This window comes from Flavobacteriales bacterium (assembly GCA_016704485.1).
In the GTDB taxonomy this organism is placed as follows: domain Bacteria; phylum Bacteroidota; class Bacteroidia; order Flavobacteriales_F; family PHOS-HE28; genus PHOS-HE28.
The window spans coordinates 519,043-575,964 of the sequence record JADJAA010000002.1; the positions used below are offsets into that span (position 1 = coordinate 519,043).

Annotated in this window: 59 protein-coding genes, 1 tRNA gene and 1 riboswitch (2 of these 61 cut by a window edge); of the genes, 17 read left to right on the forward strand and 43 right to left on the reverse strand. The window is 50.0% G+C overall.

Translation table 11 applies throughout. The features are described from left to right. Positions 1 to 796: the 5' portion of a chromosomal replication initiator protein DnaA gene (gene dnaA / locus IPF95_13330; GenBank protein ID MBK6475665.1), read on the reverse strand. Its footprint begins 635 nt before the window's first position; only the first 796 of its 1,431 coding nucleotides appear in the window; it begins with the start codon at positions 794 to 796; the stop codon falls past the left edge of the window. A gap of 412 nt (positions 797 to 1,208) precedes the next feature. Between dnaA and IPF95_13335 the strand changes: the two genes are divergently transcribed. Continuing rightward, positions 1,209 to 1,622: an acyl-CoA thioesterase gene (locus tag IPF95_13335; GenBank protein ID MBK6475666.1), complete on the forward strand. Its 414-nt coding sequence runs from the start codon at positions 1,209 to 1,211 to the stop codon at positions 1,620 to 1,622. A 5-nt stretch (positions 1,623 to 1,627) separates the two neighbouring features. Here the strand turns inward: IPF95_13335 and IPF95_13340 are convergent, their stop codons facing one another. Genes IPF95_13340 through ribD form a run of 3 tightly spaced genes read right to left on the reverse strand, consistent with a single transcriptional unit; the run spans position 1,628 to position 4,136 of the window. After that, complete coding sequence (locus tag IPF95_13340) at positions 1,628 to 2,236, reverse strand: YigZ family protein (protein MBK6475667.1); 609 nt, start codon at positions 2,234 to 2,236, stop codon at positions 1,628 to 1,630. A gap of 2 nt (positions 2,237 to 2,238) precedes the next feature. Then, positions 2,239 to 3,081, reverse strand: coding sequence for a DMT family transporter (locus IPF95_13345; GenBank protein MBK6475668.1), 843 nt, complete (start codon positions 3,079 to 3,081; stop codon positions 2,239 to 2,241). Next, positions 3,069 to 4,136 carry a bifunctional diaminohydroxyphosphoribosylaminopyrimidine deaminase/5-amino-6-(5-phosphoribosylamino)uracil reductase RibD gene (gene ribD / locus IPF95_13350; protein MBK6475669.1) on the reverse strand — a complete coding sequence of 356 codons (1,068 nt, stop codon included), beginning with the start codon at positions 4,134 to 4,136 and terminating at the stop codon, positions 3,069 to 3,071. Before ribD ends, IPF95_13345 begins: the two co-directional genes overlap by 13 nt. 251 nt (positions 4,137 to 4,387) lie before the next feature. Between ribD and prmC the strand changes: the two genes are divergently transcribed. From prmC to IPF95_13380, 6 genes are all read left to right on the forward strand, one after another. Next, a complete protein-coding gene (gene prmC, locus IPF95_13355) occupies positions 4,388 to 5,107 on the forward strand; it encodes a peptide chain release factor N(5)-glutamine methyltransferase (protein MBK6475670.1) in 720 nt (239 codons plus the stop codon). Beyond that, complete coding sequence (locus tag IPF95_13360; GenBank protein ID MBK6475671.1) at positions 5,104 to 5,772, forward strand: hypothetical protein; 669 nt, start codon at positions 5,104 to 5,106, stop codon at positions 5,770 to 5,772. The genes prmC and IPF95_13360 overlap by 4 nt, the downstream gene beginning before the upstream one ends. Further along, a complete protein-coding gene (gene ligA / locus IPF95_13365) occupies positions 5,762 to 7,783 on the forward strand; it encodes an NAD-dependent DNA ligase LigA (protein ID MBK6475672.1) in 2,022 nt (673 codons plus the stop codon). Before IPF95_13360 ends, ligA begins: the two co-directional genes overlap by 11 nt. Next, positions 7,780 to 8,352, forward strand: coding sequence for a hypothetical protein (locus IPF95_13370; GenBank protein ID MBK6475673.1), 573 nt, complete (start codon positions 7,780 to 7,782; stop codon positions 8,350 to 8,352). Before ligA ends, IPF95_13370 begins: the two co-directional genes overlap by 4 nt. 15 nt (positions 8,353 to 8,367) lie before the next feature. Next, positions 8,368 to 9,261 (forward strand): 4-hydroxy-tetrahydrodipicolinate synthase, encoded by an 894-nt coding sequence (locus tag IPF95_13375; protein MBK6475674.1) that lies wholly within the window; start codon positions 8,368 to 8,370, stop codon positions 9,259 to 9,261. 116 nt (positions 9,262 to 9,377) lie between these two features. Then, positions 9,378 to 9,983 (forward strand): 3'-5' exonuclease, encoded by a 606-nt coding sequence (locus IPF95_13380; GenBank protein ID MBK6475675.1) that lies wholly within the window; start codon positions 9,378 to 9,380, stop codon positions 9,981 to 9,983. A gap of 8 nt (positions 9,984 to 9,991) precedes the next feature. Here the strand turns inward: IPF95_13380 and IPF95_13385 are convergent, their stop codons facing one another. Next, entirely contained in the window at positions 9,992 to 10,465 is a 474-nt protein-coding gene (locus tag IPF95_13385) for a hypothetical protein (protein MBK6475676.1), read from the reverse strand. Between the two features lie 74 nt (positions 10,466 to 10,539). Between IPF95_13385 and IPF95_13390 the strand changes: the two genes are divergently transcribed. Then, entirely contained in the window at positions 10,540 to 11,448 is a 909-nt protein-coding gene (locus IPF95_13390; protein ID MBK6475677.1) for a rhomboid family intramembrane serine protease, read from the forward strand. 13 nt (positions 11,449 to 11,461) lie between these two features. Here IPF95_13390 and IPF95_13395 read toward each other — a convergent pair whose 3' ends face one another. The 8 genes from IPF95_13395 to IPF95_13430 form a co-directional block, all read right to left on the reverse strand. Further along, positions 11,462 to 11,899 carry an META domain-containing protein gene (locus IPF95_13395; GenBank protein ID MBK6475678.1) on the reverse strand — a complete coding sequence of 146 codons (438 nt, stop codon included), beginning with the start codon at positions 11,897 to 11,899 and terminating at the stop codon, positions 11,462 to 11,464. Positions 11,900 to 11,940: 41 nt separating this feature from the next. Next, a complete protein-coding gene (gene dnaN, locus IPF95_13400) occupies positions 11,941 to 13,062 on the reverse strand; it encodes a DNA polymerase III subunit beta (GenBank protein MBK6475679.1) in 1,122 nt (373 codons plus the stop codon). 68 nt (positions 13,063 to 13,130) lie between these two features. Further along, a complete protein-coding gene (locus IPF95_13405; protein MBK6475680.1) occupies positions 13,131 to 14,135 on the reverse strand; it encodes a hypothetical protein in 1,005 nt (334 codons plus the stop codon). Continuing rightward, on the reverse strand, positions 14,132 to 15,889 hold the full coding sequence (gldG, locus tag IPF95_13410; GenBank protein MBK6475681.1) for a gliding motility-associated ABC transporter substrate-binding protein GldG: 1,758 nt from the start codon (positions 15,887 to 15,889) through the stop codon (positions 14,132 to 14,134). Before gldG ends, IPF95_13405 begins: the two co-directional genes overlap by 4 nt. Continuing rightward, positions 15,889 to 16,824: an ABC transporter permease subunit gene (locus IPF95_13415; GenBank protein ID MBK6475682.1), complete on the reverse strand. Its 936-nt coding sequence runs from the start codon at positions 16,822 to 16,824 to the stop codon at positions 15,889 to 15,891. Before IPF95_13415 ends, gldG begins: the two co-directional genes overlap by 1 nt. 162 nt (positions 16,825 to 16,986) lie before the next feature. Then, positions 16,987 to 17,859, reverse strand: coding sequence for a tetratricopeptide repeat protein (locus tag IPF95_13420; protein ID MBK6475683.1), 873 nt, complete (start codon positions 17,857 to 17,859; stop codon positions 16,987 to 16,989). A 93-nt stretch (positions 17,860 to 17,952) separates the two neighbouring features. Next, a complete protein-coding gene (locus IPF95_13425; GenBank protein MBK6475684.1) occupies positions 17,953 to 18,240 on the reverse strand; it encodes an antibiotic biosynthesis monooxygenase in 288 nt (95 codons plus the stop codon). Further along, a complete protein-coding gene (locus IPF95_13430) occupies positions 18,237 to 19,046 on the reverse strand; it encodes an SAM-dependent chlorinase/fluorinase (GenBank protein MBK6475685.1) in 810 nt (269 codons plus the stop codon). The genes IPF95_13425 and IPF95_13430 overlap by 4 nt, the downstream gene beginning before the upstream one ends. 207 nt (positions 19,047 to 19,253) lie before the next feature. On the opposite strand from IPF95_13430, the gene IPF95_13435 reads away from it, so the two are divergent. Further along, positions 19,254 to 20,216, forward strand: a complete 963-nt coding sequence (locus tag IPF95_13435; GenBank protein ID MBK6475686.1) for a PhoH family protein — start codon at positions 19,254 to 19,256, stop codon at positions 20,214 to 20,216. Continuing rightward, the gene (locus IPF95_13440) at positions 20,213 to 21,160 is read left to right on the forward strand and encodes a phosphoribosylaminoimidazolesuccinocarboxamide synthase (GenBank protein ID MBK6475687.1); all 948 of its coding nucleotides are present in this window, start codon (positions 20,213 to 20,215) and stop codon (positions 21,158 to 21,160) included. The genes IPF95_13435 and IPF95_13440 overlap by 4 nt, the downstream gene beginning before the upstream one ends. Positions 21,161 to 21,453: 293 nt before the next feature. Here IPF95_13440 and IPF95_13445 read toward each other — a convergent pair whose 3' ends face one another. From IPF95_13445 to IPF95_13490, 10 genes are all read right to left on the reverse strand, one after another. Continuing rightward, positions 21,454 to 23,004, reverse strand: a complete 1,551-nt coding sequence (locus tag IPF95_13445; protein MBK6475688.1) for a T9SS type A sorting domain-containing protein — start codon at positions 23,002 to 23,004, stop codon at positions 21,454 to 21,456. Between the two features lie 69 nt (positions 23,005 to 23,073). After that, positions 23,074 to 23,610, reverse strand: a complete 537-nt coding sequence (locus IPF95_13450; protein ID MBK6475689.1) for a hypothetical protein — start codon at positions 23,608 to 23,610, stop codon at positions 23,074 to 23,076. Positions 23,611 to 23,741: 131 nt separating this feature from the next. Then, on the reverse strand, positions 23,742 to 24,725 hold the full coding sequence (locus IPF95_13455) for a virulence protein RhuM/Fic/DOC family protein (protein MBK6475690.1): 984 nt from the start codon (positions 24,723 to 24,725) through the stop codon (positions 23,742 to 23,744). 263 nt (positions 24,726 to 24,988) lie between these two features. Further along, positions 24,989 to 25,999, reverse strand: a complete 1,011-nt coding sequence (locus IPF95_13460) for a hypothetical protein (GenBank protein MBK6475691.1) — start codon at positions 25,997 to 25,999, stop codon at positions 24,989 to 24,991. Between the two features lie 150 nt (positions 26,000 to 26,149). Then, positions 26,150 to 26,827 carry a YggS family pyridoxal phosphate-dependent enzyme gene (locus tag IPF95_13465; GenBank protein MBK6475692.1) on the reverse strand — a complete coding sequence of 226 codons (678 nt, stop codon included), beginning with the start codon at positions 26,825 to 26,827 and terminating at the stop codon, positions 26,150 to 26,152. Positions 26,828 to 26,836: 9 nt separating this feature from the next. After that, positions 26,837 to 28,054, reverse strand: coding sequence for a DUF1015 domain-containing protein (locus IPF95_13470; protein MBK6475693.1), 1,218 nt, complete (start codon positions 28,052 to 28,054; stop codon positions 26,837 to 26,839). Continuing rightward, complete coding sequence (locus IPF95_13475) at positions 28,051 to 29,022, reverse strand: D-2-hydroxyacid dehydrogenase (GenBank protein ID MBK6475694.1); 972 nt, start codon at positions 29,020 to 29,022, stop codon at positions 28,051 to 28,053. The genes IPF95_13470 and IPF95_13475 overlap by 4 nt, the downstream gene beginning before the upstream one ends. Positions 29,023 to 29,024: 2 nt before the next feature. Further along, positions 29,025 to 30,113 carry a 3-phosphoserine/phosphohydroxythreonine transaminase gene (gene serC, locus IPF95_13480; protein ID MBK6475695.1) on the reverse strand — a complete coding sequence of 363 codons (1,089 nt, stop codon included), beginning with the start codon at positions 30,111 to 30,113 and terminating at the stop codon, positions 29,025 to 29,027. A 124-nt stretch (positions 30,114 to 30,237) separates the two neighbouring features. Beyond that, entirely contained in the window at positions 30,238 to 31,134 is an 897-nt protein-coding gene (locus tag IPF95_13485) for a hypothetical protein (GenBank protein MBK6475696.1), read from the reverse strand. Positions 31,135 to 31,266: 132 nt separating this feature from the next. Then, a complete protein-coding gene (locus IPF95_13490) occupies positions 31,267 to 31,614 on the reverse strand; it encodes a 4Fe-4S dicluster domain-containing protein (GenBank protein MBK6475697.1) in 348 nt (115 codons plus the stop codon). Between the two features lie 102 nt (positions 31,615 to 31,716). Between IPF95_13490 and IPF95_13495 the strand changes: the two genes are divergently transcribed. Continuing rightward, positions 31,717 to 32,799 (forward strand): acyl-CoA reductase, encoded by a 1,083-nt coding sequence (locus IPF95_13495; GenBank protein ID MBK6475698.1) that lies wholly within the window; start codon positions 31,717 to 31,719, stop codon positions 32,797 to 32,799. Positions 32,800 to 32,806: 7 nt separating this feature from the next. Here IPF95_13495 and IPF95_13500 read toward each other — a convergent pair whose 3' ends face one another. Continuing rightward, positions 32,807 to 34,312, reverse strand: coding sequence for a hypothetical protein (locus IPF95_13500; protein ID MBK6475699.1), 1,506 nt, complete (start codon positions 34,310 to 34,312; stop codon positions 32,807 to 32,809). A 237-nt stretch (positions 34,313 to 34,549) separates the two neighbouring features. On the opposite strand from IPF95_13500, the gene IPF95_13505 reads away from it, so the two are divergent. Continuing rightward, a complete protein-coding gene (locus IPF95_13505; GenBank protein ID MBK6475700.1) occupies positions 34,550 to 34,834 on the forward strand; it encodes a type B 50S ribosomal protein L31 in 285 nt (94 codons plus the stop codon). A 254-nt stretch (positions 34,835 to 35,088) separates the two neighbouring features. Here the strand turns inward: IPF95_13505 and IPF95_13510 are convergent, their stop codons facing one another. The 4 genes from IPF95_13510 to IPF95_13525 all read right to left on the reverse strand — a co-directional run bounded on the left by IPF95_13510 (position 35,089) and on the right by IPF95_13525 (position 37,961). Further along, positions 35,089 to 35,697, reverse strand: coding sequence for a YdeI/OmpD-associated family protein (locus IPF95_13510; protein MBK6475701.1), 609 nt, complete (start codon positions 35,695 to 35,697; stop codon positions 35,089 to 35,091). 60 nt (positions 35,698 to 35,757) lie between these two features. Continuing rightward, a complete protein-coding gene (pcaF, locus tag IPF95_13515; GenBank protein MBK6475702.1) occupies positions 35,758 to 36,963 on the reverse strand; it encodes a 3-oxoadipyl-CoA thiolase in 1,206 nt (401 codons plus the stop codon). Then, positions 36,960 to 37,367, reverse strand: coding sequence for a hydroxyphenylacetyl-CoA thioesterase PaaI (gene paaI, locus IPF95_13520; GenBank protein ID MBK6475703.1), 408 nt, complete (start codon positions 37,365 to 37,367; stop codon positions 36,960 to 36,962). The genes pcaF and paaI overlap by 4 nt, the downstream gene beginning before the upstream one ends. Before the next feature lie 84 nt (positions 37,368 to 37,451). After that, the gene (locus IPF95_13525; protein ID MBK6475704.1) at positions 37,452 to 37,961 is read right to left on the reverse strand and encodes a methylated-DNA--[protein]-cysteine S-methyltransferase; all 510 of its coding nucleotides are present in this window, start codon (positions 37,959 to 37,961) and stop codon (positions 37,452 to 37,454) included. 45 nt (positions 37,962 to 38,006) lie between these two features. Between IPF95_13525 and IPF95_13530 the strand changes: the two genes are divergently transcribed. Then, a complete protein-coding gene (locus IPF95_13530) occupies positions 38,007 to 38,672 on the forward strand; it encodes a DUF2461 domain-containing protein (GenBank protein ID MBK6475705.1) in 666 nt (221 codons plus the stop codon). A gap of 168 nt (positions 38,673 to 38,840) precedes the next feature. Here IPF95_13530 and IPF95_13535 read toward each other — a convergent pair whose 3' ends face one another. The 7 genes from IPF95_13535 to paaA all read right to left on the reverse strand — a co-directional run bounded on the left by IPF95_13535 (position 38,841) and on the right by paaA (position 44,373). Beyond that, positions 38,841 to 39,491 carry a YceI family protein gene (locus IPF95_13535; GenBank protein MBK6475706.1) on the reverse strand — a complete coding sequence of 217 codons (651 nt, stop codon included), beginning with the start codon at positions 39,489 to 39,491 and terminating at the stop codon, positions 38,841 to 38,843. 149 nt (positions 39,492 to 39,640) lie between these two features. Beyond that, positions 39,641 to 40,780, reverse strand: a complete 1,140-nt coding sequence (locus tag IPF95_13540; GenBank protein MBK6475707.1) for a 3-hydroxybutyryl-CoA dehydrogenase — start codon at positions 40,778 to 40,780, stop codon at positions 39,641 to 39,643. A gap of 36 nt (positions 40,781 to 40,816) precedes the next feature. After that, positions 40,817 to 41,596, reverse strand: a complete 780-nt coding sequence (locus tag IPF95_13545) for a 2-(1,2-epoxy-1,2-dihydrophenyl)acetyl-CoA isomerase (protein MBK6475708.1) — start codon at positions 41,594 to 41,596, stop codon at positions 40,817 to 40,819. A 12-nt stretch (positions 41,597 to 41,608) separates the two neighbouring features. Further along, positions 41,609 to 42,109: a phenylacetate-CoA oxygenase subunit PaaJ gene (paaJ, locus tag IPF95_13550; GenBank protein ID MBK6475709.1), complete on the reverse strand. Its 501-nt coding sequence runs from the start codon at positions 42,107 to 42,109 to the stop codon at positions 41,609 to 41,611. Positions 42,110 to 42,193: 84 nt separating this feature from the next. Further along, positions 42,194 to 42,973, reverse strand: coding sequence for a phenylacetate-CoA oxygenase subunit PaaC (paaC, locus tag IPF95_13555; protein ID MBK6475710.1), 780 nt, complete (start codon positions 42,971 to 42,973; stop codon positions 42,194 to 42,196). 51 nt (positions 42,974 to 43,024) lie between these two features. Next, positions 43,025 to 43,330, reverse strand: a complete 306-nt coding sequence (paaB, locus tag IPF95_13560) for a 1,2-phenylacetyl-CoA epoxidase subunit B (protein MBK6475711.1) — start codon at positions 43,328 to 43,330, stop codon at positions 43,025 to 43,027. 104 nt (positions 43,331 to 43,434) lie between these two features. Beyond that, entirely contained in the window at positions 43,435 to 44,373 is a 939-nt protein-coding gene (gene paaA, locus IPF95_13565) for a 1,2-phenylacetyl-CoA epoxidase subunit A (GenBank protein ID MBK6475712.1), read from the reverse strand. A 165-nt stretch (positions 44,374 to 44,538) separates the two neighbouring features. Between paaA and IPF95_13570 the strand changes: the two genes are divergently transcribed. After that, entirely contained in the window at positions 44,539 to 45,621 is a 1,083-nt protein-coding gene (locus IPF95_13570) for a 2Fe-2S iron-sulfur cluster binding domain-containing protein (GenBank protein ID MBK6475713.1), read from the forward strand. Between the two features lie 115 nt (positions 45,622 to 45,736). On the opposite strand, the gene IPF95_13575 is transcribed toward IPF95_13570, so the two are convergent. Continuing rightward, positions 45,737 to 46,267 carry a carboxypeptidase regulatory-like domain-containing protein gene (locus tag IPF95_13575; protein ID MBK6475714.1) on the reverse strand — a complete coding sequence of 177 codons (531 nt, stop codon included), beginning with the start codon at positions 46,265 to 46,267 and terminating at the stop codon, positions 45,737 to 45,739. A 150-nt stretch (positions 46,268 to 46,417) separates the two neighbouring features. Between IPF95_13575 and IPF95_13580 the strand changes: the two genes are divergently transcribed. After that, positions 46,418 to 48,292 (forward strand): M1 family metallopeptidase, encoded by a 1,875-nt coding sequence (locus IPF95_13580; GenBank protein MBK6475715.1) that lies wholly within the window; start codon positions 46,418 to 46,420, stop codon positions 48,290 to 48,292. Positions 48,293 to 48,331: 39 nt separating this feature from the next. On the opposite strand, the gene IPF95_13585 is transcribed toward IPF95_13580, so the two are convergent. Continuing rightward, a complete protein-coding gene (locus IPF95_13585; protein MBK6475716.1) occupies positions 48,332 to 50,461 on the reverse strand; it encodes an elongation factor G in 2,130 nt (709 codons plus the stop codon). Positions 50,462 to 50,650: 189 nt separating this feature from the next. Further along, positions 50,651 to 50,857 (reverse strand): hypothetical protein, encoded by a 207-nt coding sequence (locus IPF95_13590; GenBank protein ID MBK6475717.1) that lies wholly within the window; start codon positions 50,855 to 50,857, stop codon positions 50,651 to 50,653. 297 nt (positions 50,858 to 51,154) lie between these two features. Beyond that, a riboswitch (cobalamin riboswitch) is annotated at positions 51,155 to 51,343 on the forward strand. A gap of 103 nt (positions 51,344 to 51,446) precedes the next feature. Here IPF95_13590 and IPF95_13595 point away from each other — a divergent pair. Both IPF95_13595 and IPF95_13600 read left to right on the forward strand, forming a co-directional pair. Next, positions 51,447 to 52,727 carry a T9SS type A sorting domain-containing protein gene (locus IPF95_13595; protein MBK6475718.1) on the forward strand — a complete coding sequence of 427 codons (1,281 nt, stop codon included), beginning with the start codon at positions 51,447 to 51,449 and terminating at the stop codon, positions 52,725 to 52,727. A gap of 62 nt (positions 52,728 to 52,789) precedes the next feature. Beyond that, positions 52,790 to 52,861 (forward strand) — tRNA-Thr (locus IPF95_13600). Between the two features lie 77 nt (positions 52,862 to 52,938). On the opposite strand, the gene IPF95_13605 is transcribed toward IPF95_13600, so the two are convergent. The 5 genes from IPF95_13605 to mutL form a co-directional block, all read right to left on the reverse strand. Then, entirely contained in the window at positions 52,939 to 53,325 is a 387-nt protein-coding gene (locus IPF95_13605) for a hypothetical protein (protein ID MBK6475719.1), read from the reverse strand. 155 nt (positions 53,326 to 53,480) lie between these two features. Continuing rightward, on the reverse strand, positions 53,481 to 54,566 hold the full coding sequence (locus IPF95_13610; protein MBK6475720.1) for an endonuclease/exonuclease/phosphatase family protein: 1,086 nt from the start codon (positions 54,564 to 54,566) through the stop codon (positions 53,481 to 53,483). 89 nt (positions 54,567 to 54,655) lie between these two features. Continuing rightward, the gene (locus IPF95_13615) at positions 54,656 to 55,558 is read right to left on the reverse strand and encodes a rhomboid family intramembrane serine protease (protein ID MBK6475721.1); all 903 of its coding nucleotides are present in this window, start codon (positions 55,556 to 55,558) and stop codon (positions 54,656 to 54,658) included. A gap of 138 nt (positions 55,559 to 55,696) precedes the next feature. Next, positions 55,697 to 56,416: a rhomboid family intramembrane serine protease gene (locus tag IPF95_13620; protein MBK6475722.1), complete on the reverse strand. Its 720-nt coding sequence runs from the start codon at positions 56,414 to 56,416 to the stop codon at positions 55,697 to 55,699. Between the two features lie 29 nt (positions 56,417 to 56,445). Next, positions 56,446 to 56,922: the 3' portion of a DNA mismatch repair endonuclease MutL gene (gene mutL, locus IPF95_13625; protein ID MBK6475723.1), read on the reverse strand. The gene runs 1,389 nt beyond the window's last position; the window shows 477 of its 1,866 coding nt (coding positions 1,390–1,866); its start codon lies off the right edge, out of view — the gene reads right to left on this strand; its stop codon occupies positions 56,446 to 56,448.

Genomic DNA, 56,922 nt, shown 5'->3' on the forward strand with positions numbered 1-56,922 from the left:
GCAGCGCATTGAACACGTGGAAGAAGACGTCCTGTGTTTTTTCTTTTCCCGCAAGGAATTGCACATCGTCTATCAAGAGTACGTCCATCATTTGATAGAACTGCGTAAAGTCTCCGACCGTGTTGTTCTTCACCGCCTCAATGAATTGCTGCGTGAATTTTTCAGCGGATACATAAAGAATGGTTTTCTCCGGATGGTTCTTCTTGATCTCAATTCCGATGGCATGCGCAAGATGAGTTTTGCCTAAGCCGACCCCACCATAAACAAGCAATGGATTGAAGGCAGTGCCGCCTGGCTTTTGAGCCACAGCATAACCCGCACTGCGTGCCAATCGATTACAATCTCCTTCGATGAAAGAATCGAAGGAGTAGTTGGGATTCAAATGACTTTCAACCTTGATCTTTCGTAATCCTGGAATGATGAATGGATTCTTGATGGGGCTGTTCGCCACATCCACCGGCAATGAAACAGGTGAATTCTTTACCTGCCTCGCATTACTGGTCGGTACACGTACCGTATATGGGTTGGCACTTTGGAAACCGTTCTCCATGATGATGGAGTATTCCAAACGCCCTTCTGTCCCAAGTTCTTTTTTAATGATCTTTTTGAGTAGCCCGATGTAATGCTCTTCGAGCCACTCATAGAAAAACTGCGACGGTACTTGAATTGTCAAAACATGCTCTTGAAGTTTCAAAGCTTGGATCGGTTCAAACCAGGTCTTAAAACTTTGTTGACTCACATTGTCTTTGATAACATCCAAACAACGTCCCCAGATCTTCTCGTGGTCTTTCTTCATTGAATGTTCAGAGAGTTAGGGATTGGGTTGGTGAGTGGTTGATCGTTACGAACATGTTGGTTGAAGAACATCTTCGTGTAACGGGTCGCAAATATGGATCGAAGAAAGTGAAAAAAAAAAGTAGAAATGTGTTGGGCGCATTAAAAATTTTACATGCACTTCTCCCAGAACCGATCGCTGTCGGATAAATGGATGAACCGCACCCAACAACGTATGGCAGATCCGGGCAGATAGAATTGGCCGCGAATGATCCGGTAGGATCGTAAGCCTCAGAAAAGTATGGCGAGAATACGCTCATTGGAACCGGAAAGAGAAGCAGACAACATTAGGATGCGAACAAGGTACATCAAGGAATGACGCGGTGCAAGGGGCACCACTTGGAATGTGACCAATGAGGCTAACTTTCGCCACAATGTACAGTCAGAGAACATCGTTCAGGGTGAGATATGGTGAAACCGACCAGATGGGTTATGTCTATTATGGTGACTATGCGGAGTACTTCGAGGTAGGTAGGGTAGAGGCATTGCGAAGCATCGGCTTCCCGTATCGCAGATTGGAAGATGAAGGGATGATGCTCCCTGTGCGTGACATGCACGTAACCTATCATTTACCTGCTCGGTATGACGATCTGATCACTGTGTTCACGTACATTGATGTGTTACCAAGTGTGCGTTTTGCATTTCGCTACGAGGTAAAGAATGAAAAAGGTGAGTTGTTGACCGAGGCCACGACGACGTTGGTCTTTGTTGAAAAAGGAACGATGAAACCTTGCCGTGCACCACAGCAATTGATAGATGCTTTAGCTCCTTACTTCGAAAAGAAATAGGTGCATTATGGATCGGTCCGCGTGAAGGTCGCGTCACTGAGTGCCCATTTTTCCATGAATGGATCCACGGCACTTTTCGGAAGGGCAATGCGTGCTACGCACTTTTCCGTGAACGCAGTTTCAAGGATCCGGCCATCCGAATTCAGAACCTCTTGCTTGATCGCATCGTAGTCCGAATAGTTGCAGACAACTTGGATCGTGTCTCTAACAATGCGTTCAACAATGGATGCACTCTCCAATGCCAAGCGAGCACTTTCTCCATAGGCTTGTACAAGCCCACCTTTGCCTAATAGCGTGCCCCCGAAATAACGGACCACTGCAACTGCGCAATAGGTAAGGTCATTCCCTTGAATGTATCGGAGTATTGGTTTGCCGGCGGTACCATTTGGTTCGCCGTCATCATTCGCTCGTGTGTGTTCGCCATTATCACCAAGCACCCAGCCGTAACAAACATGACGTGACGCGGGGTGTTGTTTTGCGATCAACAATGCACGCTCCTTGAACTGCTCTTCATCCGCAATTGGAAATGCAAAGGCAATGAACTTGCTCCCTTTTTCACGATAGATCCCTTCACTATCTCCTGCAACGGTCCTGAAAATATCGGAGGTCTCCATGTTCACTTGGTCACCAATAAAGCAAGTGCAATAACGGCAACAGCGATACCAATGAATTGCGGTCTGCTTGGGCGGTCGCGGAATATGAGGTACGAACCTATTGTGCCGAGAAGGATCACACCGATACTCAGCAATGGAAACACCGTACTGGCCGGGAGTCCACTATGCGCTAGGGCCTGTAGGATGAATAATAAGGCGAAGAAATTAATGACACCCAGAACGATCCCGCCGATCCAGACCTTAGGGTCTTTGAAGGCTGCGAACATTTTGTTGCGCCAAATAAATAGCAATGCGATACCTCCGGCCCATATGAAACACATCGTTGGGAACACACCTTCCGTTGCCGGTGTCAGGTGCATTCGCTGCACGGCGTTCAAGGAGATATCGATGGATGCAGTTCCGAAAAAAAGTAAAAGGGGTAGCTTCCAGTTCCGCGCTTCAGCACCCTTGCCCATGGCCGAAAGTGGCACAGCCACCAATGCACACACGATCCCGATCCACGCCAATATCGTTGGTCGTTCATTGTATATAAGGACAGTGAACAGGACCGTGATCACCAAACTGAGTTTGCTCGCCACCGTGCTGGCAGCCACACCAGCGCGTTGTGTAGAAAGTGCAGTCAGATAGAATACGCCGATGAACAATGTCCCTACACCGGCACTTGGTAACCATAGCTTCGAAAGATCGCCTGCAAGCCAAGGTTGAGAGTACAATGCTCCGAACAGAAATGCTACGAAATAGTTCAACGTAATAACCGGCAGAATAGGAATGTTACGCTTATCGAAAATGCGGAACAACAAAAAGATCGCTGCGCCGGAAATTGCGGAAAGCGTTACCAGAACCATTGCACAAGCGGGTTGATCCCGAGTAAGGAAGGTGAACGTGGGTTGATGTGGAAGGTTATCGTGTCCTCTTCGATCGCTAGTGTCCGCGTTGCTGACGCATACAGCATTGGGGCCGGTGTTCCTTTCCCGAATAGTGGCTTTCCGTAGATCACTCGGGCTTCATCCCAATGATCCTTTTCGATGAAATGGTTCAGTAATTCGGCACCGCCTTCAACGAGGATCGATCTGATCGACCGTTCATGTGCAGCTTTGAATATGCATTCGATCGGGTCGTCATTAATACCGATCAACTCTTGTTCAATATCAATATCAATATCATCTCGCCGTTCACGTGTGAAAAGGATCGACGGTGTACTCCTATCATAGACTTTGGAAAGTGCTGGTGTGTTCCCTTGTCGATCAAGGATCAATCGGATCGGAGACGGGCCATGGACCAACCGGGTTGTCAGCTGTGGATCGTCGTTCAGAACCGTGCGACTTCCGACCAAGATCGCTTGTTCCTGACTACGCCAAGTGTGGACCAGCGCGTTTGATGCAGCACCACTGATGCGCTGAACAGTTCGGTCATTTCGGGGATGTTGGTCCAAAAAGCCATCCGCAGAACGGGCCCATTTCAGAATAACGTACGGCCTGTTGTGTTCCACAGAAGTAAGGAAGCGACGTTGATACCAGTGACACTGCGCTTCATTGATCGGTCCGGTCACCTCAATTCCTGCGTCCTTCATGCGCTGGATACCGGTGCCTGAAACCGCAGGAAAAGGATCTTGCTGACCGATCACAACGTGCCTTACACCACGCGCAATGATCAGGTCTGCGCAAGGTGGAGTTTTGCCATGGTGTGCGCACGGTTCGAGATTCACGTATAGGATCGCATCAGGTGGAATCGGGCTTTGACCAAAGGCATTCAAGCATTCTACCTCAGCATGCGGACCTCCGAATGATCTATGCCATCCTTCTGCAAGCAGTTGATCTCCCTGCACCAGCACGCAGCCCACCATCGGATTGGACCCTACTGCTCCGATCCCGCGGGTCGCGAGGTCCAAGCAACGTTGCATCCAATGATCGTGATCTGGCATATTTGCCGCAAAGGTGATCGATCAACTTGGAATCACGTCGTGCAACACCTCGTGGACCTGCGTAAATGTGATTGATGGGTTACTTTCGCCTCGTGCTTAAAAGTGGGGAAATAGTGCATAGCATCTTGGGTCGATATCGGGAAGCGTTATTGCCAATCCATGGTGCCACGGAGTCTCGGGCAATTTCGAGAGAAGTTTTCCGTCATAAATATGGATGGGATGCGTATCAAATGGAACAACATTCATTGGATCTACTTACTGATGACCAGAAGAACGATCTTGAAGCAACGCTGGGCAGATTGGTGAGAGGCGAACCACTACAATATGTATTGGGCAATGCGTTGTTCATGGGCTTGGAGCTCTTTGTGGGCCCGGGTGTACTTATCCCAAGGCCGGAGACGGAAGAATTGGTGGAACGCATTGTTTCCAACGGATCAGTTCCGAAACGCATTGTTGATATTGGGACGGGAAGTGGCTGCATCGCCTTAGCGCTGAAACAAGCTTTTCCGGATTCGAGCGTTATCGGATTGGATGTGTCAATTCAAGCGCTGGCGATCGCGGAACGTAATGCCATTTCAACAAAGTTGGATGTGCAATTCGTAAATGCGGATGTATTAGCTGACTCTTTCGCAATTCCACATGGAACTGACCTGATCGTGAGCAATCCACCATATATACGGCGAACAGAAGAGCTTTCTCTAGCGACCCACGTTCGGGAGCACGAGCCCGGGTTGGCTTTGTTCGTGGAGGATGGTGACCCCTTACTATTCTACCGACGGATCGCTGAACAAGCCAAGGTCGCATTAATTCCTGGCGGCGCTATCTGGTTCGAAGGACATCAAATTTTCGCAACGGATGTGGGTGTAATGCTTGGCGATATGGGCTATCGGTCGGTGAACATTGCACAGGATCTGAGTGGGAATCCACGTTTCATTAGTGCTATTCGATGAAAGGGGCGTTGGCCATAGCGCTGATGTTGTTTTCTGCTGGGTTGGTCTCGGCACGCGCAGAAGCAGATTCAACAGCCAAGGTCAAAGCCGAATTCCGCGTACTCTTCAACTTCGATTTCCGCCGCACCTTCGTCAATGCTGACCCTGTTTCATTCTATGGTTTCCGACTGGGCGCACAACGGAAAAAGGACATAATCGCTGTTGGATTCTATGGATTGGGTAACCCCTACATACAGGAGAATGTGGATCTTGGGAGCTTGGGTTCAAGGGAACTTCGGACCAATTTCGATTTTACCACCTTGGCTTATGAGCGGGTCCTTTTGGAGACGGAACGATGGACCATTGGTCTTCCGCTTTCCGTTGGTCTTGGTACGTACCGCACAAGCTATCGCGACAGCACAGATCGGTTCCGACCCTATTCCACGAATGAACTGGTACCGCTGGAAGCGTCCATACACGTGGATTACAATGTTTTTTGGTGGATCTTTGTTGGAGTTGGCGGCGGCTATAGGCACGTGCTGGCAGCGGATCGGAATACCACGATAACACTGAGCGATATGAACTACTATGCCAAAGCCGGCCTACGCGTGGGAGCTATGGTGGAACGGGCCAGAAAGGAGATCCGTAGAGCACGTCGACAAGAGCGTAAAGGCCATGGAGAATAGTGCGGCGAAGCTTCGGATGGATGAACTCGGCAAAGTGCTGGAGCATCATAACTATTTGTACTACGTGAACGCTTCACCGGAGATCTCGGATCAAGAGTTCGATGGCCTCTTGAAGGAATTGAATGATCTGGAAACGACCTACCCGGAACTAGCGGATCCGAATAGTCCCACGCAGCGGGTTGGAGGTGATATCACCAAGAATTTCCCGTCAGCGACCCATAAGTGGCCGATGCTTTCTCTGAGCAATTCCTATAGCCGGGAAGAAGTCGCCGAATTCGTTGCGCGCGTGGATAAGGAAGTTGGTAAGGCTACCTACGTCATGGAGTTGAAGTATGACGGAGTGGCCATCAGCCTTACGTATACCAATGGCCGGTTGGTCCGCGGAGTAACACGCGGGGATGGAACGAAAGGCGAGGAGGTAACTGCTAACGTTCGCACGGTGCATGCCATTCCGATGCGCCTTCGCGGTGAGGGTTGGCCAATGGAATTCGAAGTGCGAGGAGAGATCGTTCTGTTGCGCGAACAATTCGAGAGGTTGAATGCACAGCGCTCAGCGGCAGGAGAGGAATTGTATGCCAATCCACGGAACACGGCAGCAGGCTCCCTGAAACTCCAGGATCCGAAGGAGGTTGCGCGACGAGGCTTGAACAACTTCATTCACGGTATGCAAGGTGATGATCTGCCTACACGATCACACTACGATAATCTGGTCAATGCTGGTAAATGGGGGTTTCACGTACCTGATCCGGAACGGCGCTTCATAGAACGGGCCACGGACCTTGAAGGGATCATGGCATTCATTGATCATTGGGATACGCATCGTCATGGCTTGGAAGTTGAAACGGACGGCGTCGTAATTAAAGTAGATGATATCGCGGTACAGGAGGAATTGGGGAGTACGGCAAAAAGTCCGCGCTGGGCGATCGCGTATAAATTTCAAGCCGAGCAAGCATTGACCAGGCTCAACAACGTGGTCTACCAAGTCGGTCGTACGGGGGCCATAACGCCGGTCGCGGAGCTGGATCCAGTGCAATTAGCGGGAACTACAGTAAAGCGTGCATCGATCCACAATGCTGATCAGATCGCGAAGTTGGACCTCCACATTGGCGATATGGTCCAAGTGGAAAAGGGAGGCGAGATCATACCCAAGATCACAGGTGTGGATCTAACACAACGGCCTGCTGATGCACCAACTGTGAGGTTCCCGGATGGGTGTCCCGAATGCAATACGCCGTTGATCCGGTTGGAAGGAGAGGTGCAGCATTACTGCCCGAATGAACATTTGTGCCCACCGCAGATCACTGGACGGATCCAACATTTCGTAGGGCGTAAGGCCATGGATATGGACGGCCTCGGTGGCGAAACGGTCGAAGAACTCTTCAGAGCAGGATTGGTGAATAACATTGCTGACCTCTACAGTCTAAAGAAGGATCAACTTGTAGCACTTGGAAAAGGGTGGGGTGAAAAAAGTGCCGATCAGGTCATGAAGGGAATAGAGGCAAGCAAGAAAGTCCCGTTCGAGCGCGTGCTATTTGCGATAGGGATCAGGCATGTGGGCGAAACAGTGGCCAAGAAGATCGCCCGGTCCGTAGGTAGTATGGAACGATTGGTAGATCTGGATCAGCAGGCACTTGTGGGCATGGAAGAAGTAGGTCCGGTCATCGCGGAGAGCATTGTGGATTTCTTTGCTGTACAAGGGAATCGGGACGTTCTGCAACAACTAAAGGACCATGGCGTGCGCATGGAATTGGACCCCTCTGAAATAACGTTGGTCGGAGATAAGCTTAAAGATAAGACCTTCGTGGTCTCCGGAGTGTTCCGGAACTACACGCGAGATAGCATCAAAGAAGCGATAGAACATAACGGTGGCAAGGTCTCTGGGTCCATATCCAGCAAGACCAGTTATGTACTGGCAGGAGCGGATATGGGGCCGGCAAAGCGCACCAAAGCTGAGCAATTGAAGGTGCAGGTCATTGATGAGGACGAATTCGATCGGATGATCCACCCATGAAATTGTTCGACCGTTTCAAAGAGTGGATGGGCATCCGGCGTTTGCTGCGTGATCTGCCGCAGGGTAGAAAGCCGCTGCCACGTAACCTCAGTGCAGCGCGTAAGGTGGCCATCGTTTACGTGATCGAAGATGAAGCAGCGCACAACCAAGTGCGTAACTATGTGAAGCGGATCAAGGAGGATATTGGCATTACGCATATCATGGCGATCGGTTTTGTGGATAGTAAGATCCAGCCTCATTACCTGCACGCCAAGTTGAACTTCGACTCGTTCACACTAAAAGACCTGAATTGGTACCGCATTCCACATGGTAACACCGTAGAGAATTTCATGGCCGAGGAATATGATGTGATCATTGACCTCACCTTGGAGGACCGCTTACCGATACAATACATCATGGCCAAGAGCCGCGCACGTTTCAAGGTTGGGCGGCTGAGTGATAGCAACAAGCGGATCCTGGATATGATGATCGATATGGCTGGTGGTCAAAGCTTACCGCAACTGATCCAACAAGTACACCGGTATTTGCTCATGATCAACTCCGAGCAAGCATCCTATTCCAATTCATAAAACGCAATTCACACAATGGATGATCGTTTCCGCGGCCTAGGTGTAGCCTTGGTCACTCCGTTCCGTTCCAATGGCCAGGTAGATCACGTGGGTCTGGAAAAATTGATCGAGCACCAGATCCTTGGTGGTGTGGATTATGTGGTGAGCATGGGCACCACGGGAGAAAGCGTTACGTTGACCAAGAAGGAAAAGGAACAGCTACTGATCTCTACCAAAGAGATCGTTCGGAATCGCGTTCCGATCGTACTCGGAATTGGAGGAAATAGCACAGCTGAAGTGATCGAGCAGTTCCAGTCCTTCGACATGGACGGCGTGGATGCAATACTTAGCGTGAGTCCATACTACAACAAGCCGACCCAAGAAGGGATCTACCAGCACTACAAGGCAATTGCCGGTTCCAGTCTTCGCCCGATCATTCTCTACAACGTGCCAGGCCGCACAGGCAGCAACATGGCAGCCGAGACCACCTTGCGGTTGGCCAAGGATCTCAAGAACATTATCGCGATCAAAGAGGCCAGCGGAAATCTGGACCAGATCGGCACCATCCTCAAATACCGCCCTGCGGATTTTATGGTGATCAGCGGCGATGATGCCTTAACATTCCCACTGATAGCGCTAGGAGCGGAGGGCGTGATCAGCGTGGTCGGCAACGCGCTCCCGAGTGAATTCGGTGCTTTGGTTAATGCAGCGTTAAAGGGTGATCTCGAAACCGCGCGCAAGGAACATTTCCGGCTGCACGATGTGATCAACTTACTCTTCGTTGAAGGGAATCCAGGTGGAATAAAGCACGTCCTGAAAGTCCTCGGGATCTGTGAGGATACCATGCGTTTACCGCTTGTGAACATTAGCGAGGCAACAGCGAAGAAGCTATACGGAGCCTTGGCAGATGCTGAGGTGGTGAAGTTGTAGGGTTGTAAATGCTTGGATCGTTTCATCCAGAGTTCCTCCGCATCCAATGGTCTAATATTTTGAGGAGCACCTTGCTCTTAAAATTATCCCCAACCTTCCCGACCTTCGTGCCAACGATGGATTTTCTTGCACTTGATTTTGAGACTGCCACACCGCAATTGGATAGCCCATGCGAATTGGGCATTGCAATTGTGAGAGGCGGCGTGGTGCGTGAAGTCAAGAACTGGTTGATCAAGCCGCGGTATTGGCCGTATTTCAGTCCGTGGAATGTTGCGGTTCATGGGATCCGGCCAGAGCATGTGTCCGATGCGCCGCGTTGGGAAGAGATCTGGCCAGAAGTGGCTGAAGTCTTGAGTGGCGCAACCATCGTAGCGCACAATGCGAGTTTCGATATGGGCGTGTTGCGCAGTACGTTGGCAAGTCATTCCATTCCGCACCCAACGTTCCAGTATTTCTGTAGCGTGAGCATGGCGCGCAAAGTGTGGCCGGGCTTTCCAAAGAACGATCTGAAAACGCTCTGTGTGCGACACGGCATTCCACTACAACACCACCGCGCAGGAAATGACGCCGAGGCCACTGCGGAATTAGTGATCCGCGCTGCGGAACAAAAAGGCGCGGAGGATGTTACCGGATTTCTATTGGGCGAGAAGCTGAAGGTCGGCGGATTCTACCCCGGAGGTTGCCGCACACCAGGCGGAAAGGTCGTGACGTGTAGGATCTGATCCAAAATCTACTTGTCGGTGATCGGCGCGTACATCTTCTTAATGCGCATCAATGGCCCCGGACAATGCGTCGTGTGGCAAGTGGCGCACCCAAGTATCAATGCGTTGTAAGCAAGGGCTCGATCTTTCTTTTTTGCTTTGTACAGCACGTCCAGTTTTTTCAAATAGTCATGCGCAAACGTGGGGAATGTAATGGGGTCAATGTGGATGCCATCGGTAGCTTTCGCAGTGAGCAAAGTGGCTGCTTCGGTCGGGTAGGGAGGTAACGTGCGCTTCGTACCAAGCGTAGCCTTCACGCTATCCGCATGTATGGCCAATGCACGCATTACGAGGGCCAATTCACTGGGTGGTTTAAGATCCTGGATCGAATTGGATACCATTATTGAAGCATCCGGTCGAGGTCCGTTTACGCTCGATCTCGCCGAAATTGCCAAGATCGCCACGACGAGTAACGTAATGATCGAAAAAACGGTAGTTCTCATGCTTAGAGCAAAGGTACGCGCTGTCACAATGTCCGAAAATTCTTGCGGCGTGGATATTGTTAAACCAGATCGTCTTGGAAGCACTACGAACAGATCCCGTAACCGGAGGACCCGAAAAGAAAAGCTCGCGAATGGTCATGGCGGCCATACTGCCGGCCTTGGCTGTGATACTCCTTTGGTGTATCTATTTCGTCGACGAGACCTTTCAACTTGAATTGAGCAATTATGCGGTGTTACCAAGGCATACAAAAGGGTTGGTCGGAATACTCGTTGCGCCGTTGTTACATGATCATTCCGATCATCTGCAACACCTTTGGAACAACTCCATTGCTGTGTTCATGTTGGGCTGGAGCCTTATGTATTTCTACCCGCGCAAGGCAGGTAGCGTGATCGCGTTCGTGTGGTTGTTCGGTGGTGCGTGCGTTTGGTTAATGGGCAGGGAGAACTATCATCTTGGGGCGAGCGGGGTCGTCTATGGCATGGCCGCGTTCCTGTTCATGAGTGGATTATTGCGCAAACAACGGACGTTGATGGCACTGTCGCTGTTGGTGGTTTTCCTCTATGGATCGCTGCTTTGGGGCATATTCCCATTGGTGCCGCACATTAGTTGGGAGAGCCATCTGTGGGGTCTCGTCAGTGGTATTTTCATTGCCTATTTCTCCCGTGATGTTGCGCCGGCCGTGCAGGACCCAGTGTCGATCACATTTGACGATGAGGACGAAAATGAACCGGATGAACTTGAGAATTTGAATTTGCCAACGGAAGCCGGTCTGCATGGCATTCGCGTGGTCTACCGCACACCGGGTCAAGGATCCTCCGCAGCAGGAAATGGATCCACGGAAAGGACCATACGATCCCAATCGGACAAGCAGCACCGGGCCTTTGGATGGCCTTCAATAAAAATTGCCGAGTGCAGCAACAGAAGTCACGCTTACAAAAAAAGAAAAAGCCCTTCCACAAAGAGCAGAAGGGCTTTCAATTAATACTTTCTAGTGCTTACATCCCTTTCAAGGCGGCAAGTTCGGTGCCTTCGCCGATCAGCTTAAGCAGGCCATCCTCCATTTTGTAACTGTCCACTTTTCCAAGCATGGATTTTATAGCATCCTCGGTCGGCTGAACGTCAGCGCAATACTTTTTAGTGGATCCAATGCTCTTAAAGCTGAGCGCATCACCCGCCAAGGCAACTCCGGTTCCCATCAGGCTATTACAGCCACCGAATCCTTCGAAGTTCTCTCCGGCCAATTTCAACCAGGGTTGCTCGGTTCCTTCCGGAAGATCCAGCGCATTTCCACCTAAGGACTGCAGTACCCACTTGGTATCCGCGATCGATGACATTGCATCCATGCTCTTGGTACCGCCATCGGTATCATTCTTACACTTATTCGCACTCATCAGAATGAACAGTGAAAGCGCTATCGTTAGGTTCTTCATCATCTCGGTTCAAGTTTGTGTTCCTTATGGAAAAACCGTGCCGATCAATTGTTCAGCATTACAGGCATCACCAACATGAGAACATCTTCTCCATGTTCGCTGGCCTCTCCTGGCAATAGGATGCCCGCGCGGTTCGGAGCGCTCATCTCAAGGATCACGTGTTCCGTATCCATGTTCTGTAACATCTCGATCAGAAAGCGGGAGTTGAACCCAATGGTCATTTCCTCGCCATCATAATCACAGGTCATGTTCTCCTTGGCCTCATTGGCGAAATCCAGATCTTCTGAGCTAATGGTCAATTGACTTCCGTTGATATGCAAACGGACCTGATGGGTGGTCTTGTTCGCGAAGATCGAAACGCGTCGGATCGAACCTAGGAATGAAGCACGATCGATCGTGAGCTTGTTCGGATTCGTTTTAGGGATCACAGCCTCATAATTCGGGTATTTGCCATCGATCAAACGGCAAACAAGCAAGGTGTTATCAAATTTGAACGAGACATTGTTCTCATTGAATTGCATGGTCACGTCGGCATTCGTATTCGCCAGCGTGTTCTTCAATAAGTTCAGTGGTTTTTTTGGAACGATGAACGAAGCAGCCTTTGGCGCACTGATGTCCGTGCGCTTATAACGCACCAGTTTGTGAGCGTCAGTGGCCACGAAACGGATATCCTCTTCCGTCATTTCGAAATAGATCCCGCTCATCACAGGGCGCAGATCGTCATTACCCGTAGCGAAGATCGCCTTGTTGATCGCCGTAGCCAGCGTACCAGCAGGGATGATAAGGTCGGTCGCATTTTCCAGCACCGGGCTTTTCGGGAATTCAGCACCGCTGAAACCGGTCATCTTATACTTACCCTGATCGCTGTTGATCTCCACACCGTGGTGTTTCGCATCAATGGTGAAGGTGAGCGGTTGCTCAGGGAACGCTTTCAAGGTATCCAGAATGATCCGGGCAGGAATTGCCACGCTGCCTTTGTCCTTGGCTTCCACCGGCATGCTTGCGGTGATCGTGGTCTCCAGATCACTGGCGGTTACGGTCAATTGCTTTCCGTCTATCTCAAAAAGGAAATTATCAAGAATGGGCAATGTGTTGCTACTGGCAAGTACGCCTTGTAACGATTGGAGCTGCTTAAGAAGAGCGGTACTGGATACGATGAATTTCATCGGGCTGTCTAGATTGTATTTTGGATCGCAAAGGTAGCCGGACAGGTCCTCAAAAAAGCCCGATCTTATTAACATGGAACGGCCTTTATCCATGAATTGAACGTGGTACGCTGAACTACCGTGACCAAGGAATCCTCCACCAAGGCATACATCCTATCCTTGTCGTACAGTGGCTGAGATACATCGAAAGTAGGCTCCGTTCCCGTGTAAGGCATATACCAGAATTTAACCTCCTGCTCGCTTCCATTTCGGTTGAATGTCTTGATCACATGGTGCGGCAGGGCCGTCAATAACGAATCACGCTTCACCGGTTTCATGGTACGATCGATATACTCGTAGTTCAAATTCTGATAAGCGAGTAAGGCACCTTTGACCAAAAAAGTATCCATCGGAAGGGGCACTCCTTGCAGCGTGGTGAGCTGGACATCACCCTTTTCATTTTGTTCAATACGGTAGGACGCCTTTGCGTTATGTGGAAATTCACTCTGCACGCCAGCAAGGTCATACAGGTCGGCAAAGTGGAACACGGTCGGTGCGCGCCAATCATCCAGAACGGTGTTGAACCGTGTGTTCAGCACTCCGGAGAATCCTGCCATGTTCATCTCAAAGGGGTTACTGCTCCTGCCGATACCGGGCTTTTCAAGCAACATGTAAGTGCCGAAGTGGTCTTTTGTTGCGTGCCCAACGATCCAGATCTTGCTGGGTTCATTGCCGCCTTCATAGATCTCTACTTTTTTGCCTCCGGCAGCCATTTCACGCAAGGTGTACGCTTCCGCACTTTTGGCCACAGGGCTGCGCACCTCGATGCGTTTGAAGGTGCGTAGAAGCAGGTCCACACGCTGTTGTTGCGGTATGAGGTCATTGTTCAATGTCCAGCCGTTCGCGGTTCGTCGCAGATCAATGCTTTTTTTATGCTGATCCACGATGTAAATGCGCGTAACCCCGGCCGTATCCGCAATGGCGAAATCGCTCAACGGCACATCCAGTGTCGTAGCCGATGAACGCGTGTTCAGCCACCATGCCACAGCACCAAGTACGGCAAGCGTCAAGATCAGAATGCCTTTTTTGTTCATGCGGTGAAAGTTGATCTGCGACGACGATACAAGTGATAAGCGATGCCTGCGAGAATACTGATCAGGATCGGTAATGCAACGGCGATGATCTGCCAAAAGGAGCGTTCCATAGCCACACGTTGCGGATCCAGCTGTCTTAGGGCGATCGCTCTGGAACGTATGCTGATCAGTGCCTTATCATCTAACAGGTAGTTCATGCAATTGATCAACAGTTCGCGATTCCCGTAGATCTTTGAATTGGCATAGCGATCGAAGCCAAGCATGTAGAACATTTCTTTGGCCGGGTCGATCCGGTTCTCGATAACGTTGCCATCGGAGATAACGATCTGAGCGGTCCGGGCTCCTTGTTCGCGGTATCCGACCGTTGGGTCGTCCGTAAATTCCTTCGGCAAGAGATCAACGAATGCGGATGTGAAATTTCCTTCCAACAAAACGGCCACAGGCAAATAGGGTGTGGTCGTCCGGTCGAAACCCATATCCGCCTCCACTACGCCAAGGCTCACGCGGACCGGATTCCTCAACATCCGGGTATAAGCCGATGTTGAGAGCAGTATCGTTTTCTTCACATTGTCGGTCGCGATGGTATCCAAGCTGCCAACGAAGCGCAGGTGGATCGGGTCCAGGTTCGATACGATAGGGTGCCCACTTGTTGGAATGATCACGGGTTCGAAGTACCACGGGAAGCGCTCCAATTTCCGTTGATTACCGTACGGTTGCGTATAGATCTCGATCGGTGCGCAATTGCGATCCAGCAACAGGTCTTTGTTCAGGCGAACACCGTAGGCGAATAATTGATCGTCCAGATCAAGGTCGTACGGCCGTGCCATGGATACCTGATTCGTGCGCAAGCTATCCAGGTTCGCGTTCATTGCATCGATCAGCCAAAGGACCTTACCGCCGTTCATGATGAACTGATCAATGACATACCGATCACGTCCAGCGAATGTGCTATCCGGCTTAGCGATGATCAGCGCATCATAGTTGTTCACGCGGAAATTCATTTTCTCCGGTCTTATGCTGAGCGCATCCAACTTCTCGTCGATCCGAACGGTGCTGACATCGTATTGCTCCTTAAGCAGGTTGGTCATGTCCGCGATCTGCATACCGGAGAGTTCACCTTGCCCTTCGAGGAACGCGATCCGCGGTTTCTTCAGTGTAATGGCCTGTCTGAATGCGCTGGCCATTTCATACTCGAGGTTATTCAGCGAACGGTTCACGATCTCCGCATCCGGGGCACGCAGTTGCGTCTTGAGCAGCTGCACGGGAACGGTCTTATCGCGGTATGTTACCAACGCACCAGGGAAAATGATCCGCTCTGAATACGCACCAGCTTCCTGAAGGCGAATGCTGCTATACGTCAGACCCTGTTCTTGCAATTGGTCGTAGATCTGCTTCCTGGTCTTTTCGTCCGTACTGGCATTCGGGTCAATGAAGCTGTATTGGATCTTGTCAGGTTGATAGGCCCGCATTTCATCCAAGAGATCTTTCGCGGCTTGCGATAACCGTTGCAGATCAGCCGGCAAGCCACCGGTCAAATACACTTTTACATAAACGATATCCGGCAATTCCTCCACCATTTCACGGGTCGCCGGCGTGAGGGTAAAGCGCTGCTCATTTGTAAGGTCGGCCCGTACGCGCAAGAAGGAACCGATGAACAGGACCACACACACGATCCCCACGCCGATAGCCAGTTCCAGAAGGTCGCCCGAACGGCTGCTCCGGTTCCGAGGAGATGATGTTGCGCTTTTTGCCATCACCATTTACGACTTTGCAGGACCGTACGCGTCAACAGAACGAAGACGGTAATGACTCCAACGTAATAGAGCACATCGCGCAGATCCAGGACACCGCGGCTCATACTTTCATAATGCGACTGTATTCCAATGGCTCGAATGATGCCTTCAAAGGCACCGAATGTTTGGAAGCTTGCGATCAGATCAAATCCCAAGTACAGAAAGAATGAGATGAACACTGCAATGAGAAAGGCCACGATCTGGCTATCGGTAAGGGACGATGCGAAAATGCCAATGGCCGCGAAACATGCCGCCAGCAAGAATAAGCCGATGTAGGATCCCCATGTCGCTCCTTGATCGATCCCACTAAAGGAGAGTAGCGTGTGCACGAGTAATGCAACCCCTCCGGCGATCACCACGCGGATGAATACGGCTTGGATCAGTTTCGCCATGGTCCATTTCGGCGTGCTGCGCGATCCTTTTTTGAATACGGACCAGATCATAATGGCCAGCACAATACCGGTGATGGACCAGGTGCGCACGGCAATTGAACTTGCGATGGCATCACTTGGGAAAGCGTGCGCCAAGGCCAAATGGTCCACCACCCAAACATAAATGAGCGTCGGAAATAGCGCGAAAAGGACCAAGAGAACGGAAGCACCGTACTTGGCAAGCACCACATGCATTTCCGATAGTGGTTTCGTGAGCAGGAATTCGATGGTCCCGTTTCTTTTTTCCTCACTGAAACTGCGCATGGTGATCGCAGGAACAAGAAACAGGAACACCCATGGTGCTATGAAGAAGAGCGGCCCAAGGTCAGCGTAACCGGAATCAAGGATGTTGTTCGGGAATACCCACAGGAATAAGCCCGTGAGCAGTAGGAATACCACCACAACGATCTGGCCTATCAGTGAACCAAGGAAGCCTCGGAGCTCTTTCAATATCAATGCCCTCATACCGAACGGGCCGCAAGATAAGCGTGCCTAGAACGAGAACGAATGCCGTTGCTTGGATGATCCATGCCGTTCTGTGAAAAGAAGGGGAGTGTGGCCGTAATACCACTACCGTTGTTCAACCGGAAATTGCGTTGGAAGATCTATTCCGAGATAAGAGCAAGATCAGAATTCAATGACCGATTTACGTTCCCTTTTCGGCTTCTTCGGGATCTTCGTCTCCTCTGAGTTGCAGTAATTCCGGACGATGTATTGCGCCTGGGAATCGCCCATCTCGCCACAGACCCTCCAATCTGCACATGCCTTTTCCTTGTTCTCCAGACCATAATAGCACTCAGCACGATAATAATGTGCTTCGGCCAGGTTCAGAGAGTCCGTAGTGATCACCTTGGTCAAGCGCTCAATTGCTTCATCGTATCGTTCCATCTCGAACAATAAAATAGCCGCACTCATGTCACCCCCAACAATACCGGGCTTTATTTTCAATGCAGCTTCAATGTCCTCAAATCCATCTTCTTCTTTGTAAAGTTCACCTTTTACTACGCCTCGTAGGAAAAGTGCGTCGGCACTGGCAGGTTTCAGATCCAACGCACGATCCAAGGATCGCAAAGCGGCGCTATTATCCAATCCTAGATAGTTGGCACATGCCTCGTTGTAATAGGCATCTCCGTCATCCGGATCCAATTTCAACGCCCGGTTGATGTCTTGTATCGCATCCTTCAAACGGCCTTCTGTGATGTGGATCGCACTGCGGCTTACAAAAAGCCGCGGATCGGTATCATCCAGTTTCTCGGCGATGACATAATCCAGCAAGGCACCGTGCAAATTTTTCTGGCGCTGCTTTATGTCACCTCTCAATTTATGCGCGCCGGGCAGCTCACCGTTCAGGGCGATCGCGCTATCGGCATAGGCCTGAGCTAGATCATAGGTCTCGGCGGCATACGCATTTGTCGCTTTCGCTAATAACTCGTCAGCGGATGTTTGGGCGGATAGCGCAACAGGAAGAACTAGAATCGCAAATAATAGGGATCGGAACATGGGGCTAAGATCGTTGAAACGCGCTTAACCCAGAAATCATGCCAAGGCTTTCGTGACCCAACAGCCACTACGCACTGAACAGGATCATGGCGCCTAATGCTCCCGATCCACCGTCCAAGCTTCCGCCTTTTCCTCGAAAAGTTGTTTAACTACGGGCCATACGGATGCGAATACCTCGGATACACGATATGCTTCAAGATCGGAAACGACATTCCAGTGGCTGTAGGTAAAAAAGACCCGTGGATCATCCCGGTCGTGCAACAATTCCAGATGGGAACACCCCGGAAAACTACGGATCTTCGGTTTCCAACCTTCGAAAAGCTTTTGGAACGTTCCGATATGTTCCTGAGCAAAGGTCATTTTAACGATACGAATGATCATCTCACCCAATCGCCAAAATCGATCCGTACGGCATCTGACTCGTGTACTCCGAACAGTCTGGCAGCTCCGCCACCACTGCCTTCCACGCCTTTATTCACAGCGATCTCCAGGAGTCCACCGGCACCGAAGAATGCGACGCGATCACCAGCCGGGACATCAGCGTAGGTCTTATCGATCTTCGCGATATCATATACTGTTCTGCCAAAACCGATCTTGAATGTTCGCCCTTTACCGACCTCGTCGAATAGTTGCTTTCGCACATTGGTGACAAGATTGCCGTACGAGTCGATGTAGACCACTTTCGCCCGAATGCTCTGAGCGTCAGTGGCTGGTTGGAATCCGATCTGGTCCTTTATCCGGGTTACCTTTCTGCCAATAACATCCGGAGTACCGCCACGTGCAAGGTGGCAGGCTGCTTTGACGAAGACACTTTTGGTAGGGAAGGCAGCATGGTCCTCATCCAACAGCATGGTCAATTCGAACGCTTCGTGTGGTTTACTATCGAACAAGAGTGCGAAGATGCCATTGTCCGCACCAATGAAATAATGCCCGTCGTGGCGTACCACAAGATGTTGTGTTTGTCCATCGGCCTCGGGATTCACGCCAATGATGTGAATGGTGCCTCGCGGGAAATTCGGGTAGGCCTGCCGAAGCACGAATGCCGCTTGGGAATTATTGAATGGTTTGATCAAATGGCTCACATCCACGATCATCGAATCCGGACATTGGCTCAGAATGGAGCCTTTGATGGATGCGACATAGTGGTCCTTAAGACCCATGTCCGTGGTGAGTGTAATTATGGCCATGGGAAAACCTGAGCGCTAGGATTACCTTTAGGGCCATCAAACATAATGGGATAGGAACCTCGGAAACGGAGTTCCCAAAAGACTAATCCACACTGAGAAGGTAAAAAAGAACTGAAAGAAAATTCGCCGAACGATTTTGATCTTGACAAAAAGATCGTAGCTTTTCAGCGGTCGTTCCGGTAAATGATCCGACGCAAACTCACAGAATTGAACGAGAAGCTAATTACCATAGAAGGCATCGATCCAGTATTGGTGCTTGGAGCCAATGATAGCAACCTTCGCATTATCAAAGGCATTTTTCCGAAACTCAGCATTATCGCCAGAGGTGATACGATCAAAGTAACCGGTGCTGAAGCCGACATTGCTCTATTCGAGGAACGATTCAAAGAACTCGTAGAGCACGTGGCACGCTACAATGAAATGCCGCGAAAAGTGTTGGATGATATCATGGGGGCCGGTGAAAAAGGCGCAAATGGGGGCGAAGAACCTGACGTTCTGGTATTCGGCAATGCGGGCCTGCGCGTAAAAGCGCGGACGGCCAATCAGCAAAAACTGGTGAAAGCGGTGGATGAGGGCGATATGGTCTTTGCCATTGGCCCGGCCGGTACCGGTAAGACGTATACAGCCGTTGCACTGGCTGTACGTGCACTGAAGGAGCGCCAAGTGCGTCGTATTATTCTTACCAGACCAGCAGTGGAAGCAGGGGAGAACCTCGGTTTCTTGCCTGGTGACCTCAAGGAAAAACTGGATCCTTACCTACAACCGTTGTATGATGCGCTCAAGGACATGATCCCAGCAGCCCGTCTGGCGGAATATTTGGATGAAGGGGTGATCCAGATCGCGCCTTTGGCCTTTATGCGTGGGCGCACATTGGATCATGCATTCGTGATCCTGGACGAAGCACAGAATGCAACCTTGCCACAGCTGAAGATGTTCCTGACCCGTATGGGACGGAACGCCAAATTCGTGATCACGGGTGATATGACACAGGTGGATCTTCCCGATCGCCAGCCGAGCGGATTGCTCCCGGTAGTGCGGATGCTAACTGGTGTGGATGGCATCAACGTGGTGGAGTTGGATGAAAAGGACGTGATCCGCCATGAACTGGTGATCCGCGTTCTACGCGCTTTTTCCAAGTTGGAAGAGGGCAATAAAGCGGACAAAAAATGACCACGACCTTGTCCGGAACATTAATGCGTTCCGATCTTAAGCTTGCCAAGTTGGAAAGCGTCTATCACGGTAAGGTCCGAGATGTCTATCACCTGAACGATGGCCGCACCATCTTGGTAGCGACCGACCGTATCAGCGCGTTCGATGTGGTGTTGCCACGCGGCATTCCGCACAAAGGCCAAGTGTTGAGCCAATTGAGCTGGCACATGTTGCAGGCCACACGGCACATTGCACCGAACTGGGCCCTATCAGCGCCGGATCCCAACGTCGTCATTGGCAAACGCTGCGAAACCGTAAAGGTGGAAATGGTGGTACGCGGTTACTTGGCGGGCCATGCTTGGCGCACGTATCAGACCGGCGCGCGAACATTATGCGGAGCAGTGTTACCGGAGGACATGAAGGAGAATGACCGCTTTCCTGAACCATTGATCACACCCAGCACTAAGGCCGATGAAGGGCATGATGAAGATATCTCGCCTGACCAGATCCTGAAAAGCGGACTTTGCACGGAAGTGGAATGGCAGACCATGAGCCGCTATGCGTTGGCGTTGTTTGCTGAGGGCACCCGGATCGCGAGTGAACAAGGCCTGCTGTTGGTGGATACGAAATACGAGTTCGGTCGCACGCGAACGGGAGAGATCCTGTTGATCGATGAGATCCACACGCCGGATAGTTCACGCTATTTCTATGCGGATGGATATGCCGAGCGCCAAGCCAATGGCGAACGGCAGAAGCAATTGAGCAAAGAATTCGTCCGCGAGTGGTTGATCGCCGGAGGCTTCATGGGCAAGGAAGGGCAACAGGTCCCGGAAATGGACGATGCCTTTGTGCAGAGCGTCACCGATCGCTACGTTGAGTTGTACGAACGGATAACCGGAATGACATTCGTGCCAGCGGATACCAGTGGGATCAACGAGCGGATCCAGAAAGCGTTGGAAGGATAAGTGGGATAGGTCTCTAGGGCGTTGAGTCCAACATTCAGTTTGGGCTTTCTTTTGCTCAAACGGGTGCATTCATTGAAAACACAGCTTCTGCGACCCTTTCTGGGTCAAAACACAGCATCGTGTTATGTTTTTCTGATATCTACGACCCATTTCAGGGTCGAAACATCCGCTTTATCCGACCCTGAAATGGGTCAAAGAGATTAGATCTCGGACATACCCAGCAAGTATTTCGACCCAGAAAGGGTCGTACAACGGCAGTAACGTGATTCAAAAGAGGCGATAGCCTTGAACATTCAATTCACCACGATCGCCTTCATGGTCTCAACCTTGCCGTTGATGTTCAGTCTATAGAAATAGCTGCCCGCCGCTAAGCCAAGTTCACCGGTATTGATCGGAATCACATATTTACCGTAGCCCATTTGCTCATCGTTCTTGATCGAATGGAGGAGTTTTCCTTCTTGATCCAGGATCTCCAGTCGAACAACGGCTTGGTCGTGTAATTTGAAAGACACATAGGCTATTCCTGAACTCGGGTTCGGAAAACTGTCAATGGCCTCGGTTTGATCCGTTGGTATGGTTTCAACGTTGGTCAAAATTTCCTGGAGCGGTGTAACGTTCGTCCAAATGCTAAGTTGGCCATTGTGCAAGCGCGTCCAAATAGGGCGAATGGTATCGTTGTGCGCTACGATGTTGGTGTAGTCCCCGAAAAAGACGCCATCATTGGGTATGAATGGTGATTCGCTGATCTTCCGATTGAGGAAGCTGGTGCCGCCATCAGCTGAAATGGCCATGTAGACATCGGTCTGCGTATCGTCATAGGTTCTGCGGTCGTAGAAAACGAAATAGAGGTGACCGTTGGTCTGGTCGATATCCATCCAGGAAAAGAACTGATGCTTTCCGGGTGTATCATCATTCACACGAGCGGGAGCGCTCCATGTAGTTCCGCCGTCGGTAGACTTGGTGAGCCAGATATCGGTATCATCCGGGCCATTTCGTTGATCACCCCAATTCACGTAGATAGTCCCATGGTTCGGTCCACCGCTCAGGTCGCATTTTGTAATGGGAAGCCCATTGGCACGCCCAAAACCGGGAATCACAAGGTCCCAACCTTCTGGCATTGGGTCGATGGAGATCTCTTCGCTAAGCCAAGTTATTCCGTTGTCCAAAGAACGATTGAAAACAAGACCATTCGGACCTGTCCATGCAACGTATACTTCACCATTCGGACCGATCGCTGGTGTAGCACCTTCCACTGTGTTGTCAGAATCAATGCAATCCCCATCTACTTCATTGATCTTTATAGGCGTGGACCACGTGGCACCACCGTCGAAAGAATGTGCGTAAAGAATAATGCTCTTATCGTTGGGGTCACCGGATCCGTAATCATCGAACTGAGTCCACGAAAGGTGGATGTTATTGTTGCTCCGATCGATCACGCTCCATTGTTTGTCCTGCGCTTTGGTTCCGTTGAGCCCGGTAAATGTGCCTTCGGACCAGGTTGCACCATCGTCTGTGGATCTTTGGCAGACAATGCGATCGATCCAATTACCTCCGGGTGGGTTGGAAAGGTGGAAGAAGTAGAAATTCCCCGCAGTATCCACATCGAGCGCTGGATCGCCCCACACACCATACGGTGAAGTCAAGGTCTGTTCCGACCATGTATTGCCCCCATCATTACTTGTGTACACATTGTCCAAGTTAGCCGCGGCCACCATCGCACTGATGTTGTTCGGATCGAACATGATGCTCGGCTCATTCGGATTATTGGCGTTGCTGATCAATACGTTCTGCGCACTAGAAGTGTGGGCAATAATGGTAAGTAATAGGCTGATGACTATCCGCATTCAATTCTAGGTTGATCACGTGGGTGCAAGTGATCCGTGTTCGACGATCCGGTCAATGCAATTTCTGTGCTACTCAACACCCAGTCGGTATTCCAAGGCCTTAACAAGGTCTTCCAGTATGGCCTTCTTGTATGCATCGGTCTCAGACTTTGCAGCACTACTCACCTTTTTCAAAGCGAGACGTGCGTCTTTCTCCGGCCATATTTCCTGATTCTCGATCACGGTCAGGCATTCAAAACATTCACCCGCATCTCCGGAAATGGCTAGGTCAACGAACCGATCCAAATGATCACGCAGATCCAGACCCGCGTTCCAGAAGGTTGCAAGAATGGTCTGCCGAACATCCAACAGGGTAGGGTCTTCCAGTGCTGCAAAGAGTTGATTCGTGGCATCCTTGGCTTTTACTTGGAACAAGAGGCTCGTGATCCGGTTCTGGATCTTCGCATCCTTTGTGCGACCGAGCGCCTGCAGCAACGGCTTGATGGCGCGTGCATCTCCATCCTCTTCTATTCGGGTCAGCGCAGTTAGGATCTGCACATCATCATCGCTCAACAGCGCTGCGAAAGCGATATCCATGCGCTTGGTCTTCGTAATAGTAGTGGCCATAGCGCAAAGGTAAGAGAGGGGTGGTTAGTGGATGGGATAGTGGATAAGGTTGAGCAACGGTTTGGCTGTTTGGCCTGTGGCTCAGATCGTGCGCTGGCTATAGGCGGCCATACTATGACAGAATGATATCTTCAGTTTTTCACAAGATTGATTATCAGCTTTATCATTAGTTCTCTCTGTTCAGATGGGCTTTGTGCAACAGCCAATGCCAAGGCAACAAGTGTGTTCTCGTCGATCTTCGGCATCCCGTTTTTTTTCAAGCGATGTTTGTTCTGCTCAAGGTACCAAACGAATATAAATGATCCGATCCTCTTATTCCCATCGCTGAATGCATGTCCTTTGATTATTGAATAAAGAAGTTGGGCAGCCTGTTCCTCAACCGAGGGATAAGCGAGTTGCCCAAATACAGTTTGAGATATGCTTCCAAGGATCCCAGCGAATGATCTATCCTTTTCGTTTCCGAAGAGTTCGCTCGCTTCCCCCTTTTCTATGAGATTGTCTTTCAGTTCCGCAATTGCTGATTTTACCTCTACATAGTTTATTTTATAAATGACGTCATCATTGAGTCCACTAATTTCGAGACTGCTGCTATCGAATTGATTCAGAAGTTCGAATGATCTGGAATATGCCGTGATGATGTTCAAAAAACCAGAAGTAAGCTTCTCGCCATCTAGAATTCGTTGCTCAGTCAGTGCACTTATTGCGTTTCTCAATCCTTCGAGTTCGCCCTGTTTGTCCTTGAGTATTCGTTCGTTGATCGTATATCCCCGAACCAGGTGTTCTTTGAGGCGTTCAGTCGCCCATTTTCTGAATTCGACTCCTCTTTGGGACTTCACTCTATAGCCAACAGAGATGACCACATCTAGATTGAAATGCTCTATCTCCCTGGTTATCTGCCGACTACCCTCCGTTTGAACTAGGCGGAATTTCCGCCTAGTTGAACTTTCGTCAAGTTCACCTTCGGCATAGAGGTTTTGAATGTGTCCGCCAACCGTTCTTCGAGTCTTGTCAAACAACTCTTCGATCTGTTTACCACTTGCCCAGACCGTATCCACCTCGCTATCAAGAATGACATTGAGTTCAACAAGTTCATCTGAAGATTGGAACAAGATCATTTCGGATTCACTTTCAGCCATTGTGGAAAGTTACTGTTTCAGCGGAATTGAAGACAACGTCTGCATATCCGGAAGTTCCGGATATGCTACTACATCTGGTCACTGTTTACGTATATGTTATCCAGCTGGTTGTCTTCAAATATAGCACCTTGCAGGTTCTTGATCTTTGCAAGAGAATCACCGCTAACAAGATATCGGCACCCCCACAAAACAACAAAGGCCCCATAAAGGCCTTTGCGCAATGAAATAAGGATAGGGTAGGTCTACATCCGGGCATAGCTCCTGCGTGCTGGGCGGCGTTTGAATTTGTAGGAAAGCTCAAAGCCCATGTAACTGAAGTTATCCAACAGGCCTGGGTTACCACGCTTGGAAGTGCGCTCGCTTACATAGCCATCCGTACCCCAGCCGGTAGGGTCACTGATGTAACGTGCCAATTCCTGTTTGCCGGGATCACCTTCGTAGGCTTCGTCGATCTCAGCATAGGTTGAGTACGCATCGCTCACATCGTCGATCATATCAGTGGTGAACATCAAATAGGTGAACTCTACGCCGAGGCTGAGGTCCTTGGAAAGCATATACCGGACACCTGCTCCGATAGGCACACCGATGTGGAACGGAGAGACCTTGGATCTACGCGACGCCTCACCCTTGCCATCACCTCCTTCGGTTTGCCAGCTATAGAGGTCTGTCTCATACTTGCCATCACGCTCAATAACATTGGAAGTTGGGGAGCCCCGTGGTGCATCCCGAACGGTACCATCTTCCCACCAATAGTAGCGGTTGTTGATATCAACTGCACCATTGAAAAGATCGGCTTTCGGTTTACCGTAATACACGCCTAAACCAAGGTGGAAGAACATGAAGAACTTCTGCTGGAACAACGGTTGATAAGGCTCGCGGTATGCATTCAGTACCAAGTGGCCGCTGGTGCCGATCAGGTCATTCCTGAAACTTAACCCACGTTTGTAATTGCGCAATTCACCAACCTCCTTGCCTTTTATCGGTGAGCGTTCGTCATAACCCGTACGGAACCAACTGATCCGCGCTTCGGCGGTCAATGAACGTGTAACGTACCGTTTTGGGTTGTTGAGAAAATCACGGAACGTGATCATCATTCCGGGACGCGTGCTGTTCCACTGCATGGGGCTATCCACGTTTCCAAGATCACCGTAATAGTTGGTAATACCGGTCGATAGACCCACCTCAACATTACGCTGGCCGTAGGTAGCAACGCAGATAAAGCATATAAAAGACAGGGTAGCGGTTAGCCTCATTCTACCGGAATTTGATACGAATATACGATGAACAGACGCGTTTTGGATCAGAGGGTTGCCTTCAATTGGTCAGGAAGATATGCACAATTCGTCCCCAGTGTCCAGCAGTTGGACGTAAAACGATTCAGCGTAGTACCGAATGAAGGCGAACTACCGTTCCCCGAAGATCGCTGTACCGATCCTCACCATGGTGCTTCCGTTCGCTATGGCTAATTGGGCGTCTCCGCTCATGCCCATGCTCAATTCGCTGAACAAAGTAGGATCCACATCATTGTTCGTCCGCAGCGATAGGAACAGTTCGTTCAGCTCCGCAAACTCTTTGCTAACGGAGAGCTCATTCTCCGTGTTGGTCGCCATTCCCATCAGGCCACGGATCCGCACATTCGGCCATTTCGCAGCTAGGTCATTCTCGAGCAAGAGACCGATCTCTTGGTTGTTCAGACCATGTTTCGTTTCCTCCTCTGCAATGTGGACCTGTAGCAGCACATCTATGGTCCTTTCCGCCGAACTTGCTCGTTTCTGGATCTCGTTCAACAGTTTTTCCCCATCAACCGCGTGTACTAAATGAATGAACGGAGCGATGTACTTCACTTTGTTGCTTTGCAGATGGCCAATGAAATGCCACTCGATATCGGCTGGTAGTAGCGCCTGTTTATCGCGAACCTCCTGCGGGTAATTCTCACCGAAAGCGCGATGTCCGAGATCGTACAATGCCTGTATTTCTTCAACCGTTCTGGTCTTGCTCACGGCAATGAGCTTCACGTTGCTTGGCAATGACGCTTTTACCGCATTGTACCGTTGTTCTAAACCTGCACGATCAATGGTCATGTGGCAAGATCAAACATCCTCCAACGAGTAAACGGTAAGTCCGCTTCTCAACTTGGGCTCTATGTACGTGCTTTTCGGAGGCATGGTGCCGCCCGTATCAGCGACATTCTTCAGCTCATCGAAACTTATTGGGAAGAGATGGAACGCAAGCACTGCATTTCCATTCTCCACGATCTCATCCAATGCGCGTGTACCATTGATGCCCGGAATAAAGGTGATGTTCGGGTCGGTGCGTAGATCGTGGATACCGAGAATAGGCCCCAATACCAATTCACTCAGCCGTGCCGCGTCCAATTTACTAACGGGGGAAGCACCTTCCGGAGCGGCTGGTAATCGCAGCGTATACCAATGATCTGAATTCCGAACCGCAACTATTCCAGGAGCAGCATAGGGTGAGGAAACCTGCTTCAGCTCCCCGATCTTGCTCAATTCATCCAGTAATTGTTCATTGGTGAGGCCATTCAACGTGGTTACGGCGCGATCGTAATTGTAGATGTACAGTTGCGAATGTGGTACGATGAACGCAAGGCACCAGGCCGAAGGGTCAACATCAGTACATCCACTAGTAACGGCCAAGCGCGCACTGCTTGCCATGCGGTGATGTCCATCTGCAATATACAGCGCAGGAAGCTCCGCGAAACGGCGTTGGAGGTCTTCGCGGAATTTGGGGTCAGGAACCGCCCAAAGGCGATGACGCACACGATCGGTGGTTGTAAAATCGTGATCGGGTCGTGTGTTCAGATAGGGGTCCAGCAGGGATTCCCAACCTGTACCTTCGGGTGTTGTCAATAAGACGGGTTCCGCATTGATCCCGGTGTGCTGGAGGTATTCCGTGAATAGCGTTTCGCGTGCAGTGAGCGTTTGTTCATGCACTTTTACCAGCCCTTCTTGATAAGCCTTGACGCTAACGCCTGTAATGACCCCTCTGGAAAGGTTCCCTCTGCCGGTCTGTTCGTAGATATAGATGCAGGGTTCGGGATCGCGCACAACAACATCTTCATCACAAAAGGCTTTGAAGGCGATGCGTGTTCGATGGAAACGGTCGCTTCGCGTAAGGTCGGGGCTCGATCCTTCATCCGGATGGACCACATGCAGGAACGTGTAGGGGTTACCGGCTAGCTTTTCTGCAAGTTGCTCAGCAGTATAGGAGACGAAGGAACGGGTACCCACCAAATGGGCCTTATCCGCCGCTGGGCGCCACGCACGGAACGGCCGTAGCTCGATCATCCGTTCACCGTCACCGTGCTGCGCCAGGAGATGATCTGGTCCGCCAACTCATCACCGACACGGCCTTGTGCTTCCGCAGTAGCTGCACCGATATGTGGGCTAAGACTCAGATCTTCTGACGAAAGGATCTCCGCACTTGGTGTTGGCTCATTCACGAAAACATCAATGGCAGCCGCACGAACGCGACCGTCGCTCAAGGCTTTGATCAACGCCGTTTCATCTAAGCAGCCACCTCGTGCTGTATTAACGATCACAACACCGGGCTTTACCTTGCTAAGCTCTGCTTCACCCATCACCGGTTGTCCATCCTTTTGTGCTGGGACATGAATTGTGATCGCATCTGAATTCTTCAATAATTCATCGATCTCCACCAATTTCACTGGTACGCGGATGGATGTACCGCCAATATCCAGGTCGATAGCTTCAGCAGTTGCGGTATGATCCGCATAGATCACACGCATCCCGACCCCGATCGCATAGCGGGCTGTCCATTGTCCAATTCGTCCGAAACCGATCACGCCCAGCGTTTTTCCACGAAGTTCGCTACCTTTCTCGCATTCTTTTTTCAATTCCTTGAAACGTGAAGCACCTTCGTTCGGCATTGCGCGGTTTGCTTTGTGCAGGTTGCGCATCATGCCGAATAGATGGGCCATTACCAACTCTGCAACACTAATGCTCGATGATGCCGGTGTGTTGATCACGGTCAGTCCCTTGCTGCGCGCATAGGCCACATCGATATTGTCCATGCCTACGCCACCTCGGCCGATCAACTTCAAGTTCGGGCATGCGTCAATGAGGTCCTGTCGCACTTTGGTAGCACTGCGCACAAGCAGCACATCCACTTTTTCCTTGTTCAAATAGGCCTGCAATCGGTCCTGTGGAACGTGATCCGTTGTCACCTTGAAACCCTCCTCTACCAAGCTCTCTTTTGCTTGGGCCGAAACTCCGTCGTTGGCGTGTACGCGCATAATTATCCGTTCTTTTTAGCAAATTCCTCCATTACATCAACAAGCACTTGCACGCTTTCCAAGGGGAGCGCGTTGTACATGCTTGCACGGTATCCGCCCACGCTGCGGTGGCCGCGAATACCACTGATCCCTGCTTCTTTCCACAGTGCATCGAATGCTGGTTCCAACGCAGGGTCGTTCATTACGAACGTAGGGTTCATGTTCGATCGATCCTCAACAGCCGTTGTGCCTTTGAAAAGTGGCAATTTGTCGATGGCCGAGTACAGTAGCGAAGCTTTCGCATCATTGCGTTTCTCAGCGGCAGCAACACCACCATTCGCCTTCATCCACTCCAAGTTCAGCATACTCACATACACCGCATAAACTGGAGGCGTGTTGTACATGCTGTCCTTCTTCGCGTGGTTATTGAAATCCAGCATTGGGCTTATGGTCCTGCCCGTCTTACCTGCTTTATCTGGATCAAATAGATACATGGTTGCTCCTGCAGGTCCCATGTTCTTCTGTGCTCCGGCATAGATCATGGCGAAGTCCGCGACATTCACTGCGCGACTGAAAATATCGCTGCTCATGTCGCATACCACTGGAACCGGGCTTTTCGGCATTGCCTTGTACTGCGTACCGAAGATGGTATTGTTGGTGGTGAAGTGGAAATAATCCGCATCGGAAGGGATCGTAAACCCTTTTGGGATATAGCTGAAGTTCTTGTCCTCGCTGGTTGCAACCACTTCCACGTTTCCATGGAGTTTGGCCTCTGTCACGGCACGTCCGGCCCATTCCCCGGTGTTAACGTACGCCGCCTTACCATTCGGTTTCAGGTAATTGAAAGGCACCATGTGGAAACCCATGCTAGCGCCACCACCGAGGAAGATCACTTCATAATTGTCCGGAGCTCCTAACAACTCCTTAACCAGCGATCGTGCACTGGCCATGATCGCCTCGAACGGTTTGCTACGGTGACTGATCTCCAGGATGCTAAGTCCGCTCCCATCAAGATCCAACACCGCCGCTGCGGCTTTCTCGAACACTTCGCGTGGCAGAATGCAAGGGCCAGCGCTGAAATTATGGACTTTCTTCACGGTTGCAGTAGGCATGGGATGAACGATTTCTTGTTAAAAAACGGCGCAAAGGTAGGTCGGGCGGGAGGGGATGGACAAACGCGAAGTTTAGATGGGAACAGATGAACGTTCAAAAACGCCTTGACCTTCGTGAGCCAACCTACGGCTTCACTCCACGCTGCGGAGCATTGAAGATCTTCAAATTGGCCTTCGGATCCTTGGCATCAATATCCGCTTCATACCACCATCCACCTTTGTACCAGAAGAACGCATCCTGTGTCATATCAGGACCATAGAATGCGGGTTGGCCTACCATATCAGGTTTAGAAGGCGAAAGGTGATCCAAAAGGATCGCTTCCATTTCGGGCATATAGCGCAGGCTCATGGTGCTTTGCGCGGAGAACGCATAGATCTTACGCACTTGTTTCAATTTGCCTTTCCCGAAGAACGGTGCACCGAAATGAGGTTTCCCATTCCTGAAACTGAGCACTTCGATGACCTTGCGGGTCTCGGCCTTGCTGTAGCCTTTCCAACCCAGAAGTGTGTAGAACGTGGTACCTCCTTTAATTACTGGGATGACCTGGTAGTACAAGGCGCCATACCATTTGTCCGGTCCAAGCTCACGCAGTTCGGGAGAGGGTGTTCCCTTCGTCCAATCGTGTAACTCGAAGAGCTGTTGTTTCTTCCCTGCATTCACAAGTAGAAATCCTTCATACAGATGCGTTCCATCCTCATGCGGAACATTCCATGTAAAGAGCCGGAAGGCATTATCAGGAGCATCGACGCGGCTCATAGGCAGGCTGTCATAATTACGCCCGAAAGATTCGTCGTTATCGAGCAGAGCGCGCATATCCGCTTTCAACACGGTATTCAGGCTATCGCGCAGCACATCCGTATCAGCGAGCGACAGGGCCTTGAGTGATCCAATGGCCCGTGTTTTCAGCTCCGGTTGTGCGGTAGCGGAAGAAGCAACGAGTGCTATCAAGCACATGATAACGATCGACCTATGCATCATCAGAGCACGAACGTACCGATCGTATGCCAAAGTGTGTAGCATGTTTTTGGGAAATTGTTCACGAACTCGAAGTGATCAACACGGATCGCGCATCAAACGTAAAGCTTCACTTACGTTGCCATGGATCAATCCCCAGCAATTATCTAGTGGCAATGATCAAAAAGCGCTCAGCACTTAAAGGTGCATGAACTCCTTCTTGGCCAGCAATAATTCCTTGGATTCGCGGTGGTCCGGATCGTCAACACAACAATCAACAGGGCAGACCGCAGCGCACTGGGGCTCGTCATGGAAGCCAGTACACTCCGTGCATTTATCAGGAACGATGTAATAAACGTCCATGGCCACCGGTGTATTCACAGCGTCGGCATCATAAGCGTTACCGGTAGGCAGTACCTGCGGCCCATGCAAGGAGGTTCCGTCGGTCAATCGCCATTCAGCACCACCTTCGTAGATGGCATTGTTCGGACATTCTGGTTCACACGCACCACAATTGATGCATTCTTCGGTTATGATGATCGCCATGGCGAGAGCGTCTACTTTTGCTGGCCTGTTCCGTAAAGTGGAAAGGAATACTGCACAAGGCATGAACCCTAACAAGCGGGCGCAAAGATAAGCATGCGTGAAATGGATAAGAAATTGAAGGTGGTGGTTATGCCTTTGGAGGCTAGGGTAGCGGCGTTAGCCCAATTGGGCCAAGTAATGCGGGCAGTGGGAGGGCGTAGAACCTGGCAGGATCATGCTTTAGGATTGAATAAGGAGGAATATGCTCAATTGGAGGAGCTGGTCCAACGAGCGCAGAGCGTGAATGGCTGGGCCACGGAAGAGAATGTACGGCATGCCATGAAGGCTTGGGGTGCGACGCTTTCGGCAGAAGCGATCAACAATTGGGTGGCAGCCTATCCCGCACTTTCCAAAGCAGGTGATAAAGCAGTCACGGTCGGTCTGATATTGGCGGGAAATATTCCGCTGGTAGGCTTACATGATGTGATCTGTGTATGGCTCAGCGGCCACAGGGCGACAGTGAAATGTTCGTCACAAGACCCGGAACTGATCCCAGCCTTGATCACGGTACTTGATCGCTTTGCGCCGGGAGCGGAGGATCAGATCACATTTACGGATGAGAAATGGGGCGCTGTGGATGCGATGATCGCTACCGGCTCCAACAATAGCGCGCGGTATTTCGAGTACTATTTCGGTCATTTACCGAACGTTGTCCGAAAGAGCAGGGTAAGTGTCGCCATACTGGATGGTACTGAAACAGAGGCCGATCTTGCGGCGTTAAGTGAAGACATTCTGCGGTACTTCGGTTTGGGTTGTAGAAATGTGTCGAAGCTTTATTTGCCGCAGGATTTTGTGCTGGATCGTTTGTTCGAAGCCTTTTTTCCATGGAGCGCCATCGCAAACAACAACAAGTACGCGAACAACTATGATTACACGCGGGCGATCTGGTTATTGGATAAAGTTGAATTTCTCGACAATGGATTCCTTTTGTTGAAGGAGGATGAAGCGATCACAAGCCCTGTGGGAACGGTATTCTACGAGCGGTACAGCGATCGAGCGGACGTTGAAAAGAAGATCGCGGAGAATGCTGATCGGATCCAATGTGTGGTAGGGAAGAAGCACTTGAGCTTCGGTGCCACGCAACAACCCGGCCTCTCGGACTATGCCGATGGCGTGGATACGATGAAGTTCCTGTTGGAGTTGTAAAAGTCCGTTACGGGCAATACTCAAAACAACCGAGGTCGAAACCGCTTCCTGTGCCGCAATACCGCGAGTTCCCGTCGAGATCAGTGAGCGCATCCGGTGATGGTGCATCGGACTTGTCCCGTGCGTTGGAATTTTCGCCAAGGTGGAAGTCACGATCACCCGTACTGACGAACCCCGGCGATTGATTCTGCCAATAATTCGGGCCGAACTCAGGCCCTGTTGCTTGGGTGGTCCGTATCATCATGCGTTCAATTGAACCACTCGGTAACGCGGTCTGGTCCAATTCGAACTGGAATTCATTCTCATTGGCACCGTAAATAATGCCGTTGGTAAGGCTGAATCCGGTGATTTGCCCTAGCTGGATGGCTCCAGTAAGATCCCGATACCCGTTGGTGATGTAAAATGCAGGAGTTTGGCGGATCTCGTAGTCCCAATAATTGGCAACGGTGGTATGATCGAAAAAATACTCGCCGCCACCGGTCAACGCTATGCTGTATTGGCCGCAATCGCCGACCAGCAGATCAGTGCTCGTGATCTTATAGTTACGGCTCAATATCCCAGCTGCACTACAGTTGCGTATCCGTACTTTGTTCAGGATCAATCGCGCTTCGCTCGTTGGTAGATCCGGATAGAGCGGGAACGGTTCACATTGGATGCCGATCAGTGCGTTCTTGATCGATACGTACTCGAATTTGTTGTCCATCCCACTGGGACCTTCGTTGATCCAGATCCGATCCCATTGACCCGGTAATTCAGCGAATTGTTCCTCACGGCGGTCACCTTGGAATGTGATCGGGTTCTGTAAGGTTCCATTCGCGGTGATCTGTCCACCGCGATACACCCACAGTCCGGCACCGCCATGCACGTATATGCGCGCACCAGCTTCAATGGTAAGCGAATTACACGAATCGACAACGCCATAATTCAAGAGAACGATCGGCTTTTCAGCAGTCCAGATCACATTCTGTCCGCATATCTGCACTCCGTTCTGATCATAACCACCGGCGATGTACGAGAATTGCGGAAAATCTTGTATGCTCTGCACAGGAGCGTTCGGGTTCGGGTAAAAAAGGGCGTCCTGACCCCAGGCCATCAACCGCACTTCCTGCTCAGTGCCATTGGTATTGAACAGGATCCGGTCCTCAATGATGAACGGGGTATTCACACCGCCCGGACCAAGCGTAGCTTCAACAAAAACATAGAGGCTGTCGCCACCGAGCACTTCCACTTCCGTGAATGCGGTACCGGTAGCACCATCAACGTTGATCCGATAATCCGAGGCTGATCCACCTTCAAGAGCAACATTGATCCGCACGGCATTGGCATTTGGGTTACGCGCTGTAAAGCGCTTGGTAACCGTGCCGACCGTTGTGAAGACGGTATCGAACAATACTGTATCCTGGCTGAATTCCAGACGGATCCCACTGTCATCGGTGAAGCGTTCGTTCTTGCGACACGCGAACAGCATGGTCGCCGTGACGGTAAGGAGAATGAATGTGCGGAGCGTTTTCAAGGCGGCAAAGATGGTTCGATCAGGGATAACTACGATAGGAACAGGATGTAATGATAGAGACTAGTGATCTGATAGTCCTATCGGACGATGCGATACTACTACGCATGTAACTGCCGATCATTGCGTTCAAGCCTACACTTCACTTACCTTTCGACCATTCCTGCCGGAATTCGACAACGTTCCGCTTGCGGGGAACAAAAAGGGTAGTACATTTGCCGCCCCAACGCAAGAATTCCAATGAAAGCGGACATCCATCCAAACAATTACCGTGTCGTCGTGTTCAAAGACATGTCCAACGACCACATGTTCCTCGGCAAAAGCTGCGCGAACACTAAAGAAACCATCACTTACGATGATGGTAACGAGTATCCGGTCATAAAGCTGGATATCAGCAATACCTCACACCCGTTCTACACCGGTAAGATGATGTTGATCGATACAGCTGGTCGCGTGGATAAGTTCAAGAAGCGCTTTGCCAAGCACCAAGCAAAGAAGGAAGAAAGTGCTGATAGCGCTGAGTGACCTTCGAATTGAAATGAATTCAAAGCCCTTCCGGAATCGGAAGGGCTTTTTTTATGTATACAATTTTGGGTTTAAGGATATTAGCCAGCCTTGATGCAAGTATCTTCCTGAGAGGTGGCCTAACAAATCCCGAAAGGAGGCCTCAGCTCTGGCAAAGGCGTAAAGTGTGAATTTAACTATAGGTAATTAAATTGATGCAGATCAAAAGATTATACGTACTGAAATTGATGATGGTCTAATGATGAAGTGCTCGGTCAGCTCACCTTGTGGGCATCATTCTTAGCCAATCCTTCATGGATCATTTCTAAGGCCTTGGCCATCCGACGTTTACGCGATTCTTCCTGCTTGGCGTCATTTATCCATTCTACATACTCCTTTTTGTGGGAATATGAGAATTTATTCCAGTTCTTCCACGCTTCTTCATGGGTCTCAAGGCATTGTTGGAACTCAGCAGGGATCTCAAGTGCTTTTCGAGTAGGTTTGGCATCCCCAAGCTTAACCCCGCTTTGATTCAGTTTTACCGCTTGCGAGACAAGATCAACGAAAGCCTTTTCATCTATAACATCCGCTTCCTTCAATTTATAACCGCGCATTCCTTTGGCCTCGGTCTTGCTATCCGATGCAAAAAGTTTCTTGGTGTCCTTGATCAAAGCGCCTTTATGGAACCAAACTGCAACATGGTTCTTGAAAGCCGCAAAGCCGATCATAACTCCATCATGATCGAAGTGTGGTGAATTCCATTTCCACGTTTCTTCCACTTCCTCATCCGTAGAGTGTACCAACTGTCTTAACCGCACCAACAGCTTACGCTGCCATTCCGGTAGTTCAGCGATATATAAATTGATCTGTTCTTGAGCGTGCATGACAGGTCGCGATTTGGGAGGCCGAAACTAACATCAGTTCCCTGCTGGCCTAATACAAAGTTAACACCGTTCAATGATCGTAGCGTATCCTTGACCTACGCCAATGCACATGGTACAGAGGGCATAACGCTTGCCCGTGGCTTGGAGTTCCAAAGCTGCGGTCTGTAATAGTCGAGCACCGCTCATACCCAGCGGATGGCCTAGAGCAATTGCGCCACCATTGGGATTTATTCGAGGGTCATTGTCCGCAATACCTAATGCCCTTGTGCAACTAAGTGCCTGAGCGGCGAATGCTTCGTTCAATTCGATGATGTCCATCTGGTCGAGCGACAGACTGGCGCGCTTCAGGGCAAGTTTTGTGGAGTTTACCGGTCCAATACCCATGATCCTTGGTTCGACGCCTGCCACAGCACTTGTCACAATTCGGGCGATCGGCTTCAGTCCGTGGGTTTTCAAGGCTGCGTCACTCGCAACCAGAACAGCTGCAGCACCATCATTCAAACCACTGGAGTTTCCCGCGGTTACCGATCCATTTTTTCGGAATGTCGGCCTAAGCTTGGCCAAGATCTCTACCGTTGATCCAGGTTTGATGAACTCGTCCTGGTCAAAAACGAAGGGATCAGCTTTGCGCTGAGGGATCAGGACCGGCACGATCTCTTTGGAAAAGCGTCCAGAAAGTTGAGCTGCAGCAGCCTTCTTATGGCTCCATGCCGCGAACTTGTCCTGGTCTTCACGGCTGATCGTATTCTGGTCCAAGAGGTTCTCTGCCGTTTCGCCCATACCCTCCGTACCGAACTTCTCGGCCATCAGTGGGTTCACGAACCGCCACCCGAAACTGCTATCATACATCTGTGCATCGCGGCCGTAAGGCGTTGAGGTCTTACTGATCACCCACGGTCCGCGGGTCATATGTTCCATGCCTCCTGCAATGAAAAGGTCGCCTTGGTCTGCAGCAATGGCCCGTCCGGCATGTACAACGGCACTCATCCCACTCGCGCACAACCGGTTCACGGTTTCTCCAGGGACAGACACGGGCAAACCGGCTAAAAGCACGGCCATCCGCGCAACGTTCCGGTTATCCTCTCCGGCTTGGTTCGCGCAGCCCATTATCACATCATCCAATGCAGCAGGGTCCAATTTGGGGTTGCGCTCCATCAAGGCTCTCAACACATGTGCTGCTAGGTTATCCGCTCGCATTGGTGAAAGCGAGCCAGTGAAACTCCCGATCGGAGTGCGAATTGCGTCTACGATGTATGCAGCCTTCATGTAATGGGATCAGGTTGGTCTTCTGGAAACCACAGTTTACCGGTGCGATAGACCGTGCCTTTGAACAGTGCAACAAGGGTGTTGTTCTGGTCGGTAACGTTGATGTGATAGATCGCTATGCGCGATGTTCTGCTTTTTTCGGTAGCTACTGCACTGAGTCGATCACCTTCTTCCACGGGCTTGGTGTGGCTAATTGAAGTTTCCACTGAAACTGCTTGTATCCCATACGAATTCGACGCAAAGGCCAGACAACTATCCGCCAACGCATATGTAATTCCGCCATGGGCGATCTTGAAACCATTCAGCATTTCATATCGAACGGTCATTTGAAGAACACAAACTCCCGGTGCCACGTTGATCCGTTCAATTCCGAGCCATTTACTGAACGGGTCATTGTCGTACATCTGAGCTACGACCTTAATTGCAAGCTGTTCCGGAGTGATCACGATAGCAAAGGTATCATAGAGCGCATGTAATACCGAAGTGAATTAGATCTCCTTGGGCAGCGCACCTTCATGTTGAAGTAGCCACCGTTTGCGCCATATTCCTCCGATGTACCCGGTGAGCAGCCCATTACTCCCAATAACGCGGTGGCAGGGCACGATGATCGGGATCGGGTTCTTTCCGCACGCATTTCCAACAGTCCTGCCAAGTGCACGGCCTCCAATGTGCTTACCAAGTGTTTTATAGGACGCGGCTTTTCCATACGGAATGTCCTGTAGGGCGCGCCACACCAATTTCTGAAATCGAGTACCTACTTGCTGCACGGGAAGGTCGAATTTCTTTCGTTTCCCTGCGAAATACTCTTTCAGTTGTTTTTCTGCTTTCAGTAAAACCGGTGGCAGTTTTGCATGCCGTACGGGCAATGGTTCGAATGAAACGGCCGTGATCAGTTCATCATCGCTAGCTATCCAGATCCTCCCGATCGGCGTGTCTAGCGCGACTACGTGCGGTGATGCGAACAATTCCGGATCACGTTGGGGTTGTTTCCGTTTCATCATTGAATGTCCTTGTCAGTATATTGATCGCAAAATAATGAAGGTATGACATGGTTCAGCAAAGACTATAACCAGTTCTTCAAGGAATTGGCCGCGAACAACACTAAGGAGTGGTTCGATGCGAACAGAAAACGGTATGAGAAAAGCGTGAAGGAACCTTTCAAGGTCTTTGTTACTGCGGTGATAAAGCAGGTCCACACTCATGACAAGGGTGTCAATATTGAACCCAAGGATGCGATCTTCAGGATCAATAGGGACATTCGCTTCGCAAAGGACAAAACCCCGTACAAGCTGAACTTGAGTGCAATCGTTTCACACGGTGGACGAAAGGATATGACTGCTGCGGGGATCTATTTCGAGCTCGGTCCTGAGAACGTAAAATTCTATGGAGGTGCCTACATGCCTGATAAAGACCAATTGATCAAGATAAGAACGGCGATCATGGCCGATCACAAGGGATTCCGCAAAGTTCTGGACGGGAAAGCATTCAAAATGGTGTTCGGTGGTGTACAAGGAGAGAAGAACAAAGTGATCCCAAAAGAATTCAAGGCTTTCTTGGAAAAGGAACCGTTGATCGCGAACAAGCAGTTCTACGTAGGAGCTGAATTGCCTGCCAAATGGGTGATCGATCCGAAGTTGATGGAGAAATTGATGGAGCACTACATGGCCATGAAACCGTACAATGAATGGCTGGTGGCGGCGATGAAGTGAGGATAGAGGGAGTCGCGTCAGAACGTGTTCTCACGCGAATTGTGGTAGTCTTCAGATGCTTCTAAAGCCTTTTAGTGCGAGTTGATCCATCGATATAGGTCGAAGTTTGGTCACCAACAAAAAAGCGCCCGCTTTTCAGCGGACGCTTCCTCGACTTTCACCCGGAACCTAGTTGGCTTTGCCAGTAAGTTTCACGATCAGGTCTATGTTGTTTGCGATCACCAAGTCCTTTGCAGGGCCTGGGAACGCAACACCGTATTTCTGACGATCAAAGGTCATTTTGCCTGTAGCGGTAACCGTGCCATCATCACTCGTTGCCATTTCGATCTCCGTAATGGTCTCGGTATCGGTCTTTCCGCGCAGCGTTAGTTCAGCTTTTGCGATATTGCCTTCAACACCAAGGATCGTCAAGGATGCCGTTGGACTTTTCTCAACATGGAAGAATTCTTCGCTGGCTAGATGTTTCATCAAATTTTCCTTTGGGCGATCGGCGGAATACCCATCATCCGTTGGGTTGATCGAGGTCATGTCCACAACGAATTCGCCATTTTGAAGGATACCTCCCTTGGTGATGATCTCTCCCTTGAGCACTTTCATATCGCCGCTGTGGCTATAGATCTTTGCACCTGTCATGTTACCGGACCACATTACCCCGCTGGCAGATGGGTCTATGGTATAGGTGACGATTTTGCCAGCTTCAACCGCTAGACTATCGGCAATTGCTTGGTCTTTTTTTGCTTGGATCTCCGCCTCACTTGGGCCACAGGCCACTAGAAAAAGTGCGGTCATTGAAAGTGCAGTGAACAGTTTGGTCGTCATTGGAAAATAGGGATGGGTTTGTTTTTAGGTCGGCAAAGGTAATGGAATTTTGTTTCCATGGAAAATAGATTGTCGTTCCGTGTGTGGTGCAAGGACGGTTGGTTGAATGCGGTACTCAATTTCACACGAAGAACCGCATTGGAATTGCGTCAACTATTCGCCAATTTCTTCAGCAATGGCGAGGGTCGGTACCTATCTTCACCATATTCGGATTGCAGTGCTTCCAATTGTGAAAGACAATTCGCGTATCCCTTTTCTTGTGCCCATTGCAACAAGCCTTTAGGGTAGTTCACACCCTTGGTCATTGCAAGGTCCAGGTCTTCCTTACTGGCTATACCCAGTTGTAATGCATCTACCGCTTCGTTGATCAACATGACCACGATGCGGTCCACGATCATCTGGTGTAGATCGCGATCGGTCTTGGGTTCCGGAAGTGATGCATCTGTCGAATAGTCGTAATACCCTCGTCCGGTCTTTCTACCCAACCAATTTGCCTCCACCATGCGTTGCTGTGTTAGGCTGGGCCTGTAACGCGGATCATAGAAGAACGCTTTGAACACACTGCTTGTAACCGCGAAGTTGATATCGTTGCCAATGAGGTCCATTAATTCAAATGGTCCCATTTTGAAGCCACCAACAGTTTTCATGGCGTGATCTATTGTAGCCATATCTGCTATTCCCTCTTCGTGGATCCGTAATGCTTCACCATAGAAAGGTCGAGCAACTCGGTTCACGATAAAGCCTGGTGTATCCTTGGCAATGACAGGTGTCTTACCCCATGCCTTCATGAGCGCTACACACGCCTTGGTGTGTTGTTCATGGGTTGCCAATCCTGGTACCACCTCAACCAATGGCAATAATGGAGCTGGGTTGAAAAAGTGAAGACCGATCACACGTTCCGGCAATTTGCATGCTGCTGCGATGGACGTAACGCTCAGCGAAGAGGTATTGGTCGCTAGTATGGCATTTGGGCCAACGGTCGATCCAAGCTGCTCGAATAATTGCTTCTTGATCGCGAGGTCCTCGATGACCGCTTCGATCACCAATCCACAATCCGCGAAAGCATTGATCTCAGTGGCATACGTAAACCGGTTCTGAATAGCCTTGGCTTCATCTACTTTTACTCTCCCCTTTTCGACCAAACGTTCCATGACCTTCTTCAGCGCGGATCGGGAAGCGTCCAGTGCCTGTTGGCGCATGTCGAACAGCACCACTTCATGTCCGGCCTGCGCAGCAATTTGCGCAATACCACTCCCCATTGTACCAGCACCGATAACACCAACGATCATATCTTTTTGCATAGCGCGAAGATCGGGCAAAGAAGGTCAGTTGCCTTTATAGACCGGTTTTCGTTTCTCCAGGAATGCATTCACGCCTTCGGTGTAATCATGACTGCGACCAGCGATGGTCTGCAATTCATTCTCCACGTCAAGTTGGCCATCCATGGTATTGTTCAAGGACCGGTTCAATGCTTCTTTGGTAAGTGCGATGGCCTTAGTTGGCATAGCAGCGAGCTTTTCGGCAAGCACGGTAGCTTCATTGATAAGATCGGCGTCGGGTACAGCTAGCCAGATCATTCCTTTTTCTTCAGCCTCTTTGGCCGATATTTTCGGGGCCAAGATCATTTGTCCAAATGCATGTTGCATACCAACCGAACGGGGTAGGGTGAAGGTGCCACCACTGTCGGGTATCAATCCGATATTGATGAAACTTTGGATGAAATTGGCGCTTTCCGCAGCAAGGGTCATGTCACAGGCGTATGCAATGTTCGCCCCTGCACCAGCAGCAACTCCGTTCACAGCAGCAATAACGGGTTTAGGCATGTTGCGAATTCGCCGTATGATCGGATTATATTGCGTAGTCAGGATGTCCTCGATCTTGGTACCCGGGGCAATGGCTTCGGCAAGATCCTGCCCAGCACAAAATGCGCGGCCCTCACCTGTCAGAAGTATCGCGCGGATGGTTGCATCCTCCTTACATACATCAAGTGCATCAATGGTCTCAAGCGCCATTTCGCGGTTGAAACTGTTCAACTTATCGGGTCTGCTCAACGTGATCGTAGCAACGCTGTTGGTGATATTGAATTGGATGGTTCTATAGGACATTATGCTTTCTTTTCAAAGACACTTGAATTGATCAAAAGGTTCCAGACATGCGCTACATTTCCACAGTGCCTTACAAGCTGTACTGCCGAACGCGGATATCATTACCGTATCATTCGAACCACATTGTGGGCAGGGAACTATTGGAGCCGCACCTTTCAATGCACGGATGTCGGCTGTTTTTTCGGGAGGTGCAATACCGTAGGCTTTTAACTTGGCTTTACCTGCTTCGGAGATCCAATCAGTGGACCAAGCGGGTGCCAATACTTGGGTCACTTGGAAATTGGTGATACCAGCACTGCGTAGCTCACTTTCAATATCCTGCTTCATAACGTCCATGGCAGGACAACCTGTATAGGTTGGCGAGATCGACACCATGACCTTGCCGTTCTTCACTTCCACATTCCGCAGAACACCAAGCTCCCGTACGCTGATAACAGGCACTTCAGGGTCCTTCACGTTCTCAAGTAACGCGTAGATGGCTTCTTCGCTGATATTGTCTTTATCCAGGGACATGGATCTATTGCGATCGTGATCATTGACTTCTGACGTTAGGCTACGGATGCATTTTCCTAGGAATGTACTCACTAGAACTGTTGTTCACCACTCAGCGCCAGGATATGCGCGTTGTAAATACTGCATCTCAGCTAGCAATACGCCCATGTGCTCACTATGCACACCTAGGCGTCCACCGGTCGACATGTAACCGTCTTCTGGTCGGGTGAGGGTCGCTTCTTCAAGAACGGCTTTTACGGTTTCTTCAAAGGCCGCCCTGATCGGTGCCATGTCCGGAACGATACTTGCTTTTACCAAGATCCCATCAGCTTCATCCTGAATGAAAAGGTCACCCGTGTATGTCCAAAGATCATTCAATGCGGTTTGTACACGCTGGTGACTTTCTTCGGTGCCATCGCCAAAACGGATGACCCATTCTCTTGTCGCGTGCAAATGGTAACGCACTTCTTTAACTGCTTTGCCTGCTATTGCTGCGATCCGTTCATCAGTGCTCTTGGTCAATGCTTCCTGGAGGAGCAGATGCCAAGCATCGTACAAAAAGCTACGAACGATCGTATGGGCATAGTCTCCATTCGGTTGTTCGACAAGTTTAGTGTTAACGAAATGGCGCTCAGGACGTAGAAAAGCGAGGTCATCTTCGCTCCGTCCCTTTCCTTCAACCTCACCGGCGTATTGCAGGTAGTTCCGTGCTTGTCCTATAAGGTCCAACGCGCGGTTCGTAAGTGCAATGTCCTCCTCTAATTGTGGTCCGTGTCCGCACCATTCGCCAAGTCGTTGGCTGAGTATTAAATTGTCATCACCCCTGCGTAGTAAGTAGGTGAACAGGGCTTGTTCTTTGGTCATTTCCTCAAGTAATGTGTTCATTTAATAAGTCGATGACGGGTCACTCATCATCAACTTACCAGCATTGTATGCTCAAATATATTTCGCCCCTTCAGGCATGGTATAGAAAGTCGGATGACGATACGTTTTATCATCCGCTGGGTCGAACAACATCTCCGCATCGTCCGGTTGGCTGGCACTGATCGCGTTGGCCGGCACTACCCAAATACTATTGCCTTCTTGCCTACGGGTATATACATCGCGTGCATTTTCGATGGCCATTTGAGCATCTGCAGCGTGCAAACTACCCACATGCTTATGATCCAACCCTCGTTTGCTTTGGATGAACACCTCCCACAGCGGCCAGTTATTGGGGTTCTCATTAGTTTCCTTGGTCATTTTCGATCTTTGTATTCGTCTTTGAGCGTATCACTAATTTTCTCCGAAGGTGCTTTTTACCTACGATGATCCGGCACATGCAGCAACACGTGATCAACTAGTGATCATGCTGCTTTTCGTTTCGCCTTCTTTGCCGCATAAGCCATAGCGGCTTCACGCACCCATGCACCTTCGTCGTTTGCTTTATTACGGGCTACCAGTCGTTCTTTATTACAAGGTCCGTTTCCTGCCACAACATCATTGAACTCGGACCAATCGATTGCTCCCCAGTCATATTGTTTCTTTTCCTCATTCCATTTCAGGTCCGGGTCAGGGATCGAAAGTCCGATAACTTCGGCTTGTTGGACGGTCCGGTCAATGAACATCTGTCGAAGTTCATCATTGCTTTGTCGTTTGATCTTCCAACGCATGCTGGCCGCACTATTGGTACTGTCAGCATCGCTTGGTCCGAACATCATAAGGCTCGGCCACCACCAACGGTTCAGGGCATCTTGTGCCATTTCTCGTTGTTCTTTCGTGCCTTTGCACAACACCGCCATGATCTCATACCCTTGCCGCTGATGGAAACTTTCCTCCTTGCAAATGCGCACCATCGCGCGAGCGTAGGGCCCATAGCTTGTGCGGCAAAGCATTACCTGATTCATAATAGCTGCTCCATCAACTAGCCAACCAACCGCACCAATATCTGCCCAAGTGAGCGTGGGGTAGTTGAATATGCTGCTATATTTTGCTTTTCCCATCAAAAGGTCATCGATGGTCTTTTCGCGGGTCGTACCAAGTGTCTCACATGCACTATACAGGTAAAGACCATGACCAGCTTCGTCCTGAACTTTTGCCAATAGGATTGCTTTGCGTTTAAGACTTGGTGCTCGACCGATCCAGTTCCCTTCCGGTAGCATACCCACAACCTCACTATGGGCATGTTGGCTGATCTGTCGTACCAGTGTTTTACGGTATTTCTCAGGCATCCAATCCTTGGGCTCGATCTTTTGTTCAGCATCGATCTTACCCATGAACTGTTCTTCTAACTTCACATCGTCCATTGTTCGGTATCTTATTCCTTAGTGCGCTAAGGTACGAAGCAGGCATGTGATGTAAAGATGCCCCGACTCATCCTTTAGCCGGTCGACAACTGCTATTTTTGGCGCCCTAGTTCGTAACACGAATTCGGTTCGCTCGTCCATAAGCTATACATGACCACCTCTCGAATGGCACGATTCCACACCCTAGAAGTTGCCCGGATCACTAAGGAGACCGATGATACCATCGTTATTGGCTTTCACGTTCCGGCCGGTGAAAAGGAGGATTTCAAATATATACATGGACAATACCTTACGCTTAAACTTTCCGTGAAAGGCGAGGAATTACGTCGGAGTTACAGCATCTGCAGCAGCCCGTTGGATACGGAAGAGATCCGAATTGCTGTAAAACGTGTCACCAATGGCCGGGCAAGTACACAGATCGTGGAGAATTTGAAAGTTGGCGATAAGCTGGAGGTGATGCCTCCGATGGGTTCCTTCTATACGCTGATCGACCCTGCGCATGAGACGCATTATGTGGCGTTTGCAGCTGGAAGTGGCATAACCCCCATCATGAGCATTCTGAAAACGGTCCTGCGAAGTGAACCCAAGAGCCGCTTTACATTATTCTATGGGAATACGGACCAGGATCGTATCATATTCCGCAAACGATTAGAAGAGCTGAAACAGCAGCATGGTGCACGCCTGGACGTGCATCACATCCTTACGAAAGGAGAGGACGAGGATATGTTATTCAATGGGCGCATTACTGCAGAAAAGGCTGTAAAACTGCTAAGCCGTTTCGTTGCGGACCCATTGGATAGGGAGTTCTTCATTTGCGGTCCGGAGCAAATGATGGTAAATGTGAGTGAGGCTTTGGAAAAGCAAGGCGCTAAGAAAAAGAACATACACATCGAATTATTCAGTACCCCGGTTACCACGGAAGCGAAGAAACCTCAGCTGCATGCTAATGACGGTGCGTTTTCTGGAACTGCGAGTGTGAAGGTCATATTGGACGGCAGGGAACAGGTTTTAGAAGTAGATGCTAATGGAGATGCTGTGCTCGATGTTGCACTTGATGCCGGCATGGACGTTCCGTACGCATGCAAAGGCGCGGTCTGCTGCACGTGTAAAGCCAGAGTAGTAAGCGGCTCAGTTGAAATGGAAATGAACTATGCACTAACGGACGAAGAAGTTGCGGATGGCTATGTATTGGCTTGCCAATCGCATCCACGAAGCGCTGAGGTGACGATAGATTTCGATCAGCGTTGACGCCGTTGGAGCGCTAGGAATAAAATAAGCAAGGCGGGCTTACGGGCCCGCCTTGTCTTATCTCCTGCCTTTAGTTAAGTTTTTTTGTAAGGCGAGGAAGAAGAAGTTGGATCGATCAATTTCCTGCGCTTGCGTAGTTGTTGAATTTAGCTTGAATGTGGGCGAGGTATGCTGCGCTATGATAGAACCCTCCCATTTCCGGATCATATCGAACAATGGCCGAAGGGAAGTCGGTGAAGAAAGGGTCAGCCTGCTGAGTGCCTTCTGGAAGAAGATCGACCTTACACACGTATGCTGGGTATTTTACAAGGTCCTTAGGCAGGCTTGTATCCATATAGATCATTTTGGTTTGGAAACCAGCTTGTTTGAATTGAATGGAGTAAGCCGCATCCAAGTCCAATTCAAGGGCATATTTTCCTTTGGGATTGGTCTGAACGACAATTATCTCCTCATTCTCTTTGTAGAGTGTGATCTCCGCTCCTTCAGCCTTTTCGCCTTGCAGGGTTACTTGGCCGGTTACAGGAACGTACCAACCTGTTGCTTGTTCACGCTTATCCACAAGGTTACCTTGGGCATAGGTGCTTTTCACGGTACAAAGTGAGAATAACAAAAGACCTGCGGTGATCATGCCGGTCAGTTTATTCATGTGTCGGGAGTAATACATTTCTGTTCGTGTTTTTCGAGCGTAGTTGGTCGTCTGAACGGAAAACTTCGTGAAAAGGTTACAAAGGCCATTTTCAAGGACTTCCTGGTTCATGTAATGCGGTGATCGGCAGAACTGTGTTTCTTTGCCTTTATGGAAGTTAAAAGGCATGTGGTGGTCGGACTGTTGTTATTGGGAATAGCGCTCAACTCTATAATATCTGTCCATGGGCAATGCGATCGCTGGCAACAGCGGGTACAGTACAAAATGGACGTGGAACTGAATGATAGGACGCATCAGTACATGGCGGATGCCTCGTTGTTCTATATGAATAACAGCCCGGATACGCTTCGAGAGATTTTCTTCCATCTCTTTTTCAATGCGTTCAGGCCTGGTAGCGAAATGGACGTACGCTCTCGCAGCATCGTGGATCCGGATAATCGGATCGGGGATCGGATCGACAGCTTGGAACCTCAACAAATGGGGGAGCTTCATCTCATGGAAATAACACAGGAGAATAAGTCTGTAGAACAGATCGAAATGGGGACGGTTACCAAAGTGATCTTGCAGAAAGCGCTCTTACCGGGAAAAAGCACGGTATTGCGCTATAAATTCAAAGGTCAGGTTCCGATCCAGATCCGCAGGGCGGGGCGTGATAATGCGGAAGGTATTGCCTACAGTATGGGACAATGGTATCCAAAGTTGGCAGAGTATGATCAACGTGGCTGGCATGCGGACCCCTATGTCGCTCGCGAATTTTTTGGCGTTTGGGGAGATTTCGATGTTACCCTGACCTTGGATTCAGCCTACACCGTGGCAGCCACAGGGGTTTTGCAGGATCCGGAACGTATCGGAAAAGGCTACGCACCTGTCCAACCTGGTCATTCCGCCAAAGGCTCTACCATTTCGTGGCATTTCGTTGCTAAGGATGTACATGATTTCGCCTGGTCAGCGGACAAGGATTATATCCACACAACAGAACAAGTACCGAATGGACCGCTGTTGCGTTTTTTTCGAAAGAATGATCCCGAAACTACCGAAGCATGGAGTCAGTTACCGGAGTATATGGTGAAGTGTTTCACATACATGAACGCTACGTTCGGTAAGTATCCATGGCCTCAATTCACGATCGCTCAGGGCGGTGATGGGGGAATGGAATACCCCATGTTAACATTGATCAATGGGAAACGCAGATTAGGAAGTCTTGTCGGAACTAGCGTACATGAGGCACTTCACAGTTGGTATTATGGGGTTTTGGCAAGCAATGAAAGTCGATACCCATGGATGGATGAAGGGTTTGCGGAGTATGCTGGTTCGAAAGTGATGAATGAGCTATTTCCAAAACCGACCGATCCACATGCTCCGGCGTATGCAGGTTATTATGCATTGGTGAAGAGTCCCGAACATGAAGCGCCAGTGATCCATGGTGATCATTTCCTGACCAACCGTGTTTACTCGAATACGGCCTACAGCTTTGGTGAGGTGCTCGTGAGACAATTGGGTGCAGTGGTAGGAGAGAAGAAGTTGGCCAGTGGGCTTCTGCGGTATTACAAGACCTGCGGTATGAAACATCCGGAACCCATCGACTTTGAGCGCGTGATGGAAAAGGAAAGCGGATTGGAGCTGGATTGGTATTTTGATGAATGGATCAACACAACGCGCACTGCCGATTACGGAATACGTAGCGTGCTGCAGATCGGCAATGAATTGCACATTGGTCTTGAACGAAATGATGATCAGCTAATGCCCGTGGATCTGGCGATCCAGTTGCGAGATGGCAGCATTAATTACTATCACATTCCACTGTCGTTAATGCTGGGTGCGAGACCTGCCAACAGTGATTCTGAAGCCTATACCAATTTACCGGCTTGGCAATGGACCGATAATTATTACGACCTCGTGATACCGGGAACGATCACGGATGTTTCCAGTATTACGCTGGACCCATTTCAGCGTGTGGCCGATATTGACCGGAACAATGATGTACTGAAGATAGTGGAAGGTGCGAATGGGTTCCTAAAACCATAAGCTTAACCACCGGCTATCATTGAAGCATTTCAAGGCCAGTCACGCAGCGACCCCTTCATCCGTATGTGCATTCACCAGTTTGTGCTGTATCTCATATGGAACCTGCTGATAGGCATGAAAGTGCTCGGTGAATGTTCCTCGGCCCTGCGTTAGACTGCCCAACGTGGTGCAATACCGGCCTAATTCAGCTAACGGCGTATGCGCTAAGATGACCTGATATCTGCCTGCTCCATCCACGCCCATGACAACACTCCTACGTGTCTGCAGGTCGGTCATAACATCGCCCATCAGATCAGCAGGGACACGGACCTGCAATTCATGGATCGGTTCCATTAATTGAGGGTCGGCCTCATTGAATGCTTCACGGAAAGCTTGCAGACCAGCGATCCGGAAGCTGATGTCATTGCTATCCACAGGGTGCATTTTGCCATCGAACACGACCACACGGATGTCCCTTGCCGGTGAGCCGGTGAGCGGTCCGTTCTCCATTTTTTCCATGATCCCTTTCAGGATGCTGGGTAGGAATTTATTATCGATAACACCACCCACGATGCAATTGTAGAATACCAATACGCCACCGGTAGGCAATTCAACGACCTCCTTGCCACGAACGCTAACACCGGTCGGGTCCGGCATGCCTTCGTACCAAGGGTCGATGCGCAGACTCACTTCCGCGAACTGACCGGATCCACCGCTTTGTTTCTTATGACGATAATTCGCTTCTGCCGCTTTCCTGATCGTTTCGCGGTAGGGTACACGGGGATCGCTATATGCAACGTCCACTTTGTAGTGGTGCGCAAGCTTCCATTTAAGCAAATTGAGGTGCAATTCACCTTGGCCGCCCACCACTTGTTGTGCAGTTTCCCGGTTGTAGGTTAGTACGATCGTTGGGTCTTCTTTCTGGATCTCCAACAATGCTGCATGGAGCTTTTCCTCCATTTTCACATCAACCGCTCTGATCATTTGTCTAATGCGCGGTTGCGGGAACGCAAGCGGAACCAGTTTGATCCCTTTACCAGGTGAGTGTAATGTATGTCCGGTCGAGGTTTCTTTCAGTTTGATGGTGCCTCCAATATCACCGGCTTCCAAAAGGTTCACATGCTTTCGTTCCTTACCCTCCATAATGAAGAGCTGATTGATACGTTCGATATTACCCGTGTTGTCATTGGTAAGCTCCATGCCTTCTTTTACCGTTCCGCTCATGACCTTGAACAGGGAGATATGACCAGCATGTGGTTCAATGACCGTCTTGAATGTGAAGAGAACAGTAGGCCCATCGGTCTGGCATTTCAGCGAGCCGCCACCCTCCAGTTCTTCCGCGGGCATTTCGGTTGCGCTTGAGGCTACATTATCGATAAAACCCATTAGTCGGCCGCTACCCATGTTTCGCAAAGCACTTAAACAGAAAACAGGAAAGCATGTGCGTTTCATCATTCCGAGGTTCAGGCCCGCTCGCATTTCATCCTCATCCAATTCGCCTTTGTCAAAGTAGTGTTCCATTAAGGTCTCGTCATTCTCCGCTGCTTTTTCGACCAGCACCTTATGAAGCTCCTCTGCTCGTTCAATCTCTCCAGCAGGGATAGGTAGTTTTTCAGGTTTGCCACCATCATCCTTGAACACATACATCTTCATCTTGAGCAGATCGATGATGCGATGGAATCCCTCACCTTCTTCGATCGGATACTGCATCACCGTAACTGAACTGCCAAAGTGGATCTTGGCTTGCGCAACTGTAGCTTCGAAGTCAGCATTCACGTGATCCAATTGGTTCACACCAATGATCACTGGACGGTCGTAATGTTGCATATGCTCCCACACAAGGTCCGTCCCCACCTCTACTCCGTGGCGTGCATCGAGCAGTAATAAGCAGGTATCTGCAACACGTAATGCGGGTATGGTCTCGCCCACTAGGTCATCCAGTCCAGGGGTGTCCAGAATATTGATCTTGAAATTGCGCCATTCCGTATGCAGGCATGTGCTGTATACGCTACTGCTGCGCTTGTGTTCCAACTCATGATGGTCGCTTGTTGTGTTATGATCCACAATGTTTCCGCGGCGATCGATCACTCCAGCTTCGAACAACATGGTTTCGGCCAGGGTGGTCTTGCCGCATCCGTGGGATCCAAGGATCGCGACGTTCTTAATGTGTTTTGCATCGTAGGTCTTCATGGCGCAAGGAATTAAGATCCTGTGCGGCCTAACCTAAAATGTTCCCACACTACTGCGGGTGACCGATGCAGGATGATCGTGAAACGAAAAAGAACGAACTTCGAGGCTATGAAGATATGAAAGGATCGGATAAAACAAGAACACCCTGCTTTTTCGGCAGGGCGTTCTTGAGTGATCTACTGGAAGGTCTCAGTTCAGAGCTTCCATAGCACGGTCTCCTTGTAGCGTATTGAAGCGAGCCAATACCTCGTCATAACTACTGGGTAAGTTCAACTCCTTCATGGGGTCGAAAGCGAGATCATTACTTTCCTTATAATTTGAATAGCACCGTTTCGCAATTTGCTCAGGTGCCTGCATCGACGTCTCGTCCTCGCTCTGCTTGATCTCTTTCTTCATCGGTCGTATTCCCATGCTTTCAATGCTGCGTCGACCGAAATGATCGGACCACTATTGATAGTGTTGTTACAAAGATATGGTTAGGAAGACATAAAAGTAAAGAAGTAGTACAAATGTTAGGTCAAGGATTGGAGGGCCAACCATGATATGGGATCATAAGATAATTCGGAGGATCGGGATTGATAACCTTTGGTCGGTTCTCGGCAATACGGTCATTTTTGATCTAAGGATAGCGTCACTTATCTTCGGCACCGTGTAGTGGTCCAATGTTATCTGGAGGAGATGTACTTAGGTCCGGATCCAAAGGGTTGCATTGGTTAGATCAAAAGAACATTGATCGAAAAGGGAATCCCGTTCAACCGGGAGCTGTTCCCGCAGCTGTAGACTGCTGAAGCTTGTTGCACAAAGCCACTGGGATCAAGATCCGGGAAGGCGCAACAAGTAGGGTAGTGAGCCAGAAGACCTGCCACCACACAATAGTTCGGCCACGGGAAATGGCACGGTAGCTAGTGCATGGGCGCCTACCATATCCTGGGGTTTCACCACATTAACGCTGTGCGGTGAACGCAGCACCCAAAAAACAATTAACATGTATCGTTCAATTCTTTCGTGTGCAGCTTTCGCTGTGGTTCTATTCGCAAATGCTCAACTGCAAGTGCGGCAGGTCTTCGCTCTCAGTGAAGGCTATTTTGATTACGCCAATAGCGTACAGGTCATTCCGGTAACGCTTGGATCCTATGACCCGGGAACAGGTATGTTCCAGACCGTTGCAACATTGACGGGGCCTCGCTTCGGATCCGATGTGCTGGTAGATGGTGCTACCGTATTCGTAGCGGCGGATGATCGTATCGTAAAGTACAGTGCGGACGATTATACGGAGCTTGACCTTGCGATGGTACAAGGAGTTAGAAAGTTGGCGATCTGGAACGATAAGTTGCTTTTGACGCGCGGAGAACTCGGCGGTCTCGACCATTATTTCGAGGTTCGGGACAAGAATACCTTGGATCTGCTTTGGAGCATAGACCCAGTGGATGGATTGACGCGAAGCGCAGAAGACGTGGTCGTTCTGGAGGACAAGGCCTATCTCGGAGTGAACAATGCGTTTGATTGGGCAAACCTTTCCGGGATCATTGGAGAAGTTGATCTTTTAGCGCAGACCTACGGACAGGAAGTGGATCTAGGCCCCGCTGGGCTGAATCCAGAGAAATTGTTCGTGGTCAACGGCATGTTACATTCATTCAATAACACCGATTTTTCCAAGAGCAGTATCAGTACCGTTGATCCTCAGATATCCGCATTACAGGGCACTACGGATGTTACTTCTTTATCCAGCTGTGCGGCTTCTGTAGTTTCCGGAGATAACATCTACTTCCTGGAATATGCTCAGAACGAATTGGCGCGATACTCGATCAGCAATGATGCGGTTCTGGACACGTTGTTCGGATCACCTGCGGTCTATGGTATTGTAGAGGACGATCTGAATAACGTGCTTTATGCCACAACGACGGACTTTTCCAGTACTGGAGAATTGCTTGTGTTGGATCTGAATGGAACGATCCTATCCAGTGTGCCAGCAAGTGTTAGTTGCGGAAATCTTGCTGTTGATACCCGCAGTACCACAGGCATTGGTCCTATCGAACTGCCTTCTTTCAACCTGTTCCCGAATCCAGCGGACGATAGTATTACGATCCAATTACCAGAGCAAAAAGAGGCATTGATGGTCGTTGTGCTGGATGCTACGGGTCGTACGGTCCTCACCACCAGAACACAGTTGACCGGTCGGACGGTCATCGATATCGATCAATTGGTGCAAGGAGTATACACAGTGAGCATAGCTGATCATACCCCCATCCAATTTACCAAATTCTGATCGGCAGAAGCTTACATTTGCGGCCCCCATCGGAAAGAATGATCTTTTCGTTGGGGGTGTATGCCTCCTTAGCTCAGGGGTAGAGCAGCTCACTCGTAATGAGCAGGTCGTCGGTTCAAATCCGATGGGAGGCTCCCTAAAATGAAAGCCCTTCAATGAAAATTGAAGGGCTTTTTTACGCCTTATTACGAAAAGTGTCGGAGCGGTAGATCTACGCAACACGCATAGAAGCACGTGCAATTGCCGCAAACTCGTGCGGCGTGGACTGCACATCAACGAGATCCACGACCTCATTCTTTACGAAGCGTACTTCCCATGTACTACCAGAGCGTTTTTGTTGATCGGTCCATAGCGCGAATTCAATACACGCAAGGTCGGGCTCAATGTAATGAGCGAACAAGGTGAATCCAGCGCTGCCCCCGACAGGTGGAGAAAGGATGAACTGCACCGATCTGCCATCACGCAAGAAACCGTTGGCAAGGTCAATTGCCAGACTGTCGCAATGGACACTCGCAGCTTTTAGGAATGCGGTCACCCGTTCGTCTCCAAGCAACTTATGTGCATGAATGGTTGCAGTATGGTGTGCGCTTCCTTGCATTAGCGGAAGCAAATCTGAGGCAAGAAAAATAGCGATCCAAATGTATTCGACCAACCGTATGAACTTGGCGGCAAGAGGCCGACTCTGCTCTATTTGCTCACTTCATCGATCTGCGAATTCCGTGCAAGCAGCAACGCAAGTGCTTAGTGTGATCGCTATTCGCCCTTGGTAGCGATCATGACCGAGATAGGGCGATGGTCGCTCAACTCAATTGGCAATGTCTGAAAATCCCAGGAGATGATCGACTCGTCGTGTAGAATATGATCGATCCGGAGGCCCGGCAAGAAACCGACATACGTTGCGCCGGTCCCAGAGCCACTTTCACGGAATGCATCAACCTTATTTCCTTTCAGTTCATTGTAGCTGAAGCTCATTGGAACGTCATTCATATCTCCACAGTAGACCACCGGATGGGGGCTAGCGGCCATATGTGCGGCAATACGTTCAACTTCATCGCTTCGGAGATCGAAACCGCGGTGTAGGCGCTTCAGAATACGAAGCCCACCGGTACGAATGGAGTCCCGGTCCGTATCCGTATCCAACTTTTCAATGAACTTGTAATCCTCATCGCCGAAATGATACGAGGCCAAGTGCGCATTATAGACTCTGATCGTATCATCCTTCAAAGCAATATCGCTCCAAATACATTGATTGTTCGGGTTCTCCGGGAATTTGATATCGCCTTTTGCAATTATTGGAAAAGCGCTGAAAGTGGCGATACCGAAATGCGTATCCAGGCGCGTGTGCTGGGTGTAGCGATCATGAATGTGGGTATATCTGAATTCCTTTAGGAGTGCATCCTTGGTCCTGAAAAAGATGGTGTTGCGGCTGTAAAAGAATTCCTGCAAGCATAGGATATCGGCGTCCTGTGCATGTAATTCTTTGAAGATCGCATCGCGCGTAACCTTGTTTCCGGTCCAATTGTACAGGTCGAATAGGCGCACGTTCCACGACAATAATTTGATCGGAGCGGAGGCTGTCAGTTCCGGTGCATCGGTATTACCGAACAATTGAAAATGATCTGCCACATGCCCCCATCCGAACAACAATACAATTCCTGAAAGCAACATCCGTTTCCGTCGAAAGACCGCCCACCAGATCAAGAAGAAGAAATGGATCAATAATTGATAAGGGAAGCTTAGTGCCAAAAGTGCCGGTATCCAGAATGTCTTTGGGCTGGTATAGGGTGCCAAATAGGTGAACAACAACAACATTGCGCATAGGATATTGATCCACCACATTGGCAGATGCCACCTTGAGGGGCGCTTTTTTTCCTTCGTGCTATTTGTTATCGTTTCAATTGGGCGTGGATCGGTATGCCGTGATCGTACTATTTACCATTGCCCTCTTTGAAGAGGATGTTCTTCTCGTCCTTGCTCAAACTATCGTAACCACTTTTGGATATCTTGTCGAGTATTGAATCGATGCGCGCTTGTTGGGCCTGTTTTGCGGCGTTGTAGTCGGTGTCGTTTCGCTGTGGTTTTTTAGAAAAGGGTTTTTCTACCCGCATTCTTGAACCACTTTTTCGTTTGAATGGTCTTGCCAGTTTTTCCAATCCATCAATGAATGTCGTAGCCCAGTCATTGCCATTTGTGAGCTGTCGCGAAGCGAGGATACCGAATAGTGCACCGCCAATATGTGCTTCATGTGCCACTCCATCCGCCGTACCAACGCCCATCAGATCCAAGATCAGGATCACACCTGCAACGTACATTAGTTTCACCTGGCCAAAGAGAAAGAGGTTCACCACCATCTGAGGGCGGTAAGCTGCAATACCGATCAAGACACTGATCACGCCTGCCGATGCACCCATTACAGTTGCTCGAGGTGCCCCTGGTGCTACGTTCTGTAGCACTGCGAAAAGTAGAAATCCGGCTAGACCTCCAAGCATGTAATATCCCAGTAACCGCTTGCCGCCTAAAAGGTCTTCGAACATTCGGCCGCCCAACCAAAGGAGTATCATATTCCAGAAGATGTGGCCTACACCGGTATGGGTGAACATGTATGTGATTACCGTCCAAGGTCTAATGGCGAGGTCGCTCAGGTTGGAAGGTGCGGTAAGCCATTGCTCAACATAGACATGGCGCATCATCAGCGCGGTTCCTCCGTCCCATTGGGCAATGATCAAGAACACCAAATAAAGCAGGACCAATGCAACGAAAACACCAACATTCGCAAGGATCAGTTTCACGGTCATGCCACCGGCACGCCATTGCATCCTTAGTTCATCCATAATTCCCATAGCGTTCGGTCTGCCTCTTATTTTTGGTTGTTGAACAACGGTAGCAAAGGTCGTGCCTACCGATCAGTCAATCGCGTGCGAAAATGATCCGTGATCAACAACGTGCTGATCGATCAACTGGATGCGTTATCAGAACGCTTGTTTGGGGCCATCACCCCAGATCTTTAGGAGGATGAAACCAACCACCATTCCGCCGAGGTGAGCGAGGTGCGCAACGTTATCACCGGGGTTATTCTGAATTGCGCTGTACACGGATATTCCCGCAAAGATCCAAACGAAGTAGCGTGCTTTGATCGGTATGGGTAATGGGAACATGATCAATTCCACATTGGGGAAGGTGAGTCCGAAGGCCAGCAGGATACCATACAAAGCACCGGAAGCACCTACCATGGATGTGTTCATCAAGAGATTCAACTGGGCCATATCGGCATCAACGAAATTCTGTCCGTGGACCAACGCTTCAGCACCCATGGACTTTACTTCAGCAACCGCTTCTGGACTCATGTAATCCAACATGCGCATATATTCAAAAGCGTGTGCACCTGAATAGAACAACGCAGCACCTACTCCGGCGATCATGTAAAAGATCAGGAATTTCTTCGCGCCCCAGCGGTATTCCAAAGGTGGACCGAACATATACAACCCGAACATGTTGAGGCCGATGTGCAACCACCCACCATGCATGAACATGTGCGTGATGAGCTGCCATGGTTGGAAAAGCGGAGAGGTGAAAAAATGAAGCCCGAACCACGTGTCCATGCTGTCACCACCAAAATCTCCGAACCCGGAGACCTTGATCAGAAAGAAGATCACATTGATGATCAATAGGTTCTTAACGACGGTTGGGATCCCGGATAAAGGGTTCTGTGAGAATTGCATCATCGTTCGAAACGTTCATTGAGCTCGTCGAGCCCGTAAGTGATCAAAGTCGGTTTGCCGCTGGAGGTGGTGTACGGCATTTCGCATGCGAAGAGGCGGTCGATCAGGTCAAGCATTTCCGCGCTTGTCAAATTGCGCCCGCTGCGGATCGCCATGCTGCGCGCCATACCGGTCGCTAACACTTGGTGCCGTTCATTGCGCAGACCACCTTTCTGCTGCTTTAGTTGTTCCAATAAATTCTCGAGCAAGCGGGTAGGGTCTTCATCCGCAGCTTCGGCAGGCATCCCATTCACTTGAACGGTTCGGCCCCCGAACAATTCCAGATCGAAACCCATTTTCCGTAGGTCGGGCAGTACTTCTTCCACCATTGCCAGGTCTGCGGCATTCAATTCTACGTGACGCGGAAAGAGCTCGGTCTGGGTAAGGCCTGCGCCGCTCTCGAGTAACTTGAGGTTGCGCTCAAACAAGACCCGCTC

Bases quoted from the DNA above. Each gene is read 5' to 3' on its own strand.
- IPF95_13335 (MBK6475666.1), top strand. From the start codon at position 1,209: ATGTACAGTCAGAGAACATCGTTCAGGGTGAGATATGGTGAAACCGAC.
- IPF95_13340 (MBK6475667.1), bottom strand. From the start codon at position 2,236: ATGGAGACCTCCGATATTTTCAGGACCGTTGCAGGAGATAGTGAAGGG.
- IPF95_13345 (MBK6475668.1), bottom strand. From the start codon at position 3,081: ATGGTTCTGGTAACGCTTTCCGCAATTTCCGGCGCAGCGATCTTTTTG.
- ribD (MBK6475669.1), bottom strand. From the start codon at position 4,136: ATGCAACGTTGCTTGGACCTCGCGACCCGCGGGATCGGAGCAGTAGGG.
- prmC (MBK6475670.1), top strand. From the start codon at position 4,388: ATGGAACAACATTCATTGGATCTACTTACTGATGACCAGAAGAACGAT.
- IPF95_13360 (MBK6475671.1), top strand. From the start codon at position 5,104: ATGAAAGGGGCGTTGGCCATAGCGCTGATGTTGTTTTCTGCTGGGTTG.
- ligA (MBK6475672.1), top strand. From the start codon at position 5,762: ATGGAGAATAGTGCGGCGAAGCTTCGGATGGATGAACTCGGCAAAGTG.
- IPF95_13370 (MBK6475673.1), top strand. From the start codon at position 7,780: ATGAAATTGTTCGACCGTTTCAAAGAGTGGATGGGCATCCGGCGTTTG.
- IPF95_13375 (MBK6475674.1), top strand. From the start codon at position 8,368: ATGGATGATCGTTTCCGCGGCCTAGGTGTAGCCTTGGTCACTCCGTTC.
- IPF95_13380 (MBK6475675.1), top strand. From the start codon at position 9,378: ATGGATTTTCTTGCACTTGATTTTGAGACTGCCACACCGCAATTGGAT.
- IPF95_13385 (MBK6475676.1), bottom strand. From the start codon at position 10,465: ATGAGAACTACCGTTTTTTCGATCATTACGTTACTCGTCGTGGCGATC.
- IPF95_13395 (MBK6475678.1), bottom strand. From the start codon at position 11,899: ATGATGAAGAACCTAACGATAGCGCTTTCACTGTTCATTCTGATGAGT.
- dnaN (MBK6475679.1), bottom strand. From the start codon at position 13,062: ATGAAATTCATCGTATCCAGTACCGCTCTTCTTAAGCAGCTCCAATCG.
- IPF95_13405 (MBK6475680.1), bottom strand. From the start codon at position 14,135: ATGAACAAAAAAGGCATTCTGATCTTGACGCTTGCCGTACTTGGTGCT.
- gldG (MBK6475681.1), bottom strand. From the start codon at position 15,889: ATGGCAAAAAGCGCAACATCATCTCCTCGGAACCGGAGCAGCCGTTCG.
- IPF95_13415 (MBK6475682.1), bottom strand. From the start codon at position 16,824: ATGAGGGCATTGATATTGAAAGAGCTCCGAGGCTTCCTTGGTTCACTG.
- IPF95_13420 (MBK6475683.1), bottom strand. From the start codon at position 17,859: ATGTTCCGATCCCTATTATTTGCGATTCTAGTTCTTCCTGTTGCGCTA.
- IPF95_13425 (MBK6475684.1), bottom strand. From the start codon at position 18,240: ATGATCATTCGTATCGTTAAAATGACCTTTGCTCAGGAACATATCGGA.
- IPF95_13430 (MBK6475685.1), bottom strand. From the start codon at position 19,046: ATGGCCATAATTACACTCACCACGGACATGGGTCTTAAGGACCACTAT.
- IPF95_13440 (MBK6475687.1), top strand. From the start codon at position 20,213: ATGACCACGACCTTGTCCGGAACATTAATGCGTTCCGATCTTAAGCTT.
- IPF95_13445 (MBK6475688.1), bottom strand. From the start codon at position 23,004: ATGCGGATAGTCATCAGCCTATTACTTACCATTATTGCCCACACTTCT.
- IPF95_13450 (MBK6475689.1), bottom strand. From the start codon at position 23,610: ATGGCCACTACTATTACGAAGACCAAGCGCATGGATATCGCTTTCGCA.
- IPF95_13455 (MBK6475690.1), bottom strand. From the start codon at position 24,725: ATGATCTTGTTCCAATCTTCAGATGAACTTGTTGAACTCAATGTCATT.
- IPF95_13460 (MBK6475691.1), bottom strand. From the start codon at position 25,999: ATGAGGCTAACCGCTACCCTGTCTTTTATATGCTTTATCTGCGTTGCT.
- IPF95_13465 (MBK6475692.1), bottom strand. From the start codon at position 26,827: ATGACCATTGATCGTGCAGGTTTAGAACAACGGTACAATGCGGTAAAA.
- IPF95_13470 (MBK6475693.1), bottom strand. From the start codon at position 28,054: ATGATCGAGCTACGGCCGTTCCGTGCGTGGCGCCCAGCGGCGGATAAG.
- IPF95_13475 (MBK6475694.1), bottom strand. From the start codon at position 29,022: ATGCGCGTACACGCCAACGACGGAGTTTCGGCCCAAGCAAAAGAGAGC.
- serC (MBK6475695.1), bottom strand. From the start codon at position 30,113: ATGCCTACTGCAACCGTGAAGAAAGTCCATAATTTCAGCGCTGGCCCT.
- IPF95_13485 (MBK6475696.1), bottom strand. From the start codon at position 31,134: ATGCTACACACTTTGGCATACGATCGGTACGTTCGTGCTCTGATGATG.
- IPF95_13490 (MBK6475697.1), bottom strand. From the start codon at position 31,614: ATGGCGATCATCATAACCGAAGAATGCATCAATTGTGGTGCGTGTGAA.
- IPF95_13495 (MBK6475698.1), top strand. From the start codon at position 31,717: ATGGATAAGAAATTGAAGGTGGTGGTTATGCCTTTGGAGGCTAGGGTA.
- IPF95_13505 (MBK6475700.1), top strand. From the start codon at position 34,550: ATGAAAGCGGACATCCATCCAAACAATTACCGTGTCGTCGTGTTCAAA.
- IPF95_13510 (MBK6475701.1), bottom strand. From the start codon at position 35,697: ATGCACGCTCAAGAACAGATCAATTTATATATCGCTGAACTACCGGAA.
- pcaF (MBK6475702.1), bottom strand. From the start codon at position 36,963: ATGAAGGCTGCATACATCGTAGACGCAATTCGCACTCCGATCGGGAGT.
- paaI (MBK6475703.1), bottom strand. From the start codon at position 37,367: ATGTACGACAATGACCCGTTCAGTAAATGGCTCGGAATTGAACGGATC.
- IPF95_13525 (MBK6475704.1), bottom strand. From the start codon at position 37,961: ATGAAACGGAAACAACCCCAACGTGATCCGGAATTGTTCGCATCACCG.
- IPF95_13530 (MBK6475705.1), top strand. From the start codon at position 38,007: ATGACATGGTTCAGCAAAGACTATAACCAGTTCTTCAAGGAATTGGCC.
- IPF95_13535 (MBK6475706.1), bottom strand. From the start codon at position 39,491: ATGACGACCAAACTGTTCACTGCACTTTCAATGACCGCACTTTTTCTA.
- IPF95_13540 (MBK6475707.1), bottom strand. From the start codon at position 40,780: ATGATCGTTGGTGTTATCGGTGCTGGTACAATGGGGAGTGGTATTGCG.
- IPF95_13545 (MBK6475708.1), bottom strand. From the start codon at position 41,596: ATGTCCTATAGAACCATCCAATTCAATATCACCAACAGCGTTGCTACG.
- paaJ (MBK6475709.1), bottom strand. From the start codon at position 42,109: ATGTCCCTGGATAAAGACAATATCAGCGAAGAAGCCATCTACGCGTTA.
- paaC (MBK6475710.1), bottom strand. From the start codon at position 42,973: ATGAACACATTACTTGAGGAAATGACCAAAGAACAAGCCCTGTTCACC.
- paaB (MBK6475711.1), bottom strand. From the start codon at position 43,330: ATGACCAAGGAAACTAATGAGAACCCCAATAACTGGCCGCTGTGGGAG.
- paaA (MBK6475712.1), bottom strand. From the start codon at position 44,373: ATGGACGATGTGAAGTTAGAAGAACAGTTCATGGGTAAGATCGATGCT.
- IPF95_13570 (MBK6475713.1), top strand. From the start codon at position 44,539: ATGGCACGATTCCACACCCTAGAAGTTGCCCGGATCACTAAGGAGACC.
- IPF95_13575 (MBK6475714.1), bottom strand. From the start codon at position 46,267: ATGAATAAACTGACCGGCATGATCACCGCAGGTCTTTTGTTATTCTCA.
- IPF95_13580 (MBK6475715.1), top strand. From the start codon at position 46,418: ATGGAAGTTAAAAGGCATGTGGTGGTCGGACTGTTGTTATTGGGAATA.
- IPF95_13585 (MBK6475716.1), bottom strand. From the start codon at position 50,461: ATGAAGACCTACGATGCAAAACACATTAAGAACGTCGCGATCCTTGGA.
- IPF95_13590 (MBK6475717.1), bottom strand. From the start codon at position 50,857: ATGAAGAAAGAGATCAAGCAGAGCGAGGACGAGACGTCGATGCAGGCA.
- IPF95_13595 (MBK6475718.1), top strand. From the start codon at position 51,447: ATGTATCGTTCAATTCTTTCGTGTGCAGCTTTCGCTGTGGTTCTATTC.
- IPF95_13605 (MBK6475719.1), bottom strand. From the start codon at position 53,325: ATGCAAGGAAGCGCACACCATACTGCAACCATTCATGCACATAAGTTG.
- IPF95_13610 (MBK6475720.1), bottom strand. From the start codon at position 54,566: ATGTGGTGGATCAATATCCTATGCGCAATGTTGTTGTTGTTCACCTAT.
- IPF95_13615 (MBK6475721.1), bottom strand. From the start codon at position 55,558: ATGGATGAACTAAGGATGCAATGGCGTGCCGGTGGCATGACCGTGAAA.